A 56,864-nucleotide genomic window follows, 5' to 3' on the forward strand; every position below is an offset into this window, starting at 1 on the left:
CGAACACCATATGCTGCCGTTCATCGGCAAGGCCCACGTTGCCTACATTCCCGATGGCAAGGTCCTGGGCTTGTCGAAGGTGGCGCGGATCGTCGACATGTACGCACGTCGCCTGCAGATCCAGGAAAACCTCAGCCGCCAGATCGCCGAGGCGGTCCAGCAGGTCACCGGCGCCCTGGGCGTGGCAGTGGTCATCGAAGCCAAGCACATGTGCATGATGATGCGTGGCGTCGAGAAGCAGAACTCGACCATGATCACCTCGGTAATGCTCGGTTCGTTCCGCGCAAACGCCGCCACCCGCAGCGAGTTCCTCAGCCTGATCAAGTAAGCAGGCGCGTCATCGAGCCGACCCACCGTGGTCGGCTTTTTTCATTCCCAGGAGTTGCCATGATCGTCAAAGCACTGCGTGTGGGCCTTGGCCAGTTGATCGTATTCGCCGACTGGATCAGTCGCCCGGCCAAGCTCAAGCGCGACCCCGCGGCCCAGGCCAAGGTCGAGCAACAGGCCAAGGGCCTGAGCCTTTATCAGTTCCACGCCTGCCCCTTCTGCGTGAAAACCCGCCGCACCCTGCACCGCCTGAATGTGCCGGTGGCCCTGCGCGATGCCAAGAACGACGAACAGCACCGCCAGGCCCTGCTCGCCGAGGGCGGCAAGGTCAAGGTGCCGTGCCTGCGCATCGAAGAAGACGGCAAGACCACCTGGATGTACGAATCCAAGGTGATCATCGACTACCTCAACAAGCGTTTTGCCGCCTGATCGATCAACCGATCATGGGCACATGACGGGGATGGCTGGCGACACGCTCCAGCCATGCCTGGATGCCCGGGAAGCCGTCCAGGTCAAAGCCCCCCTGCTGGGCGACATGGGTGTAGGCATACAGCGCGACGTCGGCGATCGAGTAGCTTTCGCCGACCAGGAAAGGCGTTAGCTGCAGCTGTTTTTCCATCACCCGCAGGGCCTTGTAACCGCCCTTGTGCAAGCTCTTGTATTCCTCAATACGTTCCTGCGGCAGCCCCAGGTAGAACTGGATGAAGCGCGCCACGGCGATGTAGGGCTCGTGGCTGTACTGCTCGAAGAACTGCCATTGCAGCACTTGCGTGCGCAAACGTGGCGAGGCAGGCAGGAACTCGGTGCCGTCGGCGAGGAAGTTGAGGATCGCGTTGGATTCCCACAGGTAGGTCCCGTCTTCGAGTTCCAGCACCGGCACCTTGCCGTTGGGGTTCATGGACAGGAACGCCGGGGTTTCCGTCTCACCCTTGAGAATATCCACCGAGTGCCACTCATAGGGCAGGCCGAGCAGGTGCAACATCAGCTTGACCTTGTAGCAATTGCCCGACTGGTAATCTCCATAAACCTTGTACATCGCTCCCCCCATTCAAAGGCTGAAACCTGGCCGCACTCATAGTTGGTGACTGTACGGCTAAATGCAATGCCTGCTGTATGGCAACGGTCAACAACCTGCACGGTAGTCTGAAAAAACTGCTTACACCTAGAACAAGGATCGACCCCCATGTCCGATGCCACCTCTGCGCAATTGCGCCCGCTGGCCGACTCTTCGCCCTCAGCCGTCGTCGCCGGTTTCATTGCCATGATGACCGGCTACACCAGCTCCCTGGTGCTGATGTTCCAGGCCGGTCAGGCGGCAGGCCTGACCAGCGGGCAGATATCCTCCTGGATCTGGGCGCTGTCGATCGGCATGGCCGTTTGCAGCATCGGCCTGTCCCTGCGCTACCGCACGCCGATCACGGTGGCCTGGTCGACCCCCGGCGCGGCGCTTCTGATCACAAGCCTGGGCGGCGTCAGCTACGGCGAAGCCATCGGCGCCTACATCACCTGTGCCGTGCTGGTGGTGATCTGCGGCCTGACCGGCAGTTTCGAACGCCTGGTCAAGCGTATCCCCGCCTCGCTGGCGTCGGCCTTGCTGGCCGGCATCCTGTTCAAGATCGGCAGCGAGATCTTCATCGCCGCCCAGCACCGCACCACTCTGGTGCTGGGGATGTTCTTCAGCTACCTGATCGTCAAGCGCCTGTCGCCGCGTTATGCGGTGCTCGCCGCCTTGCTGGTGGGCACGGCCTTGTCCGGCGCCATGGGCTTGCTGGATTTCAGCGGCTTTCGCCTGGAAGTCGCGACACCGGTCTGGACCACGCCGAGCTTTTCCCTGGCGGCGACCATCAGCATCGGCATTCCGCTGTTCGTGGTGGCCATGACCTCGCAGAACATGCCAGGCGTCGCCGTGCTGCGCGCCGACGGTTACCAGGTACCGGCATCGCCGCTGATCTCGGTCACCGGCCTGGCCTCGCTGGTGCTGGCCCCCTTCGGTTCCCACGGCATCAACCTGGCGGCCATCAGCGCGGCCATCTGCACCGGCCCCCACGCTCATGAAGACCCGAACAAGCGCTATACCGCCGCGGTCTGGTGTGGCGTCTTCTACGGCATCGCCGGCATCTTCGGCGCAACCCTGGCCGCCCTCTTCGCCGCCCTGCCCAAGGAACTGGTGCTGTCGATTGCCGCCCTGGCCCTGTTCGGCTCGATCATGAATGGCCTGACCGTGGCCATGAACGAGGCGAAGGAGCGCGAGGCGGCGTTGATCACCTTCATGGTCACGGCGTCGGGCTTTACCCTGTTCTCGATCGGTTCGGCGTTCTGGGGGATCGTGGCGGGTGTGCTGACCTTGATGATTCTCAACGGGCGCAAGGTTTGAGATGGCTGCACAGTTGGTAATCAAAGCCTGAAATGCCCGACCATGCCCTTCAGGTCATTACCCAACTGCGCCAGCTCGACACTGGAACGTGCATTGCCCTTCATCGCCACTGCCGACTGATCGGCGCTGCTGCGAATCTGGGTGACGCTGCGATTGATCTCCTCGGCCACCGAGCTCTGCTCTTCGGCTGCGGCGGCAATCTGCTGGTTCATCTGCTGGATCAATGACACCGCCGCCGCAATGCTGCCCAGGGCACTTTCGGTCTGCAGGGCGTCGGCCACCGCCTGTTTGACCAGTTCGCTACTGCCCTGGATCTGCGCCACCGAAGCCTGGGCGCTACCGCGCAAACGGCTGACCAGGTGTTCGATCTCCTCGGTGGACTGCCGGGTGCGCCGGGCCAGGGCCCGTACCTCATCGGCCACCACGGCAAAACCGCGACCCTGCTCGCCGGCCCGGGCCGCTTCGATGGCGGCGTTGAGGGCCAGCAGGTTGGTCTGTTCCGCCACGCTCTTGATCACGTCCAGTACCGTTGCGATGGTCTGGATTTCGGCGCTCAGGCTTTCGATACCCAGACTGGCCGATTCGGCGGAACGGGCCAGTTGTTCGATCCGCTGCATCCCCTGGCGTACCACCTGCTGGCCGCTACCAACCTTGTCATCCGCCGCCTGGGCTGCCAATGCAGCCTCTTCGGCATTGCGCGCGACATCATGAACCGTGGCGGTCATCTGCTGCATCGCGGTGGCCACCTGTTCGGTTTCCTCCTTCTGGCTGCCGACCTCACGGTTGGTCTGCTCGGCCACCGCCGACAGCGATTGGGCATTGCTCGCCAACTGCTCGATACCGTGCTGCAAGCCGCTGACAATGCCGCTCAAGCCCGAGCCCATGCGTTGCATGGCCTGCATCAACTGACCGATTTCATCCCGGCGATCAACGCTGATGGTGCCACTCAGGTCACCGGCGGCGATCTGCTCGGCGCGCCCGATCACCTGCCGCAGCGGCCCGACCACCGCGCGGGTGATCAGCCAGGCCGCCACCACGCCAGTGAGTAACGCCAGCAGTGAGGCCAGCAGGATCGATACGGCATTCCTTTTGAGCTCATCCTGCATGATCTGCTCTTGCAGGAGGCTGGCCTGGTCGACCTGGGTGGTCACCTGAGTGGCCTGTTGCTGCAGCAACTGCTTGAGTTGCTGCTCGCGCGCGAGCAAGTCGGTGTACTCCCCCAGCTTTTCGCTGAAACTGCCGATATGGCCACTGACTTCGTTGAGTACGGTCTGGTAACCGGCATCGCTGACCCCGGCCTTGAGCTGCTCGACCAGTGCACCAGCTTGCTCGGCCTGCTCGATACGGCCCTGGCGGGCTTCCTCGCTGCCCTTGCGATTGTGCTCCAGGCGCACCCGTGCCTCGTCCATGGCCTGGAGCATCAACCGGGCGACCTGGGCCACCTGGCCGGACTGCTCGACGAACTCGGCACCCTGCTGGCCCTGGCTGTCCTTGAGGGTGTAGGTGCCGTCGTCGGCCAGCCCGGCCTGCAGCACGTCAAGGTTGTTGGAGACACTCGATACCGACCAACTGGCCATGTCCAACGCCAGCTCCTTGGACTGGGTCAGTGCGACGAACTCATCGAAGCGTTGGCGATAGTCATTCAATGCCTGCTCGACACCGCTGCCGGTCAACTGCGGCAGGTCCCGCACCTGGGCCAGCAACGCCTCCAACCCTTGATGCACGGCTTCCACGGCCTTGGGGTCGGAGCGCAGGGCAAAGGCTTGTTCCTGCAAGCGCACCTTGAGCAGCCCGGTGTTGAGCGCCGTGATCTGCTTGAGGCTATCGAATCGCTGGCCGACGCTGTGCAGCGCGGCAATGGCGCAGAACGCCACAACGGCGGTCAGCAGCAGGACCAGGGCAAAGCCCAGGCCCAGCTTGCGCGCCATCCCCAGGTTGGCAAAAAAACCACGTTTGACCGCGCTCATCGCACCTCCCCCTGTCGCCCGACACACGGTAAAGACTCAAAGCCGCAGAGTGGCAACGACGACTGTGCCGGCACAAGATGTTGGCGCCGCAATAATGGCGAAAAGCTACGATCCAGTCGTTTTCAGGACGGCGGAGGTCGCCTTGTGCGCTGGAAAAATGCCTGGGCGCGCTGATCCTGGGCATAGGCGACATTGATCCGCAGCCAGTCGCTGGCGACGCCCTGTGGATAAAAGGCACTGCCCGGCGCCAACAACACCGAACAGGCCCGGGCGTCGCGATCGAGCGCGGCAAAATCCCGGCCCGGGCAACGGGCCCAGACGAACATGCCGCCGTAAGGCTCGGCAAACACCTCCCAGCCGCATGCCTCCAACTGTCCCAGCGCCTTGGCCATGTGCTGGGCCAGGCGCAGGCGAAGGCGTGAGACGCTCTTGCGGTACGTACCACTGGCCAGCATCTGCGCCACCACCTGTTCGGTAAAGCGTGAAGTGCCAAGGCCGGTAACCATCTTCAACTCGGCCAGGCGGGTAATCAGCGCGGGGGCCGCCACCAGATAGCCCACCCGCAGCGAACTGCTCAGGGTCTTGGACAGGCTGGCCAGGTAGATTACCCGCTGCTCGGCATCCAGGCTGACCAGGCGCGTGACCGCACCGTCCTGGAAGTCGGCATAGATATCGTCTTCGATGACCTGCACGTCGTACTCCCGGGCAAGCTCCAGCAAGCGATAGGCCACCCTGGGTGTCAGGCTGCTGCCCGTGGGGTTGTGGTACAGGCTGTTGATGTACAGGCAGCGTGGACGATGACGCCGCAACAGGTCTTCCAGCACCTGCAGGTCCGGGCCGGTGGCGGTCCGCGGCATCTCCAGCATTTCTATTCCGTGCTGGCGCAACAGGTTGTAGAGGTTGTAGTAGCCCGGGCTTTCCACCAGCACCTTGTCACCGGGTTTGAGCAGGGCCCGCACCAGCAGGTCAAGGGCATGGCTGGCCCCCTGGGTGGTAAGGATCTGCTCGGCCCCCACCTCGACCCCGACCAGCCCCAGGCGTTTGTGCAACTGACTGCGCAAGCTGGCCAGGCCCAGGGGTGGGCAATAGTCGATCAGGTCTTCCACCGGCCCCCGGCTGACCTGCCGCACAGCCTGGGCAATCGCTTCGCTGGCGCGCCAGCTGGAAGGCACCCAGCCACAACAGAGCTTGAGCAACCCGGCCTGGTCGTCATTGAACTGTTGCCAGCGTCCGTCGAAGGCCTCGTCGCGCAGCGGCTGATCGAGCACAGGTTCGCCGAGCCGCTGTTCGGCCACGAAAAAACCGGCGCCATGGCGCGCCTGAAGCCAGCCGGCGGCCACCAGGCGGTCATAGCTTTCGATCACGCAGGACTGACTGACCCCCTGCTCTCGCGCCAGTTGCCGAATCGATGGCAACCGAGTACCCGGCCGCAAGCGTCGCTGCCGGATCCAGGCTTGCAGTTGCTCGGCCAGTTGCTGCACCAGCGGCGTGGAAGACTGACGATCGAGGGTAAGGTTCATGGGCAAAGTGTTCGCTGTTTTTGTCCAAACAGTTAACCACAAATCCACAACGGGTGTGCCTTGTGGCAGAGCAGGCCCCAGGTGGATAGTCGCGCCATCGACAAGGAGTTACCCATGCCTACCCTGCGCTCCCCTGCCCTGCTCGCCCTGGCCCTGTGCCTGATCACCTTTGCGGTCAACCTGCAGGCGCCGTTGTACACGGCCTATGCCGAACTGTCCGGACAGGGTGCAGGGGCAACGGCAATTGCCTTTTCCGGTTATGTACTGGGTGTACTGCCGGTGTTGCTGCTGCTGGGTGGCCTTGCCGACCGGGTCGGTCGACGACCGTTGATCCTGGTGGCCCTGGGGCTGTCGATGCTCGCCACCTTGATCATGCTGCTGGCGCCCGGCCTGCAAGCCTTGGGCCTGGCGCGCTTGCTGCTCGGCGCAGGCACCGCGCTGGCATCGGCGACGGGAACCGCCTACATGAGCGAGCTGATGCCCGGCAGCGACAACCGTCGTGCCGCCACCTGGGTCACCGCCAGTACCTCCCTGGGCTTTGGCCTGGGGGCGGCGCTGACCAGTGTGTTCCTGCTCAGCGGCCCCGACCTGCGCCCCGGCAGCTTCTACCTGCACCTGCTGCTTGCCGCCCTGGTCTTGCTCGCTGTCTGGCGCCTGCCTGATCAGCGCGCGCCCCGTACGACACCGCTACTGCGCTTGCCCTGCTACCCGAGCGGCAGCCTGGCCTATGGCCTGGCGATCCTGCTGGCCTGGGCGTGTGTCGGGCTGGTGATCGCTTTGTTGCCGTCCATCCTCAAGCAGCATGGGCTGGCCAGCTGGTCCGGATTTTCGACGTTTTGCGTGATCAGCTGCGGTTTGTTGTTCCAGCCCCTGGCACGCCGCCTGCCCCCGGCAAGAGCAACCGCAGTCGGCCTGCTGGTGCTGCCGTGCAGCTATGCGCTGCTGGCCTGGGGAGCTGACTCCGGCGAACTGGCAGCGGTACTGCTCGGCACCATCGCCGCCAGCAGCGCCTGCTATGGCTTTATCTACCTGGGTGGCCTGTCAGCGGTGAACAGCCTGGCGGGCGAGGAAAAGACCCGCGCCAGCGCAGGCTTCTTCCTGTTGGCCTATCTGGGCTTCAGCTTACCGGTCATCCTCACCGGATTACTGGTCGACCGCCTCGGCGCTGGTGCCGCCTTGCTGGTGTTCGGCCTGGCGCTTCTGATCGGCTGCCTGCTGGTTGGCCTGGCCCTGTGGCGCAGCCACAAGGCCCTGTCGACAGGCCAGTTGGCGGCGCTCAGATTGCGGTAGCCCCACCATCCACCGCCAGCGCATGACCCGTAGTAAAGGCGGCGCCGTCACTGCACAGGTAGAGCACCGCGCTGGCGATTTCCTCGACCTTGCCGATCCGACCGACCGGGTGCATGGCCGCGGCAAACTCGGCCTTGCGCGGGTCGGCCTCATAGGCGCGTCGGAACATGTCTGTGTCAATCACTGCCGGGCACACGGCGTTGACCCGGATCTTCTTCTTGGCGTACTCGATGGCCGCCGACTTGGTCAGGCCGATCACCGCATGTTTGGATGCGCTGTAGATGCTCATCTTCGGTGCCGCCCCCAGGCCCGCGACCGACGCGGTGTTGACGATGGCGCCACCACCCTGGGCCAGCAACAAGGGCAACTGGTGCTTCATGCACAGCCAGACACCCTTGACGTTGACGCCCATGATCGCGTCGAACTCGGCCTCGCTACCTTCGGCCAGGCGCCCCTGTTCGATTTCGATGCCGGCGTTGTTGAAGGCGTAGTCCAGTCGCCCGTACGCTTCAACCGTTCGCGCCAGCAACTGCTGCACATCGGCCTCGCGGGTAACGTTGCAGGCCACGAACAGGGCCTCGCCCCCGGCGCTACGGATCAGCTCGACCGTCGCCTCGCCGCCGGCGGCGTCCAGGTCGCCCACCACCACCTTCAATCCCTCGGCGGCGAACGCCAGGGCCGTGGCCCGGCCAATACCTGCCGCACCACCGGTGACCAGGGCAACCTGGCCGGAAAACGTCATGCTCATCGTTGGCTCCTGCAACAAAGTGAAGTCTGTGGCCAGGAGTCTAGTCAGGCAGCGCCGCCGATTGGCAGCATCATCAGGGCGCCGGTTGAGGGGGTATCGCTACCGGTTATTGTCGGGCCTTTGGGGATCACGGTCATCGATCGCCCGGCATTCGCAACGCCTGCGCAGCTTGCCGGATCGCCTGTGAGGGTCTATCAACAGACTTTGCCCTTCATTTCAGAGGCCCTGCCATGACTGCCCAAACCAACCGCCGCTTCCTGCTCAGCAAACGCCCGATCGGGGCGGTCAGCCGCGATGACTTCAGCTTCGAGCAGGTAGAGGTGGGCGAACCCGCTGAAGGCCAGGTGCTGGTGAAAAACCTCTACCTGTCCCTGGACCCCGCCATGCGCGGCTGGATGAACGAAGGCAAGTCCTACATCCCGCCGGTCGGCCTGGGCCAGGTGATGCGCGCCCTCGGCGTCGGTCAGGTGATTGCCTCGAAGCACCCGGGCTTTGCCGTCGGCGACCACGTCAACGGTGCCCTCGGTGTGCAGGACTATTTCCTCGGCGACCCCCAGGGCTTCTACAAGATCGATCCGACCCTGGCGCCACTGCCGCGCTACCTGTCGGCCTTGGGCATGACCGGCATGACCGCCTACTTCGCCCTGCTCGACGTCGGCGCGCCCAAGGCCGGTGAAACCGTGGTGATTTCCGGGGCCGCCGGTGCCGTGGGCAGCATTGCCGGACAGATCGCCAGGATCAAGGGCTGCCGCGTGGTGGGCATTGCCGGAGGCGAGCAGAAATGCCAGTACCTCAAGGACGAACTGGGCTTTGACGGGGTCATCGACTACAAGGCCGAAGATGTGCTGGAAGGCTTGAAACGAGAATGCCCGAAAGGCGTGGACGTCTATTTCGACAACGTCGGCGGCGACATCCTCGATGCCGTGCTCACCCGCCTGAATTTCAAGGCGCGGGTGGTGATCTGCGGTGCCATCAGCCAGTACAACAACAAGCAGGCGGTCAAGGGGCCGGCCAACTACCTGTCACTGCTGGTCAACCGCGCGCGCATGGAAGGTTTCGTGGTCATGGACCACGCCGCCCACTATGGCCAGGCGGCGCAGGAGATTGCTGGCTGGCTGGCAACCGGCAAGGTGAAGAGCAAGGAAGACGTGGTCGACGGCCTGGAAACCTTCCCCGAGACACTGCTCAAGCTGTTCAGCGGGGAAAATTTCGGCAAGCTGGTGCTCAAGCCCTGATTTCGGCAACCACGGCAGCCAGCGCCTGGGCTGGGTCGGCGGCCTGGCTGATCGGGCGACCGATCACCAGGTAGTCGGAGCCGGCGTCCAGGGCCTGGCGCGGGGTGAGGATGCGGCGTTGGTCATCCTGGGCACTGCCGGCCGGGCGAATGCCCGGGGTCACCAACTGCAGGGACGGATGCGCTGCCTTGAGGGCCGGTGCTTCCAGGGCCGAGCAGACCAGCCCGTCCATACCGGCCTTTTGCGCCAGGGCGGCCAGGCGCAGCACCTGCTCCTGGGGTTCGATATCCAGGCCGATGCCGGCGAGGTCTTCACGCTCCATGCTGGTCAACACGGTCACACCGATCAGCAGTGGCTGCGGACCGCTGCGCTTGGCCAGCTCTTCACGGCAGGCCGCCATCATGCGCAAACCGCCGGAGCAGTGCACATTGACCATCCACACGCCCATCTCTGCAGCGGCCTTGACGGCCATGGCGGTGGTATTGGGAATGTCATGGAATTTCAGGTCGAGGAATACCTCGAAACCCTTGTCGACCAGGGTCTCGACGATGCCCGAAGCACTGCTGGTGAACAGCTCCTTGCCGACCTTGACCCGGCACAGGGCGGGATCAAGCTGATCGGCCAGCTTCAGGGCGGCGTCACGAGTAGGGAAATCCAGGGCGACGATGATGGGCGTCTGGCAGGCGGACATGGGCTGGTCTCTTGGCAAGTCTTGAACGGCGCGCATTGTAAACGAAGCAGCGGCCCGTGGGGGGCCGAAGATCGCGAATTAGCCCGGCGGCGCCGGTGTCCCTATAATTGAACCAATGGATGGCGTATTTGCCCAAATGTTAAGCAGCGGCATCAGTACCCTGCTGAGGAGAACCCCATGCCCTGGTATGCCTGGTTGATACTGGTCCTGGCCATCGGCTCCATTGTTGGTGGCCTGATGCTGTTACGCGACACCGCGAAAAAGCTGCCCCTGACCGAGGAGCAGCTCAAGCGCATTCACGAACGCAATGCCGAAATGGATGCCAAGGACGCCAAGGACCGCTGAGCGCTCCGCCCGCCCTCTCACATCACTTGTAACGTGCTGCGGCCGAACTGCGCGACAAATTTGGTCCCAGTGCGTCCCGCGCCTTGATGTAGGCCTGCCAGTCGGCGACATCCGGCAATGACGGGATGGTCACCACTTCCTGTTGATCCAGCCCAGCCAGGGCCGCATCGACCATCTCCCCTACCTCCATGACCATCCGCGGATCGATCTGCGCGACATCCAGCCCAGTTCGCTCCCAGATCTCGGTGCGGGTGACACCTGGCAACACGGCCTGGACCTGCACGCCCTTGTCGCTCAGTTCTCCATGCAGTGTCTGGGTCAGGCTCAGCACATAGGCCTTGCTGGCGCTGTACACCGCGTTGAACAGCTGCGGTGCCAGGGCCACCACTGACGCCAGGTTGATGATGGTGCCGCGGCCGGCCTGGGCAAACCGGGCCGCCGCTGCCGATGCCAGGCGGGTGACCGCGACGATGTTGAGCGCAACCAGCGCGTCGATCTGTTGCCCGGTTGCCTCGGCCAGGGTGCCGTGCATGGCAATCCCCGCGTTATTGACCAGCACACCGATATCGGCATCGTCACGCAGACGCTGCTCCACGCGCGCCAGATCCGCCGGCTGGGCAAGGTCGGCCTGCAACACCTCGACATTCACGCCGTGGCGCGCTTGCAAATCGGCTGCCAGGGCTTCAAGCCGCTGCCGATCACGCGCAACCAGCAGCAGATCATGTCCGCGCGCCGCCAGTCGCTCAGCGTAGACCGCGCCAATCCCCGAAGAAGCACCGGTAACGAGCGCGGTAGGTGCAATCGATACGTCAGTCATAGCGTTGATCTCCACAGGCTTGCAATGATGGGTTGAGGCCGTCGAAACAAAATATTACCAGCATAATATTTTAACAACCCCAACCGACCAAAGGCATTCACTGAGGACAAGCCGATCGATGATCGGCCTGAACAGTGGCGTCAGTTAACCGTGAGTTTGTCGCGGTTGCGGTCAAGCAGGGCCTTGCCGATGCCCTTGATCTCGAGCAGTTCATCCACGGAGGTAAAGGGGCCGTTCGCCTGGCGATAGGCGACGATGGCTTCGGCCTTGGTTTTGCCAATACCGATGAGGGTGGATTGCAAGGTGCCGGCGTCAGCGCTGTTGAGGTCAAGACGCGTGTCAGTCTGCTGGGAGGCGACAACAGGTGCCGGGCTGGTAGCGGGTGTGGTGGCAGGCGCTGCACTTAGCGAGAAGGATACGCTGGCGAACAGGGGCAGCAGCAGGTAGGAAAGGACGGTGTTGCGCATGGGGTAGCACTCCTTGGACTGGTTTCAAATGGCAGCTTTTCCTTGGCTGCTTTTGAAACCTAGTCCTAAGGAGCGAAGAATCAAACAGGTATCGCCCGTAGATTCTTTACTGAATCAATCTGACATCAAGCCAGGCACACCGCGTCGAATCAAGGGTCCAGGCGGCGCTGCTGATAGATCCAGTCGACAATCTCACCTTCAGGGGTATAGCCACTGACCGTTTCACGCAGCAATTGACGAACCCGCCCATAATCATCGACGGAAATGGCTGCCAGCAACTCGTTCAATCGCTCCTTGAGCTGATCCCATGGCAGGTAGTCCTCCTGCGCCCCCATGATCATCGGGTGCCGTGTGGCCACCACGTTGTCACCGATCAAAAGCTCTTCATAGAGTTTCTCACCAGGACGCAAACCGCTGAACTCGATGGCGATATCGCCATGGGGGTTACGTTCGGAGCGAACGCTCAAACCCGACAGATGGACCATTTTCTCTGCCAGTTCGACGATTTTCACCGGCTCGCCCATATCAAGCACAAAGACATCGCCGCCCTGCCCCATGGACCCCGCCTGAATAACCAACTGGGCTGCCTCGGGGATGGTCATGAAATAGCGGGTGATCTTCGGGTGAGTGACCGTCAGGGGACCACCCGATTTGATCTGTTTGTAGAACAACGGTATGACCGAACCGGAGGAACCCAGCACGTTGCCAAAACGCACCATGGTAAAGCGGGTCTTGTTGACCTGGGAAACGTTGCCACTGTCACCGAACAACACCGGTGCGATTTCACGGCTCAGGGCCTGCAAGGTCATTTCGGCCAGTCGCTTGGTGCTACCCATGACATTGGTGGGACGCACGGCCTTGTCGGTGGAAATGAGCACAAAGTTGGAGACGCCCGCCTGCAACGCTGCCTGTGCGGTGTTGAGCGTGCCGATGACATTGTTCAAGACCCCTTCGGCGATGTTGTGCTCGACCATGGGGACATGCTTGTAGGCTGCGGCGTGGTACACCGTATCGACGCGCCAGGTGGTCATCACATCCAGCAACTGGGCTGGATTACGTACCGAACCCAGGATCGGCAGGATGCGCGTGGACAACGATTTGCGCGCTACACGCTGTTCAAGCTCGGACAGGATGCTGTAGAGATTGAACTCGCTGTGCTCCAGCAACAGCAGAACCTTGGGTTTGAGGGTCAGAATCTGCCGGCAGAGTTCCGAGCCGATGGACCCGCCTGCCCCGGTAACCAGTACGGTCTGGTTCGAGACGCAATGGGCCAGCAGGTCTTCCTGGGCAGGCACGGCATCTCGTCCCAACAGGTCGGCGATATCCACCTCCTGCAAGTCATCCACCTTGACCCGGCCACTGGCCAGATCCATGAAGCCCGGGATACTGCGTACATGCAGCGGGAAACCTTCGAGAAAACCGAGGATCTCACGACGACGTACGCGCGTGGCCGAAGGAATGGCCAGCAGCAGCTCCTGAGCCCCCGTGACATCGATCATGCGCTTGATCTGGCTCGGGTTATAGACCTGCAATCCGGAAATGACCCGGTCGGCGATGCTGCTGTCATCATCGATAAATGCAACCGGTCGCATCATCTTGCCCATGCGCAGTGCCGCCACCAGCTGGTTGCCCGCAGCACCGGCGCCATACACTGCAACTTTCGGCAACCCGTCTTCGCGACTGGCAAAGGGCACATGCTGCGTCGCAACAAACCAGTCACCGAGGAAGTACTGACGCATGGCCAGGCGCAGTCCACCGACCATCACCAGACTCAACCACCAATAGTTGAAGATGATCGACCGCGGTACGACATGCTGGTGATTGCTGGACCAGTAAACGATAAAACCAAGAATCAGGGACGAAAGACTGACCGCCTTGATGATTGCAATCAGCGCATCGTTACCGAAGTAACGCATGACGGCGCGGTACATACCGAAGCGGATGAACAACGGGATCGCGATTGCCGGTGCGCAGAGGAACAGCCAGAGGTGGTCCCGGAAGGGGTTGGCCAGCTCTTCAATACCCAGGCGCACCACGAACGCCAGCCACAGCGCCGCCCACACCAGCAGGATATCTGTAAGCACTTGCAGGAGGCGCTTTTGACGACGTGGCATACTCAGCAAAAACGCGCGCACTTTATCCATATTCCCTCTGAAAACCTTGAATTGACCTTACCCGCAACCTGAACTGTAGATGAGACGTCCTGCGTCAGGTCTACTCGAGTTGCCCTGCACGATAACGCACGGCCAGAACAACGAGCGGCACATAGGCGATGATCAGAGCAAGCACACCATCGACTCCCAGCAACATCACGCTCAAGGCAACCGGCAGCAACCAGAACAGGTTCAGTGCCGCCACGGCCAGGGTAACCGGCAAGTGCCTGCCATGTTGGCGAGAAGCAAACTGGTAGGCATGGCTGCGATGCGCCTCGTACACCTTGTCTCCACGCGAGAGGCGACGCAACAGCGTAAAGGTGGCATCGACGATGAAGACACCGAGCAGGATCAACCAGCACCAGAACAATTGCGATGACGCCCAGGCCGCCTGCAGCGATAGCGCCCCCAACATGATACCGAGGAACCCGCTGCCCGCATCGCCCATGAAGATCCGCGCTGGCGGGAAGTTCCAGAACAGGAAACCGGCAACCGCCACTGCCAGCAAAAACGGCAGGATAGCCAGATGCGCGACACCGCCGACCCAGTACAACAGGCAGGCCCCCAGGCACGCCGTAATGGCCTCGACACTGGCGATTCCGTCAATGCCGTCCATGAAATTGTAAAGGTTGAGCAACCAGACCAGGTAGACGGCTGCCAGAATGGCACCAAACCAACCCAGATCAAGGGTCAGGCCAAACACTTCAAGTGCCGGCAATCCGCCCAGCCAGCCCAATACCCAGGCAGATGCGATGAAATGCCCGAGCAGTCGCCAGCGAGCGGCGATATGCCCATGGTCGTCCATGAACCCGAGAATGGCGATCATCGCCCCTGCACCGGCGAGCGCTATCAACACCGAAAGGTCTTCGCCCCGGACAACCATCAACGTCGCAATGGCCAACAGGAACGCAATGACAATGGCTACGCCACCGCCCCGCGGTGTTGGAACCGAGTGGGAACTACGTGCATTGGGAATGTCGATGATGCTCTTGGCCAACGCATAGCGCCGAAGCGCACCTGTCAACAACAACGAGACCAACAAGACAATCGGAAACAGCCACCAGACATTCATCTTTATTTATTTTCCTGATACTGCCGTGCAACCAGACTCAACGCGTCATCCACCTTGACAGGGGGTACCCAACCCAGGCGCGAACGGGTCTTGTCGATATCAACTTGTAACGATCCACACAAACGCTGCGAGAGTGAACGCTTGCCCAGCATGGCTGCGCCGGTTTTCAACACCCAGGCAGGAATCGGCAGCAATCGTGCCGGCTTGCCCAGTGCTCGCGCCATGCGCTGCAACAACTGTGTGGTGGATAGATCTTCACCGTCGCTCACCAGGAAGGTCTGGTTGGCGGCAGCGGGATGACGCGTACACGTCACGATCAGATCCACCAGGTTATCCAGGGCCACCAGGCTGCGACGGTTGTCGATCGAGCCAAAGGGCAGTGGTACGCCCTTGTCCAGCCAGCGCATCATCGCCAGGAAGTTGGCTTTGACGCCAGGTCCATAAACCAGCACCGGTCGCAGTATGACCACTTCCATCGCACAGTCTTTGGCCAATTGCTGAAGTCCCTTCTCAGCCTCCATCTTGGAGATGCCATAAGGATCTGCAGGTGCCGGAACATCATCGGCCGTGTAAGGACGGCCGAGGTCCGTGCCTTCGCCATTGACCTTGATCGAACTGATAAAGACGAAACGCTTTACACCTGCCGCTGCTGCCTGACGCGCGAGCGCAAGTGTGCCATCGACATTGACCCTTCGAAACGCCGCCAGCGGGTCGGCCTCGGTATCGTTCATCACATGGACCCTGGCGGCCGCGTGAATGACGACGTCGCAACCGACCAGACTGTCACCCCAGTCATGCTCTGCATCGAGGTTGTCGAAACGAACGACAGGCACCGAGACACCGGCCAGCTGGCTGTTACCACGTAGCGCAGCAACAACCGGCACGCCGTCAGCCAGCAGGCGGTTCAGAACAGCTCTGCCGACAAAACCGCTAGCACCCGTAAGAAATATGGATTGCGACATCATGTCTCTGCCTTGCGTAAAGTGGCATCACGGAAAAGCGTCTCCAATCGCGCCAACAACGCAGGCTTGGAGTACTGCTCACAATAGTACTGACGCCCGGCCTCCCCCATCTCCCGACGTTGCTCGACGGAGGTTGTCGCCAGTTGCAACGTGATTTGCGCGAGTCCCTGCGCATCACCGGAATTGCACGCCAGGCCGGCGCCGGATTCCTTGATGACACGTGCAGCCTCGCCGTTGATCATGCCGAGAATGGGACGACCGGATGCCAGGTAGGCCTGAACCTTGCCCGGGATCGTCTTTTCGAATACATCGTTGGTACGCAACGATACCAACAACGCGTCCGCCTGGGCGAACAAGCCGGGCATCGCAGCAAGAGGATGACGCCCCAGCAGCAGGACATTGTCCAATCCCTTGCTATCGACCTGAGCCTGCAACCATTCACTCATACGCCCATCGCCGACAATCACCCAGCGCACTTTCACTTTTTCCCGCAGGGCCTGCACAGCGTCAATAAGTGCCGGAAAGTCCTGCGCTTCACCGAGGTTACCGGCAAACACGACGGTAAAAACCTCAGGATCATGCTCAATCAGGTTGCCCTGCTGGGGAGCCGGAGCCGAAAAATCATCTTCTGCCCAGCTTGGGAAATACACCAACCGTTCGCTGGAAATAGCCCTGGTGCAATACTGACGGACATTGTCAAAAAAGCCATGGGATTGCAGCAGCAGGTAATCGGTGCGGTTGTAGATCCATGAAACGAGCTTGCCGACCAGCGACAACAATCTGGGATTGTGCAGGACATTCACTGCCCGCAAGGTTTCCGGCCAGAGGTCCAGCACCCAGACAAACACCGGCGCACGCTTCAATCGCCCGATGACCACTGCCGGAATGGCAGCCATGATGGGTGAGACGGCATAGACGAAGATGGCATCGTACTTGCGGCCGCGCAATTTGAAGGCACCCAGCGTGGATGCCATCAAGAAGAACGACAGGTAGTTGAGCACCAACTGTATCGCACGCTTGCCACGCGGTAACAGCGGAACGCGAACCACCTTCGCACCGGCGTAGGTGTCAAAATCCGCTGGGTTGTTACGGTAAGCATCGAATACCTTGCCTTCCGGGTAGTTTGGCAACCCGGTGAGCACCGTGACCTCGTGGCCTTTTTCTGAAAAATCGCGGACCAGGTCATTGATCCGCATATTTTCCGGCCAAAAGTACTGCGTAACTACCAGAACCCGTAGTTTCTCGTCAGCCATTGATACACCCGGTTCAGTAGCGCTTCCAGACGACACGATTCACGTAGTCGGTGTAGCTGTGCACGATACGCACAACCTTGTCCGATACGTTAGGCATGCTGTAGTCGGCGACCAGGCGCATGCTGCGCTCTTCACCACGCGCCTGGCTTTCCAGGATGTTCAGGCCTTGCAGCACGCGTTCGGTTTCCAGGCCGACCATCATTGCCGCGGCCTCTTCCATGCCTTCCGGACGTTCGTGGGCTTCACGGATGTTCAAGGCCGGGAAGTTCAGGATCGACGCTTCTTCGTTGATCGTTCCGCTGTCGGACAATACCGCCTTGGCTTCGAGTTGAAGCTTGTTGTAGTCCTTGAAGCCCAACGGTTTCAACAAACGCACATTGGGATGGAAGGTAACGCCCATCGCAGTGACGCGCTTTTGAGTACGTGGATGGGTCGATACGATGACCGGGAAATCGAACTGCTCGGCAACCGAGTTAAGCACGTCCACCAGCTTCAGGAAGTTCTTGTCGGAGTCGATGTTTTCTTCCCGATGCGCACTGACGACGAAGAACTTGCCAGGCTCCAGGCCCAGGCGCGTCAGCACGTCGGAAGCATCAATACCTTCACGGTAGTGATTGAGCACTTCGAACATCGGACTACCGGTCTTGATGACGCGATCCGCTGGCAGCCCTTCACGCAACAGATAGTCGCGGGCAATGGTGCTGTAGGTCAGGTTGATATCGGCGGTATGGTCGACGATGCGGCGGTTGATTTCCTCAGGCACACGCATGTCGAAGCAACGATTACCCGCTTCCATGTGGAAGGTAGGAATCTTGCGTCGCTTGGCTGGGAGCACGGCCATGCAGCTGTTGGTATCGCCCAGTACCAGCAGCGCTTCGGGCTGGACTTCGGCCAGCACGCGATCGACTGCGATGATCACATTACCGATAGTCTCTGCGCCAGTGGCGCCGGCTGCGTTCAAAAAGTGGTCCGGCTTACGAATGCCCAGATCCTGGAAGAAGATCTCGTTGAGTTCGTAATCGTAGTTCTGGCCGGTATGCACCAGGATGTGTTCGCAGTGCTCATCGAGCTTGGCCATCACCCGCGACAGGCGAATGATTTCCGGGCGAGTACCCACCACTGTTACAACTTTCATTTTCTTCATTGCAATTTCCTGTAAACAGCGGCTCAGGCTTCGGTGCCCACCGGCCGAGCGTAGGTATCCGGGTGCTCGCGGTCAAAAATTTCATTGGCCCAGAGCATGACGATCATCTCGTCTTCGCCCACGTTGGTGATGTCGTGCGTCCAGCCCGGCACCGTTTCGACGATTTCAGGTTGCTCGCCAGTGGTGAACAATTCGTAGAATTCGCCGGAAACAATGTGACGGAAACGGAAACAGGCCTTGCCCCGAATAACCAGGAACTTCTCCGTCTTGGAGTGGTGGTAATGACCGCCGCGGGTAATACCGGGATGCGCAGTGAAGTACGAGAACTGGCCAGCGTCCGGCGTTTTCAGCATTTCCACGAATACACCACGCGGATCCCCGTACTTGGGAACCTCATAGGTAAAGCGGTCAGGCGTCAGATAGCTCAGGTAAGTGGAATACAGCGCCCTTACCAGCCCGGTACCTACCGGCTCGGTAATCATGGTTTTGCGGCTGTCGCGGAATGCGGCCAGCTGATCAGCCAGCCCACCTACGGTGATACTGTACTGAGGCTCGACGGTGACGAACGGATCCCCAGCCAACTTGCCATCCATCACGGCAATGAAATGGCCGACGACATCGTCGATGTAGACCAGGTTGATACGCGCGCTCGGGTCGTTGATCTGAATCGGCAGATCCTTGGCGATGTTGTTACAGAAGGTCGCCACCGCCGAGTTGTAGTTCGGTCGTGCCCATTTCCCGAATACATTAGGCAGGCGGAACAGGTGCACAGCAGAGCCATTCTCGGACTTCAGGTCAAGCAGGACCTGTTCAGCACCACGCTTGCTGCTGCCATAGGGGTTATCCAGTTCTGCCTGGCTGGACGAGGTGTACAGCACAGGTGTCTTGCGGCCACTGGCCTTGACCGCGTCGCATACGGCGCGGGTCAGGTCGGTGTTGCCGGAATGGAACTCCTGTGGGTCCTGCGGGCGATTGACACCTGCCAGGTGAAATACGAAATCCGCCTGCGCAACCAGGCCCGGCAGACTCGCCAGTGAATCCTCGCGAGTAAAGCGCAGCACCTCGACGTCGCTGCGCTCCCCCAGGTGAGCGATCAAATTCTGACCGACAAAACCGTTGGCACCTGTAATCAGAACCTTCATCGCTTATTCCTCAGGCGTTGCGTGTTCGCCACGCTGGATCGCACGCATGAAGTCCAGCTTGAGCAGCAACTGCTGCATGCCCTGCACGTCCAGACGTTCGGTGTTGTGCGAGTTGTAGTCTTCAGTGCGGGAAATCTTGGTTTCGCCCTGCTCGACAAACTTGGCGTAGTTCAGGTCACGCAGGTCAGGCGGAACGCGGAAGTAATCGCCCATGTCTTCTGCACACGCCATTTCTTCACGGCTGAGCAGCGCTTCGTAGAGCTTTTCGCCATGGCGAGTACCGATGACCTGGATAGGGTGCTCTGGCTTGCCGACCAGATCGGTCAGTGCGCGGGCCAGGACTTCCACGGTCGCTGCCGGGGCTTTCTGCACGAACAGGTCACCGTTGTTACCGTGCTTGAACGCATACAGGACCAGGTCCACGGCGTCGGCGAGCGTCATCATGAAACGCGTCATGTTCGGGTCAGTCAGGGTCAGGGCCTTCCCAGCGCGGATCTGATCGATGAACAGCGGGATTACCGAGCCGCGGGACGCCATGACGTTGCCGTAACGGGTACCGCAGATCACGGTCTTGGTGTCATCGACGTTACGCGACTTGGCCACCATGACCTTCTCCATCATTGCCTTGGAGATACCCATGGCATTGATCGGGTAGACCGCCTTGTCGGTACTCAGGCAGACAACGCGCTTAACCTCGTTCTGGATCGCGGCTTCAAGCAGGTTCTCTGTACCCAGAACGTTGGTCTTGACCGCTTCCATCGGGTGGAATTCGCAGGAAGGCACTTGCTTCAGGGCGGCGGCATGGAAGATGTAATCCACGCCACGGGTGGCGTTCAGCACACTTTGATAGTCACGAACATCGCCGATGTAAAACTTCAGCTTGGAACTACCATAGCGCTTGCGCATGTCGTCCTGTTTCTTCTCGTCTCGGCTGAAGATACGGACTTCGGCAATATCGGTATCGAGAAAACGCTTAAGCACAGCATTACCAAAAGAACCAGTACCGCCTGTGATCAGCAACTTTTTGCCTTTAAACATGACCTTTTCCTTTAATAGCGTCCAACAATTTAGCGACCTGCATATCAGGCATTTTATTTTCAATAATGAACTGCTTGGCCGACACGCCCTTGCTGACAAATTCACTATCAGCGAGCTTTGACAGCTCCAGCAATTTCATTTTCAAGCCATCACTACCCGGCGGAACAAGATAGCAAAAATCGTAATATTCCTCAGGAATACCGTCGAGCTTGTACATCAGAACAGGAACCCCGGACGACATGTACTCGATAATCTTGGATGGAAACGAGTACTTCGTGTACACAGAGTCGTTATCTCGCGGATTGACCAGCAACGCCGCATTGCGCTGCAACTTCAAAACCGACTCGCGATCCAGCTGTCCAAAATACTTTACACCCGACTGTACAGCAGCAACCTGTTCTACATACTTGCGATCATCACCGTCACCGCAGATAAACAACTCGTAGTCACTGACCCCGGAAGCGACATAAGAATCGACCAGATTTCTTATGCCATAGCGACGATCAAGAGTCCCGGTATACAAGAAATACTTTTTCCGCTCTACCGCGTCGGACAAGGCGATATATCGCTTGTCGGCAATACCTTCAATGACCACTTTCTTGATGCCGTCATCGAACTTACCCAGCATATCCTTGGTGATTGCCGAAATGCTGTCTGCTCGACTGACTATGTAGTAAGAGATCCGCGATAGCATATGGAATACGAATTTCGCCAACCCACGCCGTACGGCCATGTACTCAGGCAGATCCGGAACAATAACACAAAAATGCGTATCCCTGCGCAGCGACTTGACGACGTAGCAGGCCAGCAGGAACGGCAAATGCATGGAGTAGCAGACCAGCACCTGGGGCTTGCCTTTGTCCGCTTTCATTTGCAGCAGGATCGTCTTGACCGCACGCACGACCTTGTGCAGGTTTTTCACGATCGTGAGGTTGAAAAAACCGACGTTCATGATGGTGGCGCGATCGAGCGTTTCCCGTTTCGCCGCCGGCCGATAGAACGCATCGCGATAACGCCGGGGATAGGCGCCAATAAATGGCAGATTAATCACCGTCAGCGCATCGACAGACGGGCTTTGCGAGAAGCCCTGAATGTAGTTTTTCTGGAGTGTGTCTGCGGCGTGCTGCACCCCGCCCTTGGACTTCTGGACAATATTAGTCTTGTCGCCGTCGCTAAAAATTCCACCCAGGAACAGTACTCTCATCACGCCCTCACCTGAGCAGTTACCAAACGCAAGCGGTCGACCATCCGTCGACCGACAACACCAGACACCCTCGAGCCCTTGCTCATCGCGTCAATTCCAAAGCAGATTGTCCCGAAGCAACGGCAGCAGCGAAAACTGCGCAACCGGAGCAATATAAAATAAAACCAGATAACCTGCAAAAAACAGGATATACAAGCCGAGAAAAAAGTAGCTACGCCGCTGCAAAAATAGCGAATTGACACAGTGCAGCATATTGAAAAATATGATAGAGCGAAGTAGCCGGACAAATATCTCGGACTCGAAATACAAAACGATGAAAAACAGGGAAAACAAGTTCAAGTTCAAAAGAAAGACAAGTTCTTTATCCCGCCCCGTCGCATTGAATACTTGCCGAAGGCTGAACCGCTCGGAAAAAATTGCAAAAGACACCAGCACGACCGACAAGGCATGAACTGCGACGTTGGCCAACGAACTCTTCAATGACGTGTCGTAATAACTGAAATGGCTGGCGATACTGGCAGGCAGGGGCAAGCTGTAACGCGCCAGCACATAGGCACAGAGAAAGGAGGTATAGAGAAACAAGAACCGCCCCAACGGGACGACCCTGCTCAAGGGCATGACAATGAAGATGATAAAGATCAGTGATGACTGGTGTATCGATGCGGCCAGAAGAATCAGCAGTGCATATTTGAGCCGACTGTAGGACTTGTTTTCGAACAGCACCAGCATGGCCTGCAGGCCAATGGCAAAAGAAAGAAAATTCCTGACCAGCACGAAATCGAGAGAAAAGAAGCAGACAAGGTAGACCAGCAACGAGACGAAGGGGAACAGGGTGCGCTTGACCACATAGCGCCACACCAGCAACAACGTAACCAGGGCGATAATGATCTGAAACCCTTGGTACGAAAGCCCGGTGCGACTGGCAAAGATGTTCAGATAGCCATAGCCTATCTCCTTGCCCCAACTGGCAATGGTGTCGCGCGTATAGTAATACAGCTCATAGCCTTCGCGATCGCCATTCCAAAAATTCCAGCCATACAGCATCCACATCACCAGCAGAACAGGCAACGCGAGCACGATGGACAACTGTCTTCTTGCTTCCATATTGCCGACTTCTATTTGAATTTGTTCTTGATGAAACTGGAAATGCTTTCCGTCTTGCCGATACCCAACATTCGCCTGATCGTTCTGGAGAGCATCGAACGCATCGAGAAGAATTGAGGGTCCAGAATGATTTTCGCAACCGCCATTTCAAAGGTGTTGTCGATCAGCAATACCTCGGGGTGTTTCAATGGAAACTCCATGGGGCGAGTAGGCAGGCCGCAGAACCTTTCCACCATGAGATTTTCCATCGAGTGACCACCATGAGTGGAGTCAAGATCAACGCCGATATTGGTGATCTGATTGTATTTTGGCACGATTGCATACAGGTTGTGAGCGCGCACCGAAAAGCTCATCTGATAATCCCATGAGTAAAAACGCCCGTTTTTCTCTTTTGCTTCCAGCTCATAGTCCAGGTTGTAGCTATCCTGGTAATAGAGCTTCTGGTACGCGTACTCATCCTTGATCCTGTTGCGAATATACTCATCACGCCACAGGACCAGTTCACCATCGTAGAACCGGGTGAATTTGTCTGACCAAGAAGCCCAGCCGCACGGCATCATGTTCTTGGTAAATACATAGCTGGAGCCATCTTCAGGCTCATAGGTCTTCAAATAGTTCGTGCCGCACACCCAAAGAACACGCGTGTCATTCTTGTAGCGAAGCAGCATCTCCCGGCAAAACTCAAAGAATGAAACCTCTGGAAGGTTGTCATCCTCGAGAAAAATGGCGTGCTCTTCACGCTGGAAAACCCACTTTGCGCCTTCACCAATATTCGCGTACACGCCAATATTGTTTTCTTCGTACTTGCGGATAATCTCGCAGTCCCAGGTGATGGCGGCTTCGATCGCCTGGCGACACTGGGCAACCTGCGCCTTCTCTTCATCATTGCGACCGCCATCCGAGAGCAGGTACAGCTTGGCCGGGGCAACCTTGGCAATCTGCTTGATGACCTCCAGCGGCTTGTCGATGCGCTTGAACAAAAGCAGAACCACTGGAATATCAAATTGTTGCATTGCTGCCACACCCCTCTCCTAAACTTTGTTTGCCTGCTGGCCCGGCCGCCACCCGCAGTGGCATCTGCAACCGGCAGGCTTAATAATCCTGAACCTTCTTGACCAGCGAGTAGCTATACAGAATCTCAAGCATCGCCGAAGTCACCAACGCCGCCACAACCGAATAGATGCTCCAGTGCAAGGACAGATAAACAGCACAGAACCCATAGAACGATATGACTGAAACCACCTGGTTCCTGAGTACGAAGTCATAGCGTTGACGCGGTACAAATATGAAGTAGATATGACTGCCGACGATAAGGAACGTCATGATATTGATACTCAGCAACATCGACAGATAATAGGCTTCCTGCATATCGTGCACGGACACCAGGCGCACCACCCAGTAGCCCCCCACTGCCACCGAGAGCATGCAGAGCAGGCCGATGAAGATTTCCACCTTGATGATTTTATTGACAAGGTTTCTGTGCGCGTTTTTCACCATCATCGGGAACAGTGCGGCATTGATGTTGGAGGCCAGCAGGCTGGGCACCGAGAAAATCTTGTTGGCGAGGTCATAGATCGCCACTTCCTTCATGCCAAAGAAAGAGCCGATTATGATTTCTATACTTTTCTGCTTGAGCGTATTGGTTGCGCTGGACCAGAAAAATGGCTGCACCTCTCGCAGCAAAGCGATAACGCCTGAAAACGCTGGCCACTTCAGCGGTGACCGCGTATGCCGCAAGGCCAGGTAGAACGCCACAACGGAAGACAGCACGTTGGTGGCCACCACAATAAATGTGTAGACCCCGACATCATCAACACCCTTGACCAGCAGATAAATCGCTGGCAATGACAGCAATTTCAATGAAAGCTGAACCGTTGTCAGCACTTTCATCTGCTGCATGCCATGAAAGTACCAGAGCGGCAAGAATATGCAGGACAAGGTGTTGGCAAAACACATGATGAAGATCCATGCATTCGCCTGCATGAACGGGACAAATAAGAGCAAGGCGACAAATACCGCAACAGCCAGGAGCTCCAGCACTATTTTCGCCACTGTCACAGAAGACAACAGCGACGCATGCAAGGCATTATCGTCCTGACTCAGGGACACCAGCTTGGCAGCATGCATGTCAAATCCAAAGTTTATAAAAACCATGAAATAAGCTGCGATGCTGGTGGAAAACACGAAAAGCCCAAAGTTATCAATACCAACATTATTGATAACAAATGGATAAATCAGCAAATAAAAGAACGAGTTTGCCACTTGCAGGATTGTCATATGGGAATAATTACTTATTACCTTGACATTATCCTTGTAGAGCTGCTTGACCTGAGCCAGATTCAACAAATCACCTCACAAAACCTTGCAACCTGGGCATCAGGCCAATCTGCAGCAACACAGCTACAGCTCCATCAATCTGCTTACACTGCCCGTCGATTCCCTACTTTTTCAATCAGGAAAAAGCGGACGAGTGCCACGAAAATTCCCAATCCCAGTCCTACTACCAGACCCAATGCCATGATCATCAGCTTTCTAGGCTTGACGGGGCGATCAGGGACTTCGACGATGCCATCCTGTCGATAGACCGCGACAGTCGCAGGGTCGATTTCAAGGGTCCGGTAGAAGGCCAGGCTCTCCTGGCTCTGACGCAAATTACGGATAAATGGATCGTCCGACTTGCGGCTCTCAAGATTTTCGATTTCCGCCTCAAGCGCTTTGCTTCCGCGCATGTACATCAAGGAACTATCCATACCGGACGAAACCTCTGCCGCCAGTTTTCCGGTGATGATCGGCGGCTTTTCCAGACCGATGGATTTCGCTACCCGCAACGCCTCCTTGAGTTGCACAATCTCATCCTCGCGCTCTTTGCTTGAACTGGCGCGGTGGCGATCAATTTGCTTCTGCAAGTTGTCTGCCTTGATCGTTGCGTCGCTCCGGGTGTTCTTCAGCACCTCTTCCTTGGCCTTTTCGCCAGCCAAGGCTGCATAGGCCTTGACCCAGTCTGCGGCCTGTTGCGGATCACCTACGCTCGCGGTGATCGAGAAGCGGGTCGGGTCGTCCTTGCGCACAGGTGCAATGACCAGCGAATTGCTGAATCGAGCGAAAAAGGCATTCTGGGGACCTTGACGTTGCGCTTCCGTCAGCAGCGGCACATAGAGATTCTGATACAACTCCCATCTCAATGCTTCGGACTGCAAGTGCTTGAGATAGACATCATAGACGTCCTTTATCCGAAGAACTTCCAGGCCATTCTCCGTACCTCTGCCAAAGTTGAGATTGGCAATATCGTTTTGGGTGGGAGGCTGAATGATCAAATTGGCTTCATACACTGGCTTGGCTTGCCAGGCATAAGCCGCAGCCGCCAGGAACACCACGGCTGCACACAGCAGGATCAGCAGTTTTTGCCTCCATAGCCCCTTGAACAGTTCCGTCAGGTCTACTTCGTCATTCTGTACCAGGCGTTCACTAACCATTTTTACTCTATTTTTCCTCGGATACAGCTCACCAGGCCTTTTAAACGCGGGCTCGCTGACCGGAAACGAGGTACAGGCGCACGCCAGCTTAGGTGACAGTGGCAATTCACTCAAGACCGCCCCGAAAAACCAGAGAGGTCTTACTCAGTTCGCAAGCATTCCTACAGATCAGTCAAAAATGACTTACATCCTAAGTTCGTGTGGCCTGATTGCGCGCTTAGAATATCTGATACTGGCATGCCAGCAAAGCAAGCTTTTCTGACTTATCAGAGACTTAATAGTTCATTGACGAACGACTCCGGCGGTCGGTTAAACGGCCTTGTATCGCTAATGATAAGCATTATCTTTTTGAAAGGGCGAACGCCCGAAGACAGCTGCGCAGACTCACGAAATCTACGCACCAGGAAGAAAAAAACGATCCCTAGCGGGGATAACGCGCCGCCTGCCTGATCCTGTGACGCCCGCGCCACACCACCAATGCCCCCAGAACCGGGCCGAGCAAAAGCCCCAGCACCAAGGCTATTACCAAGAGCAAAGCAACTGGCAGCGGTGGCAATGCGAACCCCAGAAACACCAAGCTGATCACCTGCTGGTTTTCGAGGGTGAACACGAGGACAACGGCAACCAACAGCACTAGCAGCAAAACCAACAATAGGCGATTGACCTTATGCACGCCCGACTCCTCCGTGGTCTGCACCCGCTTCTTCCTCATTCACCCGATCCCGCAACTCCTTGCCCGGCTTGAAATGCGGCACGAACTTGCCATCCAGGCTGACGGACTGCCCGGTCTTCGGGTTACGCCCTACCCTTGGCGCGCGGTAATGCAGGGAAAAGCTGCCAAAGCCACGGATCTCGATACGATCGCCGGTAGCCAGGCATTGAGACATCTGCTCAAGCATGGTCTTGATGGCCAGCTCCACATCCTTGGATGAGAGCAGCCCTTGATGGGTAACAATACGTTCGATCAGCTCCGACTTCGTCATATTTTTCCCTTCTTTATCAAGCAGCTAGATCATTGCTTCATTGTTTTTAGCATGAGCTGAGGGTTTTGAACAGGGCGGTTATTGACTTAATCGAGGAATCTTGTCCTCCCATTTGTAGAAAAAAAACACCATTTTGTAGCCACACTCGCCGAACCCAGCCGGAGCAAGGGTTACAGCCACAACCACCGACCCAGCACACCCAAACGCCAGGCACAAAAAAGGGCGACCGAAGTCGCCCTTTTTCAACACCCAAGCAGAACTTAGTTCTGTTTGGCCATTGCCTGACGCAGCAGCGCGGCCATGGTGGTGTCAGCAGCTTCCGGAGCGGTTTCTTTCAGGCTCTGGATGGCTTCTTTCTCTTCAGCATCGTCTTTCGACTTGATGGAGAGGCTGATCACGCGGCTCTTACGATCAACGCTGATGATCTTGGCTTCGATCTCTTCGCCTTCCTTCAGGACGTTACGCGCGTCTTCAACGCGGTCACGGCTGATTTCGGAAGCTTTCAGAGTGGCTTCGATGTCGTCGGCCAGGGTGATGATAGCGCCCTTGGCGTCAACTTCTTTAACGGTACCTTTGACGATAGCGCCTTTGTCGTTGACAGCAACGTAGTTGGAGAACGGATCGTCTTCCAGTTGCTTGATACCCAGGGAGATACGCTCACGCTCTGGATCTACGGACAGGATGACGGTATCCAGCTCGTCGCCCTTCTTGAAGCGACGTACGGCTTCTTCGCCCACTTCGTTCCAGGAGATGTCGGACAGGTGAACCAGACCGTCGATGCCGCCGTCCAGACCAATGAAGATACCGAAATCGGTGATCGACTTGATGGTGCCGGAGATTTTGTCGCCCTTGTTGAACTGGCCAGAGAAGTCTTCCCATGGGTTCGACTTGCACTGCTTGATGCCCAGGGAGATACGACGACGCTCTTCGTCGATGTCCAGAACCATGACTTCCACTTCGTCGCCGACTTGTACGACTTTCGATGGGTGGATGTTCTTGTTGGTCCAGTCCATTTCGGAAACGTGTACCAGACCTTCAACGCCTTCTTCCAGCTCAGCGAAGCAGCCGTAGTCGGTCAGGTTGGTAACGCGCGCCATGACGCGGGTGCTCTCTGGGTAACGTGCCTTGATAGCAACCCATGGGTCTTCGCCCAGTTGCTTCAGGCCCAGGGAAACACGGTTGCGCTCGCGATCGTACTTCAGAACCTTGACATCGATCTCGTCACCAACGTTGACGATTTCCGATGGGTGCTTGATACGCTTCCAGGCCATGTCGGTGATGTGCAGCAGGCCATCAACGCCGCCCAGGTCAACGAATGCGCCGTAGTCGGTGAGGTTCTTGACGATACCTTTGACTTGCTGGCCTTCCTGCAGCGATTCCAGCAGAGCTTCGCGCTCGGCGCTGTTTTCGGCTTCCAGGACGCTGCGACGGGAAACGACAACGTTGTTGCGCTTCTGGTCCAGCTTGATGACCTTGAATTCCAGCTCTTTGCCTTCCAGGTGGGTGGTGTCGCGCACTGGGCGGACATCAACCAGGGAGCCCGGCAGGAACGCACGGATACCGTTAACGTCGACAGTGAAGCCGCCTTTAACCTTACCGTTGATAACGCCCTTGACCACTTCTTCGGCGGCGAAAGCTGCTTCCAGAACAATCCAGCACTCGGCGCGCTTGGCTTTTTCACGGGACAGTTTGGTTTCGCCAAAGCCGTCTTCGACCGCGTCCAGCGCAACGTGAACTTCGTCACCGACCTTGATGGTCAGCTCGCCAGCTTCGTTGTAGAACTGCTCGAGCGGGATGACGCCCTCGGACTTCAGGCCAGCGTGTACGGTAACCCAGTCGCCGTCGATGTCGACAACGATACCGGTGATGATCGCACCCGGCTGAAGATTGAGGGTTTTCAGGCTTTCTTCAAAGAGTTCTGCAAAGCTTTCGCTCATTTTAATTCCTGTAGATTCGGGCGAAACAGACGCCCATAGCCACATTCCAGACAATGTGGGTTTCGTTTAAGTAAAGAAAAGCTGGCAGGACGTTGACTGGTGCCCCTGCCCGCTCTCCTCTCCATCAGGCCAGGTCGCGCAGGGCGATCTCGCTTCTGATGCGTTCCAGCACCTGCTCGATGGACAACTCCGTGGAATCCAGCTGGATCGCATCGGCCGCCGGCTTGAGCGGGGCCACTGCGCGCTGGGTGTCGCGCTCATCGCGCGCACGGATCTCATCTAGCAGACTTGACAGACTAACATCTTCGCCCTTGGCCTTCAACTGCAAGTAGCGGCGGCGGGCACGCTCCTCGGCACTGGCGGTCAGGAAAACCTTCAACGGCGCCTCGGGAAACACCACGGTACCCATGTCGCGACCATCGGCGATCAGCCCCGGCGCTTCCTGGAATGCCCGCTGGCGTTGCAGCAGCGCATCGCGCACCGCCGGCAGCGAAGCGACCATGGAGGCGCCGGCACCGACGGTCTCGGTACGAATGACGTTGCTGACGTCTTCGCCTTCGAGAATGATCTGCTGCAGCTTGCCGGGCTCGGCGGCGATGAACTGCACATCCAGGTGCGCAGCCAGCTTGACCAACAGCTCTTCGTTGGTCAGGGCAACACCGTGATTGGTCGCGGCGAACGCCAGCAGACGGTACAGGGCGCCGGAATCCAGCAGTTTCCAACCCAGTTCGCGAGCCAGCATCCCGGCCACGGTCCCCTTGCCCGATCCGCTCGGCCCGTCGATGGTAATGACCGGTGCATTCAGGCTCACGACTTGCCCTCTTCTGCAACACGGATGCCGACTTCGGCGCACAGGGCGAGGAAGTTCGGGAAGGACGTGGCGACGTTGGCGCAGTCATGGATGCGGATCGGTGCAGTGGCGCGCAGCGACGCAACGCTGAAGGCCATGGCGATACGGTGGTCACCGTGACCGTGGACTTCGCCACCGCCGATCGGACCGCCGTCGATGATGATGCCGTCCGGGGTCGGCTCGCACTTGACGCCCAGGGTCAGCAGGCCGTCGGCCATGACCTGGATGCGATCGGATTCCTTGACCCGCAGCTCTTCGGCGCCACGCAGCACGGTACGGCCTTCGGCACAGGCCGCGGCGACGAACAGCACCGGGAACTCGTCGATGGCCAGTGGCACCAGGTGCTCGGGGATCTCGATGCCCTTGAGCTTCGCCCCGCGCACGCGCAGGTCCGCCACAGGCTCGCCGCCGACTTCACGCTGGTTCTCCAGGGTGATGTCGCCTCCCATCAGGCGCAGGATATCGATGACACCGGTACGGGTCGGGTTGATGCCGACGTGTTCGAGCACCAGCTCCGAGCCCTGGGCAATCGAGGCGGCAACCAGGAAGAAGGCCGCCGAGGAGATGTCGGCCGGCACTTCGATACGGGTTGCGGTCAACTTGCCACCGGACTGCAGCGAGGCCACCGGGCCGTTGCTATCGACCGCGTAGCCGAAGCCGCGCAGCATGCGCTCGGTGTGGTCGCGGGTCGGCGCAGGCTCGGTGACGGTGGTCTTGCCTTCGGCGTAGAGGCCAGCCAGCAGCAGGCAGGATTTCACCTGGGCACTGGCCATTGGCAGGGTGTAGGTCAGCGCCTTGAGCGTGTTGCCACCACGGATGGTCAGCGGCGGACGGCCTTCCGGACCCGTCTCGATCACCGCACCCATTTCCCGCAGCGGGTTGGCGACACGGTTCATCGGACGCTTGGACAGCGATGCATCGCCGGTCATGGTCACATCAAACGGCTGCGCGGCCAGCAGGCCGGAGAGCAGGCGCATGGACGTGCCGGAGTTACCCAGGTAGATCGGGCCGGGCGGCGGCTTCAGGCCATTGAGGCCCACGCCATGGATGGTCACACGGCCATGGTGCGGGCCTTCGATGACCACACCCATGTCGCGGAAAGCCTGCAAGGTCGCCAGGGCATCTTCACCTTCGAGGAAGCCTTCGACTTCGGTGGTGCCTTCAGCCAGGGAGCCGAGCATGATCGAGCGGTGGGAAATCGATTTGTCGCCTGGTACGCGAATCCGGCCAGTCAGTTGGCCACCAGGATTTGCCAGGAAAATCAGGTCGTTGGAGTTCATAGCGTCCACATAGGCCCGACGGGCCAGGATTTTACTGAAATGCTCGCGGGCAACCCGGGCGCGCGTGAAGACGCCCAGCAATTGATGCCCATCCCCTGCATCGACCGCGTCGCGCAAGGCGTCGAGGTCGCTGCGAAATGTATCCAGTGTGCGCAGAACAGCTTCGCGGTTGGCGAGAAAAATGTCGTGCCACATGACCGGGTCGCTTCCGGCGATTCTTGTGAAATCGCGGAAGCCTCCGGCAGCGTATCGGAAGATATCCAGGTTTTCATTGCGCTTGGCCAATGAATCGACCAGGCCGAAGGCCAGCAGGTGCGGCAGGTGGCTGGTCGCCGCCAGGACTTCGTCGTGGCGCTCGACCTGCATGTGCTCGACATCGGCCTCCAGCGCACGCCACAGGTGGTCAACCAGGGCCAGGGCGGTCGGGTCGGTTTCGGCCAGCGGCGTAAGGATCACCTTATGGCGGCGGAACAGCGTGGCATTGGAAGCCTCCACCCCGCTCTGCTCGGAACCGGCGATCGGGTGGCCGGGCACGAAGTACGCCAGGCGCTCGGCGAACGCCTCGCGCGCAGCGCGCACCACATTACCCTTGGCGCTGCCGACGTCGGTCAGCACGGCGCGCCCGAGATCAAGTTCAGCCAGACGGGCCAGGAGCTTCTCCATGGCCAGGATCGGCACGGCCAGCTGGATGACATCGGCGCCGACGCAGGCAGCGGCCAGGTCTTCCTCGCAGCGGTCGACCACACCCAGTTCCACCGCCAGCTTGCGCGACTGCGGATCCAGGTCGACACCGACCACCTCGCGGCACAGGCCGCTTTCACGCAGGCCCTTGGCGAACGAACCGCCAATCAGGCCGAGACCGACCACCACCAGTCGGCCGATGATCGGCTCGACCTTGTTCACCACGACTTCACCCACGGAGCTGGACCCTGTTCAAAACTGCATGTACGCCACTCATTGCCTCAGAGTACCGCTTTTGGATAGGAACCCAACACCTTGAGGGCCACGGCTTCCTGGCTGATCTTCTCCAGCACGGCCTTGATCAGCGGATCGCGGTGGTGACCGATGAAGTCGATGAAGAACACGTAGGTCCACTTGCCGCTACGCGACGGGCGGGTCTCGATACGGGTCAGGTCGATGCCGTTCTCGTGGAACGGCACCAGCAGCTCGTGCAAGGCGCCCGGTTTGTTGCTCATGGAGACGATGATCGAGGTCTTGTCGTCGCCGGTCGGCGGCACTTCCTGATTGCCGATCATGAGGAAGCGCGTGGAGTTGTCCGGACGGTCTTCGATCTTCTCGGCCAGGCGGGTCAGGCCGTAGAGGCTGGCCGCCATGTCACCGGCGATGGCCGCCGAGTTCCACTCGCCCTTGACCCGCTTGGCGGCTTCGGCGTTGCTCGATACCGCCACGCGCTCGACGTTCGGGTAGTGCGCGTCCAGCCACTTGCGGCACTGGGCCAGGGACTGGGCATGGGAGTAGATGCGGGTGATGCTGTCGGTCTTGGTGTTCTCGCCTACCAGCAGGTGGTGGTGGATACGCAGCTCGACTTCGCCGCAGATGACCATGTCGTGCTCGAGGAAGCTGTCCAGGGTGTGGTTGACCGCACCCTCGGTGGAGTTTTCCACCGGCACCACGCCGAAGTTGACGGCGCCGGCCGCCACTTCACGGAACACTTCGTCGATGGCCGCCATCGGCTTGCTGATCACCGCATGACCGAAATGCTTCATCGCCGCGGCCTGGGTGAAGGTACCCTCAGGGCCCAGGTAGGCGACCTTCAGCGGCTGCTCCAGCGCCAGGCACGAGGACATGATCTCGCGGAACAAGCGGGCCATCTCTTCGTTGCCCAGCGGACCCTGGTTGCGCTGCATGACGCGCTTGAGCACCTGCGCCTCGCGCTCGGGCCGGTAGAACACCGGCGCCTCACCTTCGGCCAGGCTCGCGGTCTTGACCCGCGCCACTTCCTGCGCGCAACGGGCACGGTCACTGATCAGCTCGAGGATCTTCTCGTCGAGGCTGTCAATGCGCACCCGCAGCGCCTTGAGTTCCTGCTCCGACATCAGCCGTGCTCCTTCTCGAATTCGGCCATGTAGCCGACCAGCGCCTCCACGGCGTCCAGGCCCAGGGCGTTGTAGATCGAGGCACGCATGCCACCGACCGAACGGTGGCCCTTGAGGTTGAGCAGGCCGCGGGTATCGGCACCGGCCAGGAAGGCCTTGTCCAGGCGCTCGTCGGCCAGGCGGAACGGTACGTTCATCCAGGAACGCGCGTTGACGCTGATCGGGTTGGTGTAGAAATCGCTGCTGTCGATGAAGTTGTACAGGCGGTCTTTCTTGGCGCGGTTGCGCTGCTCCATGGCCGCGACGCCCCCCTGCTCCTTGAGCCACTCGAAGACCAGCCCCGAGAGGTACCAGGAATAGGTAGCCGGAGTGTTGTACATCGAACCGTTGTCGGCAGCGATCTTGTAGTCGAGCATGGTCGGGCAGCTGCTGCGGGCGCGACCGATCAGGTCTTCACGGACGATGACCACCACCAGGCCGCTCGGGCCGATGTTTTTCTGGGCGCCGGCATAGATCATGCCGAAATCGGAGACGTCGATCGGGCGCGAGAGGATGTCCGAGGACATGTCGACCACCAGCGGCACGTCACCGGTCTGCGGCACCCAGTCGAACTGCAGACCACCGATGGTCTCGTTCGAGGCGTAGTGCACATAGGCGGCGTTCGCGGTCAGCTTCCACTCGTTCTGGCCAGGGATCGACAGGTAGTCATAAGGCTTGGCGCTGGCGGCAACGTTGATATTGCCGAAGCGACGGGCTTCCTCGATGGCCTTCTTCGACCAGATACCGGTTTCGATATAGTCGGCAGTGCCATTCTCGGGCAGCAGGTTCAGGGGGATCTCGGCGAACTGCTGGCTCGCACCGCCCTGCAGGAAGAGCACCTTGTAGTTGGCAGGAACGGACAACAGGTCGCGCAGGTCCTGTTCGGCCTTTTCGGCAATGGCTACGTAGTCGTCGCTACGATGGCTCATTTCCATCACGGACAGGCCCTTGCCATGCCAATCCAGCATTTCGGCCTGGGCGCGCTGCAGTACAGCGTCAGGGAGCGCAGCAGGGCCTGCGCAGAAGTTAAAGGCTCGTTTGCTCACATCCACTCTCGCTCTGCTCATGATGTCCGTGGAGCAGGCCGCGCCGCGCAAGGACTGCGTCGCCGCGACCACCCCACCAGGGTACTGCTTGGTTTATTCCTGCGGCGCCTCTTCGTCGCCAGCGGCCTGGGCCTCTGGTGCCTCGACGGCGTCAGCTTCGTCGGCGAAGTCCTCGTCGCCTTCCTCTTCGGACGGCTCCTGGACACGCTCCAGACCCACCAGGGTCTCGTCATTGGCCAGCTTGATCAGGGTCACGCCCTGGGTGTTTCGACCCAGGCTGGAGACCTCGCCGACGCGGGTACGGACCAGGGTGCCCTGGTCGGAGATCAGCATGATCTCCTCGCCGTCCTGCACCTGCACGGCACCGACCAGGCGACCGTTACGCTCGTTGCTGACCATGGCGATAACACCCTGGCCGCCACGCTTGTACTCGGGGAACTCGCCGATTTCGGTGCGCTTGCCGTAACCACGCTCGGAGGCGGTGAGGATCTGGCTGCCCTCCTCCGGAATGATCATGGAGATCAGCTTCTGCCCTTCACCCAGGCGCATGCCGCGCACACCGCGGGCGGTACGGCCCATGGCGCGAACATCGGACTCCTTGAAACGGGTGACCTTGCCGGCGTCGGAGAACAGCATCACCTCACGCTCGCCATCGGTGATGGCCGCGGAAATCAGCACGTCGCCTTCGTCCAGTTCCAGGGCGATCAGGCCGACGCTGCGCTGGCGGCTGAAGGATTCCAGCGGGGTCTTCTTCACGGTGCCGTTGGCGGTCGCCATGAAGATGAAGTGACCTTCGGTGTATTCCTCGACCGGCAGCATGGTCGAAATGTACTCGCCCTCGTCCAGCGGCAGCAGGTTGACCAGCGGTCGACCGCGCGCGGCACGGGAGGCCTCGGGGATTTCGTAGGTCTTGAGCCAGTACACCTTGCCCTTGCTGGAGAACAGCAGCAGCGTGGTGTGGCTGTTGGCGACCAGCAGGTGCGAGATGTAGTCCTCGTCCTTGACGCCGGTGGCCGACTTGCCCTTGCCGCCACGGCGCTGGGCCTGGTAGGCCGCCAGTGGCTGGGTCTTGGCGTAGCCGCCGTGGGAGATGGTCACGACCCGGTCTTCTTCCGGAATCATGTCACCCAGGGTCAGGTCCAGGCGCGCATCGAGGATCTCGGTGCGGCGCACGTCGCCGTACTCGGCGCGAATCAGTTCCAGCTCTTCACGGATCACTTCCATCAGGCGCTCGGCGCTGCTGAGGATGCGGATCAGCTCGCCAATCTGGTTGAGGATCTCCTGGTACTCGGCCAGCAGCTTCTCGTGCTCAAGACCGGTCAGGCGGTGCAGGCGCAGGTCGAGGATGGCCTGGGCCTGTTCCGGCGACAGGAAGTACTTGCCGTCGCGCAGGCCGTATTGCTCGTCGAGGTTTTCCGGGCGGCAGGAGTCGGCGCCGGCGCGCTCGACCATCACCTGCACGGCGCTGGATTCCCACGGCGTGCTGACCAGCGCTTCCTTGGCCTCGGACGGGGTCGGCGAGGCCTTGATCAGGGCGATGACCGGATCGATGTTGGACAGGGCAACCGCCTGGCCTTCAAGGATATGGCCGCGCTCGCGGGCCTTGCGCAGTTCGAAGACGGTACGGCGGGTCACCACTTCACGGCGGTGACGGACGAAGGCTTCGAGCAGGTCCTTGAGGTTCAGCACCCGCGGACGGCCGTCGATCAGCGCCACGATGTTGATGCCGAACACGCTCTGCAGCTGGGTCTGGGCGTAGAGGTTGTTGAGGATGACCTCAGGCACCTCGCCACGGCGCAGCTCGATGACGATGCGCATGCCGTCCTTGTCGGACTCGTCGCGCAGCTCGGTGATGCCTTCGAGTTTCTTTTCCTTGACCAGCTCGGCGATCTTCTCGATCAGGCGGGCCTTGTTCAGCTGGTAGGGCAGCTCGGTGACGACGATCTGCTGGCGGCCACCGACCTTGTCGATGTCTTCGACGCTGGAGCGGGCGCGCATGTAGATCCGGCCACGACCGGTTCGGTAGGCCTCGATGATGCCCTGGCGACCGTTGATGATGCCGGCGGTCGGGAAGTCCGGGCCCGGGATGAACTGCATCAGCTCATCGACCGTGATGTCGGCGTTGTCGATCAGCGCCAGGCAACCATCGATGACTTCACCGAGGTTGTGCGGCGGAATGTTGGTTGCCATGCCCACGGCAATACCGCTGGAACCGTTGACCAGCAGGTTGGGGATCTTGGTCGGCATGACCGCCGGGATCTGTTCGGTGCCGTCGTAGTTGGGCACCCAGTCGACGGTTTCCTTGTGCAGGTCGGCCAGCAGCTCATGGGCCAGTTTGGTCATGCGCACTTCGGTGTATCGCATGGCCGCGGCGTTGTCGCCGTCCACCGAACCGAAGTTGCCCTGACCGTCGACCAGCAGGTAGCGCAGCGAGAACGGCTGCGCCATGCGCACGATGGTGTCGTAGACCGCAGTATCACCGTGGGGGTGATACTTACCGATCACGTCACCGACCACACGGGCGGATTTCTTGTACGGTTTGTTCCAGTCGTTGCCCAGCTCGCTCATCGCATAGAGAACACGGCGATGCACGGGCTTCAAGCCATCACGCGCATCGGGCAGCGCACGCCCGACAATGACGCTCATCGCGTAGTCGAGGTAGGACTGTCTCAGTTCGTCTTCGATATTGACCGGGAGGATTTCTTTGGCCAGTTCGCCCATGAGAAGCCTGATTCCTTTTTCTGGTGAAACCTCGTCACATCCATATGGGACGAACGAAGCTCGTCGCCGCAAAGTGACACTTTGCAACGACTTACGACAAATCAACGAGTTAAGCCATGGATCTGCGCAGTAAAGACAACCCCGCGGGGCTGCCTTGGAAACCGTCGGATGTTACCACAATCGCCCAGACGGTGGGAGTAGGCTGCGGCACTACTACCCTACTGCTCGTCTGCAACGTGCGACAGCCGCCGCAACAGGCCGCCAGCGCAGGACACACCCTCAATGCAAACGCTTGCGGCACATCAGTTGCGCCATCTTGACCGCGTCGGGACGCTCAACGATGCCTTTTTCGGTCACGATAACATCGACCAGGTCCGCTGGAGTCACATCAAAGGCCGGACTGAAAGCTTCCACCCCGGGGCCCAGGTGCCTGCCCTCCACTTCCAGTAGTTCACCGGCACCGCGCTCTTCAAGGTAGACGTCCTCGCCACTTTCCAGATTCATGTCGATGCTGGAGCTGGGCGCCACCACCATGAAGCGCACGCCATGGTGCATGGCGGTGACTGCCAGCTGGTAGGTACCGATCTTGTTGACCACATCGCCATTGGCGGTGATGCGGTCGGCACCGACGATGACCCAGGTAATGCCCTTGGTTTTCATCAGGTGCGCAGCGGCAGAGTCGGCGTGGATGGTCACCGGGATGCCCTCGCCGGCCAGCTCCCAGGCCGTCAGCCGCGAGCCTTGCAGCCAGGGACGGGTTTCGTTGACATGCACCCGCTCGACCATCCCTTCCAGATGTGCCGCACGAATCACCCCAAGCGCGGTGCCAAAGCCACCAGTGGCAAGGGCCCCGGTATTGCAGTGGGTCAACAGGGCCTGCTCGCTGCCCTGGTGCTTGCGGATCAGGTCGACGCCGAGCTGGGCCATGGTCAGGTTGGCTTCGCGGTCACTGTCGTGGATGGCAATGGCTTCAGCGGCCATGATCGCCGCCACATCCTCACCCTCCTTTACCCGCAACAGGCGTTCGCGCATGCGATTGAGCGCCCAGAACAGGTTGGCGGCGGTGGGCCGTGCCTCGCCCAGCAGCTCGAAGTCTTCCTCCAGGGCCCGCTCCCAATCATCGCCCTCGGCCAGGCGCTGGCGCACGGCCATGGCCAGGCCGTAGGCGGCACTGATGCCGATGGCCGGCGCACCGCGCACCACCCGGCCACGAATCGCCTCGGCCACCGCCGCCGCATCGGCGCAGGACTGCCAGGTCTGCTCGAACGGCAGCGCACGCTGGTCGAGCAGGTACAGGACGCCGTCGCGCCAATCGATGGCCGTCACCTTCTCTGCCGCCATTAATTGATCGCGCATGCCTCACCCCATCAGTCGGACATCAAAAGCGGGCGATTATAGCGAGCCCCCGGCGCGGACGCTCGGGTATACTTCGCCCTCAGCCCATGCGACCCAGGGAAACCCTGCCATGCCCAAACCCGCTACACCGCTCGACCTGCTGCTCCTGCCGACCTGGCTGGTGCCTGTCGAACCTGCCGGGGTGGTATTGAAGGAGCATGGACTGGGCATTCGCGACGGGCAAATCGTTTTTATCGGCCCGCGCGAACAGGCCGCCCGCCTGGCCCCGGCCGAAACCCGCGAACTGCCGGGCTGCCTGCTGGCGCCCGGACTGATCAACGCCCACGGCCACGCCGCCATGAGCCTGTTCCGCGGCCTGGCCGACGACCTGCCGCTGATGACCTGGCTCGAAGAGCACATCTGGCCGGCCGAAGGTCGCTGGGTCGACGAGGATTTCGTCCGCGACGGCACGGACCTGGCCATCGCCGAGCAGATCAAGGGTGGCGTCACCTGCTTTGCCGACATGTACTTCTACCCCCGGATCGCCAGCGAGCGGGTCCATAACAGCGGCATCCGCGCACAGATCGCCGTGCCGCTGCTGGACTTCCCGATCCCCGGCGCACGCAGCACCGATGAAGCCCTGCACCTGGCCGTGGAGCTGTTCGGCGACCTGCGTCACCACCCGCGCATCTCCGTGGCCATGGGCCCGCATGCGCCGTACACGGTGAGCGATGAGAACCTGGAGAAGATCCGGGTGATCGCCGAGGAACTGGATGCGCCGATCCACATGCACATCCACGAAACCGCCTTCGAGGTCGAGCAGTCCCTGGCCACCCGCGGTGAGCGCCCGCTGGCCCGCCTCGCCCGCCTGGGCCTGCTCGGGCCACGGCTGCAGGCAGTGCACATGACCCAGGTCAGCGACGACGACCTGGCCCTGCTGGTAGAAAGCAACACCAGCGTGGTGCACTGCCCCGAGTCCAACCTCAAGCTCGCCAGCGGCTTCTGCCCGGTCGAGCGCCTGTGGCAGGCGGGCGTCAACGTGGCCGTGGGCACCGATGGCGCGGCCAGCAACAACGACCTCGACCTGCTCGGCGAAACCCGTACCGCCGCCCTGCTGGCCAAGGCCGTAGCCGGCTCGGCCGCCGCGCTGGACGCCCACCGGGCGCTGCGCATGGCAACGCTCAACGGCGCCCGGGCCCTGGGCCTGGAAGCCGTGACCGGGTCGCTGGAACCGGGCAAGGCTGCCGACATCGTCGCCTTCGACCTGTCGGGCCTGGCCCAGCAGCCGGTCTACGACCCGGTTTCACAATTGATCTACGCCAGCAGCCGTGACTGCGTGAAGCACGTCTGGGTTGCCGGCAAACAACTGCTGGACGAGCGTCGCCTGACCCGCCTGGACGAGCAGGCCCTGCATGCCACCGCGTGCGCCTGGGGCCAGCGGATCGGTGAACGCAACGAATAACCTGCTGGCAGCCACCGCTGCCGGCCCGTGACACCTTTATCAGAGTTTCAGAGGACTGTTCCATGAGCAACGTCGACCACGCCGAAATCGCCAAGTTCGAAGCCCTGGCCCACCGTTGGTGGGACCGCGAGAGCGAGTTCAAGCCGCTGCACGATATCAACCCGCTGCGGGTCAACTGGATCGACGAGCGGGTCAAGCTGGCCGGCAAGAAGGTCTTGGACGTCGGCTGCGGCGGCGGCATCCTCAGCGAAGCCATGGCCCTGCGCGGCGCTACCGTGACCGGCATCGACATGGGCGAAGCGCCGCTGGCCGTGGCCCAGTTGCATCAACTGGAGTCCGGGGTAGAGGTCGAGTACCGGCAGATCACCGCCGAAGCCCTGGCCGAGGAGATGCCCGAGCAGTTCGACGTGGTCACCTGCCTTGAGATGCTCGAGCACGTGCCCGACCCGTCCTCGGTGATTCGCGCCTGCTTTCGCATGGTCAAGCCCGGCGGCCAGGTGTTCTTCTCGACCATCAACCGCAACCCCAAGGCCTACCTGTTCGCGATCATCGGCGCCGAGTACATCATGAAGCTGCTGCCGCGCGGCACCCACGACTTCAAGAAATTCATCCGTCCTTCGGAACTGGGCGCCTGGAGCCGCGAGGCGGGCCTGAGTGTCAAGGACATCATCGGCCTGACCTACAACCCGCTGACCAAGCACTACAAGCTGGCCAACGACGTTGACGTCAACTACATGATCCAGACCCTGCGCGAGGAATGAGCATGCGTTTGCGAGCGGTACTTTTCGACATGGACGGCACCCTGCTCGACACGGCGCCGGATTTCATCGCCATCTGCCAGGGCATGCTGGCCGACCGCGGCCTGCCGGCCATTGATGACCAGCGCATCCGCGACGTGGTTTCCGGCGGCGCCAAAGCGATGGTTTCAGCGACCTTCGGCCTGGACCCCGAAGCGCCGGAGTTCGAGGCCCTGCGCCTGGAGTTCCTTGAGCGCTACCAGCAAGGCTGCGCGGTGCACAGCAAGCTCTACGACGGCATGGCCGAACTGCTGGCCGACATCGAGAAAGCCAATCTGCTGTGGGGCGTGGTAACCAACAAGCCGGTGCGCTTTGCCGAACCTATCATGCAGCAGCTGGGCCTGGCCGAGCGCTCGGCCCTGCTGATCTGCCCGGACCACGTGAAGAACAGCAAGCCGGACCCCGAGCCGCTGATCCTCGCCTGCAAGACCCTGGATCTGGACCCGGCCAGCGTCCTATTCGTCGGCGACGACCTGCGCGACATCGAGTCCGGCCGCGATGCCGGCACCCGCACCGCGGCGGTCCGCTACGGCTATATTCACCCTGACGACAACCCCAACAACTGGGGCGCGGATGTGGTGGTCGATCATCCGCTGGAGCTGCGCAAGGTGCTTGATAGCGCGCTTTGCGGTTGCTGACCGTGATCGCGGGGCAAGCCCGCTCCCACACACAGCTGTAGGAGCGGGCTTGCCCCGCGATGAAGCCACCCCCATTTGCAAGAGGCAACCCCATGTTCGAATACTCCGCCCGCCCCGACCTGCTCAAGGGCCGCACCATCCTGGTTACCGGTGCAGGTCGCGGTATCGGCGCAGCAGCCGCCAAGGCCTACGCCGCCCATGGCGCCACCGTGCTGCTGCTGGGCAAGACCGAAGGCAACCTGACCCAGGTCTATGACGAGATCGAAGCCGCCGGGCACCCCAAGCCTGCGGTCATTCCGTTCAACCTGGAAACCGCCCTGCCGCACCAGTATGACGAGCTGGCAGCCATGATCGAAGGCGAGTTCGGCCACCTCGACGGCTTGCTGCACAACGCCTCGATCATTGGCCCTCGCACGCCACTGGAACAGCTGTCGGGCGACAACTTCATGCGCGTGATGCAGATCAACGTCAACGCCATGTTCATGCTGACCAGCACCCTGCTGCCGCTGCTCAAGCTGTCCAAGGATGCTTCGGTGATCTTCACCTCCAGCAGCGTCGGGCGCAAAGGCCGGGCCTACTGGGGTGCCTATGGGGTATCGAAGTTCGCCACCGAAGGCCTGATGCAGACCCTCGCCGACGAACTGGAAGGCGTGGCGCCGGTACGTGCCAACAGCGTGAACCCGGGCGCCACCCGCACCAGCATGCGCGCCCAGGCCTACCCGGGCGAGAATCCGGAAAACAACCCGCTGCCCGAGCAGATCATGCCGGTCTACCTGTACCTGATGGGCCCGGACAGCAGCGGCGTCAATGGCCAGGCGTTCAACGCCCAGTAATCAGCCTTCGGCCAGTTCCGCCTGGAGACGGGCGGGCTGGCGCTGTTCCAGCTGCATGCAGCGCTCAAGGAACAGGAACATGTAGTCGTAGCTCTTGCAGATCGCCCGACGCAGTTCCACCTGCAAGGCCTGGGACGGATTATTGCCCGCCAGGGTGCAGACGATTTCCAGCGCTTCCCACGGGTGGGCGTCGTCGTACTGGGCATGCATCTTCAGCCACTTCATGGCGCGCTTGCGGCCCTCTTCCGGGAAGCCCTGGGCATAGACGCCGGTCGAACAGACCACCGCCGACCACTCCCCCGTCGCCCCTTCGATCGCATAGTTGGTCGCCGCGATGGCCACCACCAGTGAATCGGCCGCACAGGTATGCCAGCACCAGTCGCTCAGGCCGTTGAGTTCGGTCGGCACATCCTGGGCCTGCAGGTCTTCCAGGCTGACACCATGGGCCTGGCTCCAGTACAGCCAGTAATCGGCATGATTGAGCTCGACGCGGATGTTGCGCATCAGCCAGCGGCGCGCCATATCCTCCCCAGGATGGCGGGCGTAGCGGGTCTTGGTCAGGTTCTGGGCCATGTACAGGGAGAACTGTTCGACCACCGGCCAGCCACCGATCAGGTACTGGCGCATGGTGCGGCCGCTCAGGCGTCCGTCACGCATGCGTTGGTAAAGTTCATGTTCGACGACCCGGCGCTTGCTCTCGAAGCAGTCCTTGATCAGTTGTTGGGCCCAGAGCGGGTAACTGGTGGGGTCCATCAATGGACCGGTACGAATGAACGCGTCAATCACTGTCAGCTCCTTGTTCCTTGTGATTATCGTGCGGACCTTCAGCGAAAGGTCCCGGGTGCCCTGGACAACAAGGGCCTTGTGGCAGTCCGTTGGCGTTGCAGGCTTTCGCAGGTGAACACCTGCGGTCGCTCGATCAGGTAGCCCTGGGCGTAGTCGACGCCTATCTCTTGTAATGCTTGCTCGATCAACGGGGTCTCGACGAACTCGGCGATGGTGCGCTTGCCCATGACATGCCCGATATGGTTGATCACCTCGACCATGGCGCGGTTGACCGGGTCATCGAGCATGTCTTTGACGAAACTTCCGTCGATCTTCAGGAAGTCTACAGGCAAATGTTTCAAATATGCGAACGACGACATCCCGGCGCAGAAATCATCCAGGGAGAATCGACAGCCCAGGCCCTTGAGTTCATTGATGAAGCGAATAGCGCTGCCCAGATTGGCAATAGCACTGGTTTCGGTAATTTCAAAACAAATCATGTGCGGTGGAATGCCGTACTCGCCAAACAGGCGCTGCAGATACTCCAGGAACTTGTCATCGCCGATGCTGCTGCCCGACAGGTTGATCGCGCACATGGCCAGGGGACCGTCTCGCCGCTCGTTCAGGCACTGGCGGATGACCTTGAAGACACTGCGCACCACCCAACGGTCCAGGGCTGTCATCAGGCCATAGCGCTCGGCGGCCGGAATGAAGCTGTCGGGCAGGATGATCCGCCCGCTTTCATCATGCAGGCGCAGGAGGATTTCGATGTGCCCGCCACTGTCATCAGGCCCCAGGGCCGCGATCTCCTGGGCATAGAGGCAGAAGCGATTCTCTTCCAGGGCCACGTGCAGGCGCTGGATCCAGGCCATTTCACCGAAGCGCATGGACAGCTCGCTGTCGTCGGCATGGTACACCTGGACCCGGTTGCGGCCCTTTTCCTTGGCCATGTAGCAGGCCATGTCAGCCGCACGCAGGGAGGCTTCCAGGGTGACAGGCGCCTGGGCTATATGCACCAGGCCGACACTCACCGTGGTCATGAACGGCCGCCCCTTCCAGACAAAATGCAGGCTCTGCACCGCCTGGCGCAGGCCCTCGGCGATGCGCTCGGCCTGCTCCTGCGGGCAGTTCTCCAGCAGGATGCCGAACTCGTCGCCGCCCAGGCGGGCCAGGGTGTCGCCCTCGCGCAGCCCGGCCTGCAACACTGCGCAGATGTGCCGCAGCAACTCATCGCCGGCGGCATGACCGCAGGTGTCGTTGACCAGTTTGAACTGATCCAGGTCGAGGAACATCAGGGCATGACGGGCCGGCTTGCGCGCCAGGCCGTTCAAGGCCTGCTCCAGGCGGTATTCGAATTCGCGGCGGTTGGCCAGCCCGGTCAGGGCGTCGTGGGTCGCCTGCCAGGACAGGTTGGCGATGTACTGACGCTCCTGGGTCATGTCGTGCAGCACCAGGACGATACCGCTGATCCTTCCTTCGGCCATGATCGGCGCCCCGACCAGGGTGACCGACACGGTGCTGCCGTCCAGGCGCTGGATCAGCTTGGCGTGGTCGCTGCCGCTCTGCAGGGTACCACTGAGGATGTGCTCGACCAGGGTCAGGCTGTCTTTCTCGGCGTTGTCGTCGAGCAGGCTGAACAGCGCCGCCAGCGGCAGCCCCTGGGCCTGGGCGGCATGCCAGTGGGTCAGCTGTTCGGCAGCCGGGTTCATGTAGGTGATACAGCCTTCGACGTCGGTGGTGATTACGCCATCGCCGATGGACTCCAGGGTGATCTGCGCCCGCTCCTTCTCGACCTGCAAGGCATTGGCAAAAGCCTGACGCTGGGTCAGCAACTTGCTGGAGCGCAACCAGGCCAGGGCGATCAGGAACAAGGCGGTGGCCAGGTTGGTTGCCAGCAGCACCCGCAGCAGCATGCGCGAGCCCTCACCCAGGGCATCGCTGAAGGCCCGGGCGGCCGGGGTCACCTCATCGTTAATGGCGGCGATGCGCGCTTTCCATTCGGCCACGGCGCGGCCATCGGCCTTGCCCGAGGCAAAGCCCTGGTGCATCTGTTCGGCAACTTCGTTGAGCTGATAGAGAAAACCGTCGCCCACGGCCCACAGCTCAATGGCTTTTTCCAGGTAACTGACCTGGTGAAAGTTCAGGTACAACCAGATCAGGCTGGAGACGTCGTCAGGATGATTACCCCCCTGGAGAATGCCACGGCGTGCGGCATCCAGGTCCGGCGTCGGCAGGTCCAGGGCAACGCGCAGGTCATGCCCGCCCTGGGGCACGGCGATGGCCTTGCGGTACTTCTGGAAGGTGGCCTCGTCGCGGCTGTCGGCATAGAGGTTGAGGTAGTAGATTGCATCCTTCTGCCCCTTGGACCAGAGGCTCTCCCCCGCCACATAACCACGCACCGCCGACAAGGCGTACAGGCTGATGCTCCCCAGCATTGCCTGAAACAGTACGACCGCGACAAAGGGCCAGATGATGCCCAACAACTTCGGCGCTTCGAGAGTCCGTTTTCGGTTCATGAGGTCCCTTGCACACAGAGCCGGATGAATCTCACTATTGTTGATGCACAGACTAGGCTATTTGCCATGAAAGCTGGAGCGCTTTTCGCGGCCCGGCATCACTTTGCGCTCAACTCTGTTGCAAATGACCATATAACTTGGCGTATAAGCCGCCATCGGCGATCAATTGCTGGTGATCGCCGTCTTCGGCCACATGCCCGCCATCGAAGACCAACACGCGATCGGCCTGCTTCACTGCCGACAGGCGATGGGCAATGATCAGCGTGGTGCGGGCGCTCAGGAAGCGTGCCAAAGCCTGATGCAGGTTGTATTCAGTGGCCGCATCCAGGGCCGAGGTGGCCTCGTCGAGAATGACCACCTTGGGCTCGGCCAGGACCATCCGCGCAATCGCCAGACGCTGGCGCTGACCACCCGACAGGCGCACGCCCGAACGCCCGACCACGGTGTCCAGGCCACGCGGCATGGCGGCGATGGTGGCATCGAGCTGGGCGATGGCCAGCGCTTGCCAGCAGGCCTCGTCGCTGCAATCACGACCCATGGTCAGGTTGGCGCGCACACTGTCATTGAACAGCGACGGGTGCTGCAGCACCACGGCCACATGCTCGCGCAGGGTTTCCAGGCCGATGTCCTGCAAGGTCGAACCACCAAAGCGGATGGTGCCGGCCTGGGCGCTGTAGAGCCCGAGCAGCAGTTGCACCAGGGTACTCTTGCCGCCGCCACTGGCGCCGACGATGGCGACTTTCTCGCCCGGGGCAATGGACAAGTTCAACTGGTCGAGCACCGGCTCGTCGGCATAGGCAAAGCGCAGGCCCTGGACTTCGATACCCACGGTGTCGCGCCCCTTGAACGGATCGACGCCACCAGGGAATTGCGGCTCGTCGGCACGCGCCAGCAGTTCGTTGAGGCGGCTCAGGGCGCCGCCCGCCGCATAGTAGGCGTACTGCAGGTTGAGCAACTGCTCAACCGGCCCGATCATGAACCAGAGGTAGCTGAACACGGCCAGCATCTGGCCGATGGACAGGTCGGAGAACAGCACCGTGAGCATCGCCGCGGCGCGGAAGATATCGATGCCGAACTGGAACAGCAGACCACTGGCACGGCCACTGGCGTCGCTTTTCCATTGCGAGGCCACCGCATAGTTGCGCACCTCCTGGGCACGCACACCAAGACGACCGAGGAAATAGCCCTGGCGGTTGCTGGCGCGGATCTCCTGGATCGCGTCCAGGGTTTCGGTCAACGCCTGAGTGAAGCGTGAGGTGCTGTCGTTTTCGAGCTTCTTCAGGTGCTTGACCCGCTTGCCCAGTTGCACCGTGGCAAAGATCACCAGGGGGTTGAACAACAGGATCAGCAAGGCCAGCTTCCAGTGCATCCAGATCAGGATCCCGGCGGTGCCGGTCAGGGTCAACATGGCCACCAGGAAGCGGCTCAGGGTTTCACCGACGAACTTGTCCAGGGTATCCAGGTCGGTGACCAGGTGCGTAGTCACGGTACCGGCGCCCAGACTTTCGTATTCCTTCAGGGAAATACGCTTGAGCCGCTCGATCAGGCGGATACGCAGGCGATAGACGATGTCCTTGGCAAGCCCTGCGAACAGTTTCGCCTGCACCACGTTGAAGGCCAGCGCCGCACAACGCAGGCCCAGGGTCAGCAGCAGCATCAGGCCGATGTAGCCGGCCGCCACCTGCCAGTTGCCGGGCAGGACATGGTTCATCCATTTGAGCGCGGCATCACCATGGCCGAGCAGCACCTCGTCGACCAGCAAGGGCAACAGCAAGGGGATGGGCACACTGCACAGGGCCGCCAGTACGGCAACGCCGTTGGCGATCCACAGGGCTTTCTTGTGATGCAGGGCCAGGCGGCGGATCTCCGCCCAGCTCAAGCGATCGGCAACAGCGGGAGAAGGCCCCGGCACAGGGTCGGGCGACCCTGGCAGATCAAGCACAGGCGGCCTGCTGCAGCCAGCGGCCGAGCAGCGGGCTGAGGCTATCGAGCGACTGGTAGCCGTTGGTCAGCAATGCCAGTTGACCATTGCGCTCGGCCAGCAAGGTCGGGAACCCGGCAATGCCCAGGTCCTGGGCCCAGGTGAAATCGGCAGCGGTGGCCGCACGCACGTCGGCGCTGGTAAAGCGCTCGGCAAACACTGTGCGGTCGAAGCCGACCTGTTCGGCCAACTCCACCAGTGCGGGTGCGCGGGTGACGTCCTTGCCACCTTGGTAGAACGCCTGCTGGATGGCCGCCAGCAGCGACCAGGTGCGGTGTTCGTCGAGACTGCGGGCTGCCACCAGCGCGCGGCAGGCAGGCTCGGTGTCATAAACGAAACCGTCCGGCATGGCGCCTTCGAGGGTAAAGGGCTGGCCCGTGGCCTGGGTGACCGCCTGCCAGTGCTCGAGGATGTAGCGCCGGGTCGAGGCATCCAGCGCACTGCTGCCGGTGCGCAAACCACCGACCACCAGGCGGGTCTCGATCCCGGCTTCGTGCGCCTGGGCGATAAGGGCCTTGGCCACCGGCGCAAAACCCCAGCACCAGGAGCACATCGGGTCCATCACATAGAGCAGGCGTGCGGACATCGGTCAGGCCTCGGCAGCTTTGCGGTAATTGTGACCGATCGGGTGTGGCTGGTTACGGGCCTTGGCCAGCTCGATCTGCTTCTGCCGGTCAATGGCGCTGCGTCGGGTCTTCTCGCTCAGGCTGTCCCAGCAATGTGGGCAGCTGATGCCAGGCGAATAGTGCTCGGACGCACGGTCTTGCACACTGATCGGGGTGCGGCAGGCATGGCACTGGTCGTAGTCGCCCTCGCTCAGGTCGTGACGCACGGTGACCCGGTTGTCGAACACGAAGCAGTCGCCCTGCCAGCGGCTTTGCTCCTGAGGCACCTCTTCGAGGTATTTCAGGATCCCGCCCTTAAGATGATAGACCTCTTCGAAACCTTCACCGAGCATGTAGCTGGAGGCTTTTTCACAGCGGATGCCACCGGTGCAGAACATGGCCACTTTCTTGTGCCGGGCCGGGTCGAAGTTGGCCTTGATGTACTCGGGGAACTCGCGGAAGGTGGTGGTCTTCGGATCGATCGCGCCTTCGAAGGTGCCGATGGCCACTTCGTAGTCATTGCGAGTGTCGATCAGCAACACCTCGGGGTCGCTGATCAGCGCGTTCCAGTCCTGGGCCTCGACGTAGGTGCCGACCTTGTGGTTCGGGTCCACGCCCGGTACGCCCAGGGTGACGATCTCTTTCTTGAGCTTGACCTTGGTGCGATAGAACGGTTGTTCGTCGCAGTAGGATTCCTTGTGGTCGATATCCACCAGGCGCTCATCGCTGCGCAGCCAGGCCAGCAGGCCGTCGATACCTTCACGGCTGCCGGAGACGGTGCCGTTGATGCCCTCTTCGGCCAGCAGCAAGGTGCCCTTGATGTCGTTGGCCAGCATGGATTCGAGCAGCGGCTCGCGCAGCTCGACGTAATCTTTCAGGGTGACGAACTTGTACAGCGCCGCCACGACGATAGCTTGGGTCATGCAATGAATCTCCAGGTGGTCACCCTCGCAAAGGGCGGACCGGATAGCAAAAAAAACGCGCCGACGAGCGGCGCGTTGCACATTCTAACAAAAAGCTGACGATAAAATCAGTGCTTGCTGCCACCGGCACAGGTGGGCGAAGCAGGCGCGACGCCGACTTTCTGCCATTCGGCGGGGGTATAGGTGTGCAGGGCCAGGGCATGGAACTGCCCCATCAGCTCACCCAGGGTGGCGTAGACCTTCTGGTGACGCTTGACGCTGTTCAAGCCCTCGAACTGCTCGCTGACCAGCACGGCCTTGTAGTGGGTCTGCTGGCCACGGCTGTGCATATGGCTCTCGTCGAGCACCTCCAGGTGCTGCGGTGCCAGCGCCTGGAGGCTCTGTTCGATCTTTTGTTGCATGCTCATGTCAGGCTCCGCTTACGGCTTCTTGGCCGGAGCGGCCTGGCCGGCTTTCGGATCGAGTTCCTTGGTCATGTCAGCCAGCAGCTTGTTGACCACCGGCACCGCGCTTTCGAGCTTGCGCTGGGTCAGCTGGGCCGACTGCTGGGTGATCTGGGGCATTTTTTCCATGACTTTCTTGCCCAGCGGCGACTGGTAGAAAGCGACCAGGTCCTTGAGCTCGCTTTCGCTGAAGGTGCTGGTGTACAGCTTGACCATGTCAGGCTTGAGCTTGTTCCAGCCGATGGCCTGGTCCAGGGCGGCGTTGGCCTTGGCCTGGTAGCTGTCGAGTACGGCTTTCTTCGAGGCCGGGGCCTTGGTCTGCTCGAAACGCTGGGCAAACATCTGCTGCACCTGCATGTAGACCGGGGTACCCAGCTTGTCGGCGTGCGCCATCATGAGGAATTTTTCGGCACTGGCGTTGTGGCTGGCGGTGTCGGCAAGCACCTGGCCGCTGGCGCAGACCAGCGCAACAGCGGTGCAAAGGGCGCGAAGACGGGTCATCGGAATTCCTTCATTAGACAGAGGAGGTAGTACCCCAGAGTAGAGCATTCTGCGCTGACTAGGGCACGGCACTCAAGTGGAACGACGAGCGTTGGATCCGCTACGGCGAAAAGGGACCTAAACTGCGAATTCAGACCACAAGGGAGTGTTCGCAGCATGAGTCGTATCGAAACTGACAGCCTGGGGCAGGTCGAAGTTCCTGACCAGGCCTATTGGGGTGCCCAGACGCAACGCTCGCTGATCAATTTCGCCATCGGCAAGGAGCGCATGCCACTGGCCGTCCTGCATGCCCTGGCGCTGATCAAGAAAGCCGCCGCACGGGTCAACGACCGCAACGGAGACCTTCCGGCCAATATTGCCCGGCTGATCGAGCAGGCCGCCGACGAGGTCCTCGATGGCCAGCTCGACGACCAGTTTCCGCTCGTCGTCTGGCAGACCGGCAGTGGCACCCAGAGCAACATGAACGTCAACGAAGTGATCGCCGGTCGCGCCAACGAGCTGGCCGGCAAGGGACGCGGTGGCAAGGTGCCGGTCCACCCCAATGACCACGTCAATCGCTCGCAAAGTTCCAACGACTGCTTCCCCACCGCCATGCACATCGCCGCCGCCCAGGCCGTCCAGCACCAGCTGTTGCCGGCGATTGCCGAGCTGTCCTCGGGCCTGGCCGAACTTGCCGTGCGCCACCAGCACCTGGTCAAGACCGGCCGCACCCACATGATGGATGCCACACCGATCACCTTCGGCCAGGAAGTCTCGGCCTACGTGGCCCAGCTCGAGTACGCCCAACGGGCGATTCGTGGCGCCCTGCCGGCGGTGTGCGAACTGGCCCAGGGCGGTACCGCGGTCGGCACCGGGCTGAATGCGCCGCACGGTTTTGCCGAAGCCATTGCCGCGGAGCTGGCTGCCCTCTCCGGCCTGCCTTTCGTCACCGCGCCAAACAAGTTTGCCGCCCTGGCCGGGCACGAGCCGCTGACCACCCTGGCCGGGGGCCTCAAGACCCTGGCGGTGGCGTTGATGAAACTGGCCAACGACCTGCGGTTGCTCGGTTCCGGCCCCCGCGCCGGGCTTGCCGAAGTGCGCCTGCCGGCGAACGAGCCGGGCAGCTCGATCATGCCCGGCAAGGTCAACCCGACCCAGTGCGAAGCCCTGTCAATGCTGGCTTGCCAAGTACTGGGCAACGACACGGCCATCGGCTTTGCCGCAAGCCAGGGACACCTGCAATTGAACGTGTTCAAACCGGTGATCATCCACAACCTGCTGCAATCGATCGAGTTGCTGGCCGACGGCTGTCGCAACTTCCAGCAGCATTGCGTGGCCGGCATCGAACCGGACACCGAGCAGATGGCCGCGCACCTGGAGCGCGGGCTGATGCTGGTGACAGCGCTCAACCCGCATATCGGTTACGACAAGGCAGCGGAAATCGCCAAGAAAGCCTACAGCGAAGGCACCACCCTGCGTGAGGCCGCGCTGACCCTGGGCTACCTGACCAACCAGCAGTTCGACCAGTGGGTACGCCCGCAAGACATGCTCGAGCCCGGCAAGAAAGGCTGAATCACCGGGCCAGGCGCAAACGCCTGGCCCGCCAGCCGGCCACCAGCGAAGGGCCCAGCGCGGTCAGCGCCGAACCGAGCACTACCACCATTGCACCGACATAGCCCAGGCTATTGATCTGCTCGGCGTGCACGTAGTCGGGCCAGAACCAGGCGGCCAGGGCCACGGCGACAAAGGTCACCAGCGGCGTGATCGCCAGGGTCGCGCTGACCCGCGAGGCTTCCCAGTGAGCCAGGGCTTCGGCGAATGCACCGTAGGCCACCAGGGTATTGAGGCAGCAGGCCAGCAACAGCCAGCCTTGCAACGGACTCAGTTGCAGCGCTTCAAGCGGATGTACCCAGGGCGTCAGCAGCACGGCACAGCACAGGTAGATCACCATCATCACCTGCATGGAATTCCACACCGTCAGCAGTTGCTTCTGGCTCAGGGCATAGAAGACCCAGATCGTCGTTGCCAGCAGAATGGTCAGCACGCCTGTGGTGTAAACGCTGAGGGAGGTCAGCAGTTCTTCCAGGCGCTGGTTGAAGAACAGGCCGAAGCCAAGCAGGAGGATGACCAGGCCCACGCCCTGCCCCAGGCTGAATCGCTCCTTGAACAGGAACACACTGGCGACCAGCAACAACACCGGTCCCATCTGCACCACCAGTTGCGCGGTACCGGGGCTGAGCAGTTTCAGGCCGACCAGATACAGCACATAGTTACCGACCAGGCCGAAGGTGGCCAGCGCCACCAGGCCCCAGCCCTTGCGCCCCAAGGGCTTGAACGAAGGCAGGCGCTTGCTCGCTGCCAGCCAGGCCAGCAGCAGGCCACCGGAAACCAGCAGGCGAAACCAGGTCACGGTGATCGGGTCCATCACCTGCAGCACCTGTTTGAGCTTGATCGGCAGGATGCCCCAGAGCAGGGCCGTCAGCAGCGAAAGTGACAGGCCATAGACCCAGCGTCCGGAAGAAATGTGCATACCAGCCTCGAAAGCCCTTTAGTGGGGGGAAACTGGATTCTACGGGCTGGATACGGGGGGCCGACAGGTACAATTGCGGAAAAGATTTCAGCATCTCATTCCCTGGGTTCCTGCAACCCCGATCGCCGGCTATACCAGCCACAAGAGCCGGCGATGGTCGCCGTCATTCTGTGTAGCCGCTGCCGAGGAACGAGGCTGCGATCGACTGCCTGCAGGAGCGGGCTTGCCCCGCGATGCGTTGCAGCGCTAAATCGCGGGGAAAGCCCGCCGATCGCAGCCTGGCGGCAGCGGCTACACCATCAGGCAATCAAGACGGTATCTCCCACCATGTTCGTGTGGGAGCCGGCATCGCCGGCGATGGGCCTCAGCCCTTGTCTTTCTTGAACGCCTTCTCCAGCGCCTCGTTGATCGTGCGCAGTACCTTGACCCGGGCCCAGCGCTTGTCATTGGCCTCGACCAGGGTCCAGGGTGCAATTTCGGTACTGGTGCGGTCGACCATGTCGCCCACCGCTTCTTCGTACAGCCCCCACTTGTCGCGGTTGCGCCAGTCTTCCTCGGTGATCTTGAAGCGCTTGAACGGGGTCTTCTCCCGCTCCTGGAAACGCTCCAGTTGCGTCTGCTTGTCGATCGACAGCCAGAACTTGACCACCACCACACCGGCCATGCTCAGCTGCTCTTCGAAATCGTTGATCTCGCCATAGGCGCGCATCCAGTCGGCCTGGCTGCAGTAACCTTCGACCCGCTCGACCAGCACCCGACCATACCAGGAGCGATCGAACACGGTGAACTTGCCCCGCGCCGGCACGTGGCGCCAGAAGCGCCACAGGTAGGGTTGTTCGCGCTCCTCTTCGGTGGGCGCGGCAATCGGCACGATGCGGTACTGGCGCGGGTCCAGCGCCGCGGCCACGCGGCGGATGGCGCCGCCCTTGCCGGCGGCATCGTTGCCCTCGAACACCGCCACCAGGGCATGGCGGCGCATGCGCTTGTCGCGCAGAAGGCCAGACAGTCGCGCCTGCTCGGTGATCAACTGCTCCTGATAGTCGCCCTTGTCCAGGCGCAAGGTCATGTCCAGGCTGCCCAACAGGCTGCGATGATCGATGCTCATGCCCAGCGGTGCGATGTTGGCCTGGTGCACCGGCGCATGCTTGACCTTGAGCGCCGTCTGCAACCCTTCGAGCAGGATGCGGCCGACGGCCAGGCTGCGGTAATGGGGATCGACGCCCTCGATCACATGCCAGGGCGCATAGTCGCGGCTGGTCTGACGCAGCACCCGCTCACCGAAGCGCACGAAGCGGTCGTAGGTCTCCGATTGCTGCCAGTCCAGCGGGCTGATCCGCCAACTGTGCAGCGGGTCGTCCTGGAGCGCCTTGAGCCGGGCTTTCATCTGTTTCTTGGACAGGTGGAACCAGAACTTGAAGATCAGCGCGCCTTCATCGCAGAGCATTTCTTCCAGGCGCTCGGCGCCGCGAATGGCCTGGTCGAGTACCGCATCCTTGAACTGGCCATGCACCCGCCCCTGGAGCATCTGGCTGTACCAGTTGCCGAAAAAAATACCGATGCGGCCCTTGGCCGGCAGTGCCCGCCAGTAGCGCCAGGCCGGCGGACGGGCGAGTTCTTCATCGGTCTGCTGGTCGAAGGTGCGCACTTCGATCAGGCGCGGGTCCATCCATTCGTTGAGCAGCTTGACCGTCTCGCCCTTGCCCGCCCCTTCGATACCGTTGATCAGCACGATCACCGGGAAACGCGCCTGTTGCTTGAGTTCGAACTGTGCCTCGAGCAAGGCTTCACGCAGTGCCGGCACTTCGGCATCGTAGGTTTGTTTGTCAATGCTATGACCAATTTCCGCGGATTCGAACATACCAGGCTCCCTACATGGATAAGCAAGACTAGCGGATCGCGCTCAACATTGTCTGCCTGGACAAAGATTGCCGCAGGTCAGTCCAACAGGGGACCTGCGATCGGCTAAAATGCCGCTCTAGCCCCACCCGAGCCGACCATGACCGATGTAATCCACTACGCCCAGATCGACTGGGACGACCAGGGCCGACCCCATTCGCGCCAGTTCGATGACATCTACTTTTCCAAGGACCAGAGCCTGGAAGAGACCCGTCACGTATTCATTGACCAGAACGACCTGCGCCAGCGCTTCAGTGCACTGCAACCCGGTCGAGGCCTGGTGATCGGTGAAACCGGTTTCGGTACCGGGCTCAACTTCTTTTGCGCCTGGCAATTGTTCGACGCGTGCGCCGCTGCCGATGCCCGCCTGCATTTCATCAGCGTGGAGAAATATCCCCTCAGCCGCGCCGACCTGACCCGCGCACTGGCCCTGTGGCCGGAACTGGCGCCCTTCAGTACCCAATTGCTGGCGCAGTATGTGGCCGTGCACGAGGGCTTCCAGAGCTTCGTCTTCGACCAGGGCCGGGTACGCCTGACCCTGATGATCGGCGATGTGCTGGAGCAGTTGCCGCAACTCGATGCCCAGGTCGATGCCTGGTTCCTCGACGGCTTCGCGCCGGCCAAGAACCCGCAGATGTGGACACCGGAACTGTTCGCCCAGGTCGGCCGGCTGTCCGCGCCAGGCGCCACCCTCGGCACCTTCACCAGCACTGGCTGGGTACGTCGCGGGCTGATTGCGGTGGGCTTCCAGATGAAGCGCATTCCCGGCATCGGCAAAAAGTGGGAGATCCTGCGCGGGGTCTTTGGCGGTCGACCCACCGACCTTGAACCCGAGCCGCCTGCAGCGCCCTGGTTCGCCCGCCCCACGGCCCTGCCCGGCCCGCGCCAGGCCCTGGTGATCGGTGCCGGTCTTGCCGGTTGTGCCACGGCGGCGAGCCTGGCGGCGCGAGGCTGGCAGGTCAGCGTACTGGAGCGCCACGCCACCGCGGCAGCCGAGGCCTCAGGCAACCCACAGGGCGTGCTCTACCTCAAGCTCTCGGCCCACGGCACGGCCTTGTCACGACTGATCCTCTGCGGATTCGGCTACACCCGGCGCCTGCTCGAAGCCCTGCAAAAAGGCCGTGACTGGGACGCTTGCGGGGTCCTGCAACTGGCCTTCGATACCAAGGAAGACCAGCGCCAGGCGCTGCTGGCCGAGGCCTTCGACCCGCAATTGCTGGAACGCCTGGACCGCGAACAGGCGCAGGCACTGGCCGGGGTGACCCTGGCCTGCGGCGGTCTGTTCTACCCGGAAGGTGGCTGGGTGCATCCGCCCGCCTTGTGCCAGGCACAATTGCGGCATCCGAACATCACCTTGCTGCCCCACCATCAGGTGCTGCAGCTGCGCAAGGTCGAGGGCCTGTGGCAGGCCTGGGAAAGCGAGAAACTGCTGGCCAGTGCGCCACTGGTGGTGCTGGCCACCGCGGCCGAGATCCAGCGCTTCGAGCCCTGCGCAAGCCTGCCACTCAAGCGTATTCGCGGCCAGATCACCCGCCTGCCCGTCACGGCGCGCAGCCAGGTCCTGGGCACCGTGGTCTGTGCCGACGGCTATGTTGCACCGCCCCGTGACGGCGAGCACACCCTGGGTGCCAGTTTCGACTTCCATAGCACCGACCTCACCCCCACCGTCGGCGAGCACATCGGCAACCTCGGTCTGCTGGAAGAAATTTCCGCTGACCTGGCCGAGCGCCTCGGCGCCCATGAGATCGACCCGCACACCCTGCAGGGTCGCGCCGCCTTCCGCTGCACAAGCCCCGACTACCTGCCGATCGTTGGCCCGCTGGCTGACCGGCAAGCCTTCGAGCAGGACTACGCGGTGCTGGCCAAGGATGCCCGGCAGATCCCGGACACGCCCTGCCCCTGGCTCGATGGACTGTTCATCAACAGCGGCCATGGATCTCGCGGGTTGATCACCGCGCCCCTGTCGGGCGAACTGATCGCCGCCTGGGCCGACAATGCGCCCCTGCCGGTACCGCGTAGCGTCGCCGAGGCCTGCCACCCGAATCGCTTCATGCTGCGCGAGTTGATTCGCGGCAAGGGCAAGCGCAACTGAAACGCCCGTGCCTACACAGCCAGGACAGGTTTCGCGTAGCATAGGCGATCACTTCGCCAAGCCTGTCCTGCCCATGCTGATTCCCTACGACCAACTGGAAGCCGAAACCCTCACCCGCCTGATCGAGGACTTCGTCACCCGCGACGGCACCGACAACGGCGACGACACGCCCCTGGAAACCCGCGTCCTGCGCGTGCGCCAGGCCCTGGCGAAGGGGCAGGCCTTCATCCTCTTCGACCTCGAGAGCCAGCAATGCCAGCTGCTGGCCAAGCATGAGATACCCAAGGAACTGTTCGACTGATCAGTCCGTTTCCTTGGCCAGCGTTTCA

At 60.9% G+C, this 56,864-nt stretch carries 51 protein-coding genes and 1 pseudogene (2 of these 52 only partly in view); 13 read left to right on the forward strand and 39 right to left on the reverse strand.

Annotated features, from left to right (window positions below; genetic code table 11):
- Window positions 1-328 carry the 3' portion of a GTP cyclohydrolase I FolE gene (gene folE / locus ACIQUS_RS10875; protein WP_403046586.1) on the forward strand. Its footprint begins 218 nt before the window's first position, so the window shows 328 of its 546 coding nt (coding positions 219-546); its start codon lies off the left edge, out of view; its stop codon occupies window positions 326-328.
- A gap of 59 nt (window positions 329-387) precedes the next feature.
- On the forward strand, window positions 388-756 hold the full coding sequence (locus tag ACIQUS_RS10880; protein WP_403046589.1) for a glutaredoxin: 369 nt from the start codon (window positions 388-390) through the stop codon (window positions 754-756).
- Window positions 757-760: 4 nt separating this feature from the next.
- Here the strand turns inward: ACIQUS_RS10880 and ACIQUS_RS10885 are convergent, their stop codons facing one another.
- The gene (locus ACIQUS_RS10885; protein WP_403046592.1) at window positions 761-1,363 is read right to left on the reverse strand and encodes a glutathione S-transferase family protein; all 603 of its coding nucleotides are present in this window, start codon (window positions 1,361-1,363) and stop codon (window positions 761-763) included.
- A 147-nt stretch (window positions 1,364-1,510) separates the two neighbouring features.
- Here ACIQUS_RS10885 and ACIQUS_RS10890 point away from each other — a divergent pair, with 147 nt between their 5' ends.
- The gene (locus ACIQUS_RS10890; protein ID WP_403046595.1) at window positions 1,511-2,701 is read left to right on the forward strand and encodes a benzoate/H(+) symporter BenE family transporter; all 1,191 of its coding nucleotides are present in this window, start codon (window positions 1,511-1,513) and stop codon (window positions 2,699-2,701) included.
- Window positions 2,702-2,721: 20 nt separating this feature from the next.
- Here the strand turns inward: ACIQUS_RS10890 and ACIQUS_RS10895 are convergent, their stop codons facing one another.
- The 3 genes and pseudogenes from ACIQUS_RS10895 to ACIQUS_RS10905 all read right to left on the reverse strand — a co-directional run bounded on the left by ACIQUS_RS10895 (window position 2,722) and on the right by ACIQUS_RS10905 (window position 6,188).
- Window positions 2,722-3,603, reverse strand: coding sequence for a methyl-accepting chemotaxis protein (locus ACIQUS_RS10895; protein ID WP_403046801.1), 882 nt, complete (start codon window positions 3,601-3,603; stop codon window positions 2,722-2,724).
- Window positions 3,583-4,668 (reverse strand): annotated as a pseudogene (locus ACIQUS_RS10900) (HAMP domain-containing protein); the annotation flags it as partial. The pseudogene ACIQUS_RS10900 and the gene ACIQUS_RS10895, both read right to left, overlap by 21 nt.
- Window positions 4,669-4,790: 122 nt before the next feature.
- Window positions 4,791-6,188 carry a PLP-dependent aminotransferase family protein gene (locus tag ACIQUS_RS10905; protein ID WP_403046597.1) on the reverse strand — a complete coding sequence of 466 codons (1,398 nt, stop codon included), beginning with the start codon at window positions 6,186-6,188 and terminating at the stop codon, window positions 4,791-4,793.
- Between the two features lie 114 nt (window positions 6,189-6,302).
- On the opposite strand from ACIQUS_RS10905, the gene ACIQUS_RS10910 reads away from it, so the two are divergent.
- The gene (locus tag ACIQUS_RS10910; protein ID WP_403046599.1) at window positions 6,303-7,478 is read left to right on the forward strand and encodes an MFS transporter; all 1,176 of its coding nucleotides are present in this window, start codon (window positions 6,303-6,305) and stop codon (window positions 7,476-7,478) included.
- Here ACIQUS_RS10910 and ACIQUS_RS10915 read toward each other — a convergent pair.
- Window positions 7,465-8,226: an SDR family oxidoreductase gene (locus ACIQUS_RS10915; protein WP_403046602.1), complete on the reverse strand. Its 762-nt coding sequence runs from the start codon at window positions 8,224-8,226 to the stop codon at window positions 7,465-7,467. The two genes, ACIQUS_RS10910 and ACIQUS_RS10915, sit on opposite strands and share 14 nt — an antisense overlap.
- A gap of 230 nt (window positions 8,227-8,456) precedes the next feature.
- On the opposite strand from ACIQUS_RS10915, the gene ACIQUS_RS10920 reads away from it, so the two are divergent.
- Window positions 8,457-9,461 (forward strand): NADP-dependent oxidoreductase, encoded by a 1,005-nt coding sequence (locus tag ACIQUS_RS10920; RefSeq protein ID WP_403046604.1) that lies wholly within the window; start codon window positions 8,457-8,459, stop codon window positions 9,459-9,461.
- On the opposite strand, the gene pyrF is transcribed toward ACIQUS_RS10920, so the two are convergent.
- Window positions 9,451-10,152: an orotidine-5'-phosphate decarboxylase gene (gene pyrF, locus ACIQUS_RS10925; protein WP_403046607.1), complete on the reverse strand. Its 702-nt coding sequence runs from the start codon at window positions 10,150-10,152 to the stop codon at window positions 9,451-9,453. The two genes, ACIQUS_RS10920 and pyrF, sit on opposite strands and share 11 nt — an antisense overlap.
- A 177-nt stretch (window positions 10,153-10,329) precedes the next feature.
- Between pyrF and ACIQUS_RS10930 the strand changes: the two genes are divergently transcribed.
- On the forward strand, window positions 10,330-10,497 hold the full coding sequence (locus tag ACIQUS_RS10930; RefSeq protein WP_403046610.1) for a DUF2897 family protein: 168 nt from the start codon (window positions 10,330-10,332) through the stop codon (window positions 10,495-10,497).
- Between the two features lie 22 nt (window positions 10,498-10,519).
- On the opposite strand, the gene ACIQUS_RS10935 is transcribed toward ACIQUS_RS10930, so the two are convergent.
- The 23 genes from ACIQUS_RS10935 to mtnA all read right to left on the reverse strand — a co-directional run bounded on the left by ACIQUS_RS10935 (window position 10,520) and on the right by mtnA (window position 38,595).
- On the reverse strand, window positions 10,520-11,314 hold the full coding sequence (locus tag ACIQUS_RS10935) for an SDR family NAD(P)-dependent oxidoreductase (protein WP_403046613.1): 795 nt from the start codon (window positions 11,312-11,314) through the stop codon (window positions 10,520-10,522).
- 140 nt (window positions 11,315-11,454) lie between these two features.
- Window positions 11,455-11,781 (reverse strand): ComEA family DNA-binding protein, encoded by a 327-nt coding sequence (locus ACIQUS_RS10940; protein ID WP_403046615.1) that lies wholly within the window; start codon window positions 11,779-11,781, stop codon window positions 11,455-11,457.
- Between the two features lie 149 nt (window positions 11,782-11,930).
- Entirely contained in the window at window positions 11,931-13,925 is a 1,995-nt protein-coding gene (locus ACIQUS_RS10945; protein WP_403046619.1) for a polysaccharide biosynthesis protein, read from the reverse strand.
- 70 nt (window positions 13,926-13,995) lie between these two features.
- On the reverse strand, window positions 13,996-15,006 hold the full coding sequence (locus ACIQUS_RS10950; protein ID WP_403046621.1) for a glycosyltransferase family 4 protein: 1,011 nt from the start codon (window positions 15,004-15,006) through the stop codon (window positions 13,996-13,998).
- Window positions 15,007-15,008: 2 nt separating this feature from the next.
- Window positions 15,009-15,968: a UDP-glucose 4-epimerase family protein gene (locus ACIQUS_RS10955; protein ID WP_403046804.1), complete on the reverse strand. Its 960-nt coding sequence runs from the start codon at window positions 15,966-15,968 to the stop codon at window positions 15,009-15,011.
- Window positions 15,968-17,221 (reverse strand): glycosyltransferase family 4 protein, encoded by a 1,254-nt coding sequence (locus tag ACIQUS_RS10960; protein ID WP_403046624.1) that lies wholly within the window; start codon window positions 17,219-17,221, stop codon window positions 15,968-15,970. Before ACIQUS_RS10960 ends, ACIQUS_RS10955 begins: the two co-directional genes overlap by 1 nt.
- A 13-nt stretch (window positions 17,222-17,234) precedes the next feature.
- Window positions 17,235-18,365, reverse strand: coding sequence for a non-hydrolyzing UDP-N-acetylglucosamine 2-epimerase (gene wecB / locus ACIQUS_RS10965; protein ID WP_403046647.1), 1,131 nt, complete (start codon window positions 18,363-18,365; stop codon window positions 17,235-17,237).
- 23 nt (window positions 18,366-18,388) lie between these two features.
- Entirely contained in the window at window positions 18,389-19,507 is a 1,119-nt protein-coding gene (locus ACIQUS_RS10970) for an NAD-dependent epimerase/dehydratase family protein (protein WP_403046650.1), read from the reverse strand.
- 3 nt (window positions 19,508-19,510) lie between these two features.
- Window positions 19,511-20,545 carry a polysaccharide biosynthesis protein gene (locus ACIQUS_RS10975; protein ID WP_028943684.1) on the reverse strand — a complete coding sequence of 345 codons (1,035 nt, stop codon included), beginning with the start codon at window positions 20,543-20,545 and terminating at the stop codon, window positions 19,511-19,513.
- A complete protein-coding gene (locus tag ACIQUS_RS10980; protein ID WP_403046653.1) occupies window positions 20,538-21,749 on the reverse strand; it encodes a glycosyltransferase in 1,212 nt (403 codons plus the stop codon). Before ACIQUS_RS10980 ends, ACIQUS_RS10975 begins: the two co-directional genes overlap by 8 nt.
- Before the next feature lie 90 nt (window positions 21,750-21,839).
- A complete protein-coding gene (locus tag ACIQUS_RS10985) occupies window positions 21,840-22,826 on the reverse strand; it encodes an EpsG family protein (protein ID WP_403046806.1) in 987 nt (328 codons plus the stop codon).
- Between the two features lie 38 nt (window positions 22,827-22,864).
- The gene (locus ACIQUS_RS10990) at window positions 22,865-23,866 is read right to left on the reverse strand and encodes a glycosyltransferase family 2 protein (protein ID WP_403046809.1); all 1,002 of its coding nucleotides are present in this window, start codon (window positions 23,864-23,866) and stop codon (window positions 22,865-22,867) included.
- A 79-nt stretch (window positions 23,867-23,945) separates the two neighbouring features.
- A complete protein-coding gene (locus ACIQUS_RS10995; protein WP_403046656.1) occupies window positions 23,946-25,196 on the reverse strand; it encodes an oligosaccharide flippase family protein in 1,251 nt (416 codons plus the stop codon).
- 77 nt (window positions 25,197-25,273) lie between these two features.
- Window positions 25,274-26,326, reverse strand: coding sequence for an LPS O-antigen chain length determinant protein WzzB (locus tag ACIQUS_RS11000; protein WP_403046658.1), 1,053 nt, complete (start codon window positions 26,324-26,326; stop codon window positions 25,274-25,276).
- 421 nt (window positions 26,327-26,747) lie between these two features.
- Window positions 26,748-26,999: a lipopolysaccharide assembly protein LapA domain-containing protein gene (locus ACIQUS_RS11005; RefSeq protein WP_403046660.1), complete on the reverse strand. Its 252-nt coding sequence runs from the start codon at window positions 26,997-26,999 to the stop codon at window positions 26,748-26,750.
- Window positions 26,992-27,309 (reverse strand): integration host factor subunit beta, encoded by a 318-nt coding sequence (ihfB, locus tag ACIQUS_RS11010; protein ID WP_403046663.1) that lies wholly within the window; start codon window positions 27,307-27,309, stop codon window positions 26,992-26,994. Before ihfB ends, ACIQUS_RS11005 begins: the two co-directional genes overlap by 8 nt.
- A 260-nt stretch (window positions 27,310-27,569) precedes the next feature.
- A complete protein-coding gene (gene rpsA / locus ACIQUS_RS11015; RefSeq protein WP_045180061.1) occupies window positions 27,570-29,246 on the reverse strand; it encodes a 30S ribosomal protein S1 in 1,677 nt (558 codons plus the stop codon).
- A gap of 124 nt (window positions 29,247-29,370) precedes the next feature.
- Complete coding sequence (cmk, locus tag ACIQUS_RS11020) at window positions 29,371-30,057, reverse strand: (d)CMP kinase (RefSeq protein ID WP_403046668.1); 687 nt, start codon at window positions 30,055-30,057, stop codon at window positions 29,371-29,373.
- Entirely contained in the window at window positions 30,054-32,261 is a 2,208-nt protein-coding gene (locus ACIQUS_RS11025; protein ID WP_403046811.1) for a bifunctional prephenate dehydrogenase/3-phosphoshikimate 1-carboxyvinyltransferase, read from the reverse strand. Before ACIQUS_RS11025 ends, cmk begins: the two co-directional genes overlap by 4 nt.
- Before the next feature lie 77 nt (window positions 32,262-32,338).
- The gene (pheA, locus tag ACIQUS_RS11030; RefSeq protein WP_403046671.1) at window positions 32,339-33,433 is read right to left on the reverse strand and encodes a prephenate dehydratase; all 1,095 of its coding nucleotides are present in this window, start codon (window positions 33,431-33,433) and stop codon (window positions 32,339-32,341) included.
- Window positions 33,433-34,518, reverse strand: a complete 1,086-nt coding sequence (gene serC / locus ACIQUS_RS11035; RefSeq protein WP_403046674.1) for a 3-phosphoserine/phosphohydroxythreonine transaminase — start codon at window positions 34,516-34,518, stop codon at window positions 33,433-33,435. Before serC ends, pheA begins: the two co-directional genes overlap by 1 nt.
- Before the next feature lie 93 nt (window positions 34,519-34,611).
- Window positions 34,612-37,239, reverse strand: coding sequence for a DNA gyrase subunit A (gene gyrA / locus ACIQUS_RS11040; protein WP_403046677.1), 2,628 nt, complete (start codon window positions 37,237-37,239; stop codon window positions 34,612-34,614).
- Window positions 37,240-37,518: 279 nt separating this feature from the next.
- Window positions 37,519-38,595: an S-methyl-5-thioribose-1-phosphate isomerase gene (mtnA, locus tag ACIQUS_RS11045; protein WP_403046679.1), complete on the reverse strand. Its 1,077-nt coding sequence runs from the start codon at window positions 38,593-38,595 to the stop codon at window positions 37,519-37,521.
- Between the two features lie 109 nt (window positions 38,596-38,704).
- Between mtnA and ACIQUS_RS11050 the strand changes: the two genes are divergently transcribed.
- The 4 genes from ACIQUS_RS11050 (at window position 38,705) to ACIQUS_RS11065 (ending at window position 42,304) form a co-directional block, all read left to right on the forward strand.
- Complete coding sequence (locus ACIQUS_RS11050) at window positions 38,705-40,036, forward strand: TRZ/ATZ family hydrolase (protein WP_403046681.1); 1,332 nt, start codon at window positions 38,705-38,707, stop codon at window positions 40,034-40,036.
- A 62-nt stretch (window positions 40,037-40,098) separates the two neighbouring features.
- Entirely contained in the window at window positions 40,099-40,797 is a 699-nt protein-coding gene (ubiG, locus tag ACIQUS_RS11055; protein ID WP_403046684.1) for a bifunctional 2-polyprenyl-6-hydroxyphenol methylase/3-demethylubiquinol 3-O-methyltransferase UbiG, read from the forward strand.
- Between the two features lie 2 nt (window positions 40,798-40,799).
- Window positions 40,800-41,471 carry an N-acetylmuramic acid 6-phosphate phosphatase MupP gene (mupP, locus tag ACIQUS_RS11060; protein ID WP_403046686.1) on the forward strand — a complete coding sequence of 224 codons (672 nt, stop codon included), beginning with the start codon at window positions 40,800-40,802 and terminating at the stop codon, window positions 41,469-41,471.
- Between the two features lie 92 nt (window positions 41,472-41,563).
- Window positions 41,564-42,304 (forward strand): YciK family oxidoreductase, encoded by a 741-nt coding sequence (locus ACIQUS_RS11065; protein WP_403046688.1) that lies wholly within the window; start codon window positions 41,564-41,566, stop codon window positions 42,302-42,304.
- Here the strand turns inward: ACIQUS_RS11065 and ACIQUS_RS11070 are convergent, their stop codons facing one another.
- The 7 genes from ACIQUS_RS11070 to ACIQUS_RS11100 form a co-directional block, all read right to left on the reverse strand.
- Entirely contained in the window at window positions 42,305-43,057 is a 753-nt protein-coding gene (locus ACIQUS_RS11070) for a TenA family transcriptional regulator (protein ID WP_403046813.1), read from the reverse strand.
- 71 nt (window positions 43,058-43,128) lie between these two features.
- The gene (locus tag ACIQUS_RS11075) at window positions 43,129-45,585 is read right to left on the reverse strand and encodes an EAL domain-containing protein (protein ID WP_403046691.1); all 2,457 of its coding nucleotides are present in this window, start codon (window positions 45,583-45,585) and stop codon (window positions 43,129-43,131) included.
- Between the two features lie 109 nt (window positions 45,586-45,694).
- Window positions 45,695-47,527 (reverse strand): ABC transporter ATP-binding protein, encoded by a 1,833-nt coding sequence (locus tag ACIQUS_RS11080; RefSeq protein WP_403046694.1) that lies wholly within the window; start codon window positions 47,525-47,527, stop codon window positions 45,695-45,697.
- Window positions 47,520-48,152, reverse strand: coding sequence for a DsbA family protein (locus tag ACIQUS_RS11085; RefSeq protein ID WP_403046697.1), 633 nt, complete (start codon window positions 48,150-48,152; stop codon window positions 47,520-47,522). The genes ACIQUS_RS11080 and ACIQUS_RS11085 overlap by 8 nt, the downstream gene beginning before the upstream one ends.
- 3 nt (window positions 48,153-48,155) lie before the next feature.
- On the reverse strand, window positions 48,156-49,094 hold the full coding sequence (locus ACIQUS_RS11090) for a rhodanese-related sulfurtransferase (RefSeq protein WP_403046699.1): 939 nt from the start codon (window positions 49,092-49,094) through the stop codon (window positions 48,156-48,158).
- Window positions 49,095-49,201: 107 nt separating this feature from the next.
- Entirely contained in the window at window positions 49,202-49,501 is a 300-nt protein-coding gene (locus ACIQUS_RS11095) for a BolA family transcriptional regulator (protein WP_285861195.1), read from the reverse strand.
- Between the two features lie 12 nt (window positions 49,502-49,513).
- Window positions 49,514-50,038: a DUF2059 domain-containing protein gene (locus ACIQUS_RS11100; protein ID WP_403046702.1), complete on the reverse strand. Its 525-nt coding sequence runs from the start codon at window positions 50,036-50,038 to the stop codon at window positions 49,514-49,516.
- Between the two features lie 156 nt (window positions 50,039-50,194).
- Here ACIQUS_RS11100 and ACIQUS_RS11105 point away from each other — a divergent pair, with 156 nt between their 5' ends.
- Window positions 50,195-51,589 (forward strand): class II fumarate hydratase, encoded by a 1,395-nt coding sequence (locus ACIQUS_RS11105; RefSeq protein WP_403046704.1) that lies wholly within the window; start codon window positions 50,195-50,197, stop codon window positions 51,587-51,589.
- Between the two features lies 1 nt (window position 51,590).
- Here ACIQUS_RS11105 and ACIQUS_RS11110 read toward each other — a convergent pair whose 3' ends face one another.
- Together ACIQUS_RS11110 and pap are read right to left on the reverse strand one after the other, a co-directional pair.
- Window positions 51,591-52,547, reverse strand: a complete 957-nt coding sequence (locus tag ACIQUS_RS11110) for a DMT family transporter (RefSeq protein ID WP_403046706.1) — start codon at window positions 52,545-52,547, stop codon at window positions 51,591-51,593.
- A 364-nt stretch (window positions 52,548-52,911) separates the two neighbouring features.
- Window positions 52,912-54,405 (reverse strand): polyphosphate:AMP phosphotransferase, encoded by a 1,494-nt coding sequence (gene pap / locus ACIQUS_RS11115; protein WP_403046708.1) that lies wholly within the window; start codon window positions 54,403-54,405, stop codon window positions 52,912-52,914.
- 138 nt (window positions 54,406-54,543) lie between these two features.
- Between pap and mnmC the strand changes: the two genes are divergently transcribed.
- Together mnmC and ACIQUS_RS11125 are read left to right on the forward strand one after the other, a co-directional pair.
- Window positions 54,544-56,535 (forward strand): bifunctional tRNA (5-methylaminomethyl-2-thiouridine)(34)-methyltransferase MnmD/FAD-dependent 5-carboxymethylaminomethyl-2-thiouridine(34) oxidoreductase MnmC, encoded by a 1,992-nt coding sequence (gene mnmC, locus ACIQUS_RS11120; protein ID WP_403046710.1) that lies wholly within the window; start codon window positions 54,544-54,546, stop codon window positions 56,533-56,535.
- A gap of 73 nt (window positions 56,536-56,608) precedes the next feature.
- Window positions 56,609-56,836 (forward strand): YheU family protein, encoded by a 228-nt coding sequence (locus tag ACIQUS_RS11125; RefSeq protein WP_403046712.1) that lies wholly within the window; start codon window positions 56,609-56,611, stop codon window positions 56,834-56,836.
- Here ACIQUS_RS11125 and csrA read toward each other — a convergent pair whose 3' ends face one another.
- Window positions 56,837-56,864, reverse strand: partial view of a carbon storage regulator CsrA gene (csrA, locus tag ACIQUS_RS11130; protein ID WP_403046714.1) — the end only. The gene runs 155 nt beyond the window's last position; only the last 28 of its 183 coding nucleotides appear in the window; its start codon lies beyond the right edge, outside the window; it ends in the stop codon at window positions 56,837-56,839. It abuts the gene before it with no gap.

Origin of the sequence: Pseudomonas sp. NPDC090755 (assembly GCF_044769005.1) — a bacterium.
Lineage (GTDB): Bacteria > Pseudomonadota > Gammaproteobacteria > Pseudomonadales > Pseudomonadaceae > Aquipseudomonas.

What these genes read in the sequence shown, in the direction of transcription:
- ACIQUS_RS10990 (WP_403046809.1), bottom strand. Translation starts at nt 23,866, where the DNA reads ATGCAACAATTTGATATTCCAGTGGTTCTGCTTTTGTTCAAGCGCATC.
- ACIQUS_RS11090 (WP_403046699.1), bottom strand. Translation starts at nt 49,094, where the DNA reads ATGACCCAAGCTATCGTCGTGGCGGCGCTGTACAAGTTCGTCACCCTG.
- mupP (WP_403046686.1), top strand. Translation starts at nt 40,800, where the DNA reads ATGCGTTTGCGAGCGGTACTTTTCGACATGGACGGCACCCTGCTCGAC.
- ACIQUS_RS11105 (WP_403046704.1), top strand. Translation starts at nt 50,195, where the DNA reads ATGAGTCGTATCGAAACTGACAGCCTGGGGCAGGTCGAAGTTCCTGAC.
- ACIQUS_RS11070 (WP_403046813.1), bottom strand. Translation starts at nt 43,057, where the DNA reads ATGGACCCCACCAGTTACCCGCTCTGGGCCCAACAACTGATCAAGGAC.
- ACIQUS_RS11000 (WP_403046658.1), bottom strand. Translation starts at nt 26,326, where the DNA reads ATGGTTAGTGAACGCCTGGTACAGAATGACGAAGTAGACCTGACGGAA.
- ACIQUS_RS10880 (WP_403046589.1), top strand. Translation starts at nt 388, where the DNA reads ATGATCGTCAAAGCACTGCGTGTGGGCCTTGGCCAGTTGATCGTATTC.
- ACIQUS_RS10955 (WP_403046804.1), bottom strand. Translation starts at nt 15,968, where the DNA reads ATGTCGCAATCCATATTTCTTACGGGTGCTAGCGGTTTTGTCGGCAGA.
- ACIQUS_RS10930 (WP_403046610.1), top strand. Translation starts at nt 10,330, where the DNA reads ATGCCCTGGTATGCCTGGTTGATACTGGTCCTGGCCATCGGCTCCATT.
- ACIQUS_RS10950 (WP_403046621.1), bottom strand. Translation starts at nt 15,006, where the DNA reads ATGAATGTCTGGTGGCTGTTTCCGATTGTCTTGTTGGTCTCGTTGTTG.
- ACIQUS_RS10910 (WP_403046599.1), top strand. Translation starts at nt 6,303, where the DNA reads ATGCCTACCCTGCGCTCCCCTGCCCTGCTCGCCCTGGCCCTGTGCCTG.
- ACIQUS_RS10885 (WP_403046592.1), bottom strand. Translation starts at nt 1,363, where the DNA reads ATGTACAAGGTTTATGGAGATTACCAGTCGGGCAATTGCTACAAGGTC.
- ACIQUS_RS10960 (WP_403046624.1), bottom strand. Translation starts at nt 17,221, where the DNA reads ATGGCTGACGAGAAACTACGGGTTCTGGTAGTTACGCAGTACTTTTGG.
- ACIQUS_RS11075 (WP_403046691.1), bottom strand. Translation starts at nt 45,585, where the DNA reads ATGAACCGAAAACGGACTCTCGAAGCGCCGAAGTTGTTGGGCATCATC.
- ACIQUS_RS11125 (WP_403046712.1), top strand. Translation starts at nt 56,609, where the DNA reads ATGCTGATTCCCTACGACCAACTGGAAGCCGAAACCCTCACCCGCCTG.
- pyrF (WP_403046607.1), bottom strand. Translation starts at nt 10,152, where the DNA reads ATGTCCGCCTGCCAGACGCCCATCATCGTCGCCCTGGATTTCCCTACT.
- ACIQUS_RS11110 (WP_403046706.1), bottom strand. Translation starts at nt 52,547, where the DNA reads ATGCACATTTCTTCCGGACGCTGGGTCTATGGCCTGTCACTTTCGCTG.
- ACIQUS_RS10915 (WP_403046602.1), bottom strand. Translation starts at nt 8,226, where the DNA reads ATGAGCATGACGTTTTCCGGCCAGGTTGCCCTGGTCACCGGTGGTGCG.
- wecB (WP_403046647.1), bottom strand. Translation starts at nt 18,365, where the DNA reads ATGAAGAAAATGAAAGTTGTAACAGTGGTGGGTACTCGCCCGGAAATC.
- ACIQUS_RS11085 (WP_403046697.1), bottom strand. Translation starts at nt 48,152, where the DNA reads ATGTCCGCACGCCTGCTCTATGTGATGGACCCGATGTGCTCCTGGTGC.
- ACIQUS_RS10905 (WP_403046597.1), bottom strand. Translation starts at nt 6,188, where the DNA reads ATGAACCTTACCCTCGATCGTCAGTCTTCCACGCCGCTGGTGCAGCAA.
- ACIQUS_RS10935 (WP_403046613.1), bottom strand. Translation starts at nt 11,314, where the DNA reads ATGACTGACGTATCGATTGCACCTACCGCGCTCGTTACCGGTGCTTCT.
- ACIQUS_RS10980 (WP_403046653.1), bottom strand. Translation starts at nt 21,749, where the DNA reads ATGAGAGTACTGTTCCTGGGTGGAATTTTTAGCGACGGCGACAAGACT.
- pap (WP_403046708.1), bottom strand. Translation starts at nt 54,405, where the DNA reads ATGTTCGAATCCGCGGAAATTGGTCATAGCATTGACAAACAAACCTAC.
- ACIQUS_RS11050 (WP_403046681.1), top strand. Translation starts at nt 38,705, where the DNA reads ATGCCCAAACCCGCTACACCGCTCGACCTGCTGCTCCTGCCGACCTGG.
- ACIQUS_RS11095 (WP_285861195.1), bottom strand. Translation starts at nt 49,501, where the DNA reads ATGAGCATGCAACAAAAGATCGAACAGAGCCTCCAGGCGCTGGCACCG.
- gyrA (WP_403046677.1), bottom strand. Translation starts at nt 37,239, where the DNA reads ATGGGCGAACTGGCCAAAGAAATCCTCCCGGTCAATATCGAAGACGAA.
- ubiG (WP_403046684.1), top strand. Translation starts at nt 40,099, where the DNA reads ATGAGCAACGTCGACCACGCCGAAATCGCCAAGTTCGAAGCCCTGGCC.
- ACIQUS_RS10890 (WP_403046595.1), top strand. Translation starts at nt 1,511, where the DNA reads ATGTCCGATGCCACCTCTGCGCAATTGCGCCCGCTGGCCGACTCTTCG.
- ACIQUS_RS11065 (WP_403046688.1), top strand. Translation starts at nt 41,564, where the DNA reads ATGTTCGAATACTCCGCCCGCCCCGACCTGCTCAAGGGCCGCACCATC.
- ACIQUS_RS10940 (WP_403046615.1), bottom strand. Translation starts at nt 11,781, where the DNA reads ATGCGCAACACCGTCCTTTCCTACCTGCTGCTGCCCCTGTTCGCCAGC.
- ACIQUS_RS10975 (WP_028943684.1), bottom strand. Translation starts at nt 20,545, where the DNA reads ATGTTTAAAGGCAAAAAGTTGCTGATCACAGGCGGTACTGGTTCTTTT.
- ACIQUS_RS10970 (WP_403046650.1), bottom strand. Translation starts at nt 19,507, where the DNA reads ATGAAGGTTCTGATTACAGGTGCCAACGGTTTTGTCGGTCAGAATTTG.
- ACIQUS_RS10895 (WP_403046801.1), bottom strand. Translation starts at nt 3,603, where the DNA reads ATGCAGGCCATGCAACGCATGGGCTCGGGCTTGAGCGGCATTGTCAGC.
- mnmC (WP_403046710.1), top strand. Translation starts at nt 54,544, where the DNA reads ATGACCGATGTAATCCACTACGCCCAGATCGACTGGGACGACCAGGGC.
- pheA (WP_403046671.1), bottom strand. Translation starts at nt 33,433, where the DNA reads ATGTCGGAGCAGGAACTCAAGGCGCTGCGGGTGCGCATTGACAGCCTC.
- ACIQUS_RS10920 (WP_403046604.1), top strand. Translation starts at nt 8,457, where the DNA reads ATGACTGCCCAAACCAACCGCCGCTTCCTGCTCAGCAAACGCCCGATC.
- ACIQUS_RS10945 (WP_403046619.1), bottom strand. Translation starts at nt 13,925, where the DNA reads ATGGATAAAGTGCGCGCGTTTTTGCTGAGTATGCCACGTCGTCAAAAG.
- ihfB (WP_403046663.1), bottom strand. Translation starts at nt 27,309, where the DNA reads ATGACGAAGTCGGAGCTGATCGAACGTATTGTTACCCATCAAGGGCTG.
- rpsA (WP_045180061.1), bottom strand. Translation starts at nt 29,246, where the DNA reads ATGAGCGAAAGCTTTGCAGAACTCTTTGAAGAAAGCCTGAAAACCCTC.
- mtnA (WP_403046679.1), bottom strand. Translation starts at nt 38,595, where the DNA reads ATGCGCGATCAATTAATGGCGGCAGAGAAGGTGACGGCCATCGATTGG.
- ACIQUS_RS11100 (WP_403046702.1), bottom strand. Translation starts at nt 50,038, where the DNA reads ATGACCCGTCTTCGCGCCCTTTGCACCGCTGTTGCGCTGGTCTGCGCC.